Raw genomic sequence first — 56,369 nt, 5'->3', positions numbered from 1 at the left:
GAAGCCACCCTCTCCCACAAGGGGAGAGGGTGCACCGAGCGTGTCGTGTCTGAAATCAACTCGCCTTCTCCTTCAACGCCGCGACCTCCGCCTCCAGCTCCGCGATCCTCGCATCCCTCGCCGCCAGCGCGGCCGCCACATCACCCGCATCGAATTTCTGCGGAATGTGCTGTGGGCAGTTGGTGTCCCAGGCTGCGATCTTGAACATAATCACCTGCTCCGGCCGGGCGCGGTAGCCCTTCGGCATCAGCGACGTCGTCAAGGCCTCGTCGTCCTCGACCACGCGCGCCTCGCCCCAGATCTTCACGCGGCGGCGATGGGCGTAGTCCATCACGAAAATGTAGGCCTTGGGATTCTCCGACAGGTTACCCTGGGTGATGTACTGCCGGTTGCCGGCATAATCGGTGAAAGCCAGCGTCTGCTTGTCCAGCACCTTCAAGAAGCCCTTCGGGCCGCCGCGGTGTTGGATGTAGGGCTGGCCATCGGCCGAGGCGGTCGCAAAGTAGAAGCTGCTGGCGTCAGCCAGGAATGCGGCGAGGTTCTCGTCCACCTCAGTGCGCCATCCACGCTGCTCGGCGTGGGCATAACCCTCGCGCGAGCCCTTGCGGGCCTGGATCGTCTTCACCGCCGGCGAGAACGCGACATCGCTGGCATAGGTGTGAACTGCAGTCATCGGAACATCTCCTGAAGATTCCGGCGCATTGCTGCGTCTTTCGACGACTAAAGTGGACCTCACGGCGGCTAAAACAATCTACCCGCTTGACACTTCATCATTGCGATATATGCAATAATGACATGGACCGCCTCGAAGCCATGCACGCCTTCGTCACCGTCGCCGATCTCAGCGGCTTCGCGCCGGCGGCGCGCAAGCTGCGCCTGTCGCCCTCGGCGGTAACGCGGCTGATCGCGGCGCTGGAGGAGCATCTCGGCGCCCGGCTGTTGCAGCGGACCACCCGGCAGGTGAGATTGACCGACGTCGGCACGCGCTATCTGGAGCGCGCGCGGCGTATCCTCGCCGATGTCGAGGAGGCCGACGGCTCCGCGCGGGAGGAGCGCAACCGGCCGAGCGGACGGTTGGTGGTATCGGCGCCGGTCGGCTTCGGCCGGCTGCATGTCGGGCCGGTCATGACCGACTATCTCAAGCGCTATCCCGAGGTGGGCGGGGAATTGCGCTTGTCGGATCACCTCGTCAATCTCGTGGAGGACGCCGTCGATGTCGCGGTGCGGATCGGTCATCTCGCCGATTCCTCGCTGGTGGCGCGCCAGGTCGGCGAGATGCGACGGATCGTGGTGGCGACGCCGGGCTATCTGAAGCGCCACGGCGAGCCGAAGACGCCGGACGCGTTGCTCGAACACCAGACCATCCAGTTCGGCGCCTCCGCCAGCTGGCACTTCGTGCAGGATGGCCGCGACATCGAGGTCACACCATCGCCCCGCTTCATCAGCAACAGCGCCGACGCCGCCCTGCAATACGCGGAAGCCGGCGGCGGGGTGACGCGCGTGCTGGCCTATCAGGCCGCCGAGGGGCTGAAGCGCGGACGGCTGAAAATCGTGCTGGCGAAGTATGAGCAGCCGGCGCTGCCGATCCACGTCATTTACCCGACTTCGCGCCTGCTCTCGGCCAAGGTGCGCGCGTTCGTCGATCTCGTGGTGGAGACGGCGGAGTGGAGATTTGGGTGAAGGCGTCTGCGTCCCGGACGGGCTGCAACGCGTTTAGCGTTGCTGCGCAGAGCCGGGACCCGGAAGGCGGCAGGGTGCCATGTCGAGACATGGGTCCCGGCTCTGCGCAGCAGCGTTGCACGCTGCAGCGCGTCCGGGACACGGAGAGATCACCCCTTCTTCGGCACCACCCGGAACGTGCCGCTCGCCCGCGCGATCACGGTGTCGTCGGCTTTGACAAGGCACTGCGCAAAGCAGATCGTCTTGCCGGTCTTGATCACGTCGCTCTCGATCGAACACCACTGGCCGATCTCGGCGGAGCCGGCAAAATCGACCGAAAGCGAGACCGTCACGAACGACGTGGTCCAGTTGGTCACCAGCGCACAACTATAGCCCATGGCATTGTCGGCTAGCGCCGCGATGAGGCCGCCATGGATCAGCCCGCGGCCGTTGGTGTGGGGCCTGGCCAGCCGGAGGCCGATGATGACGGCCTTGTCGGTGTTCTTGGAGTAAAGCGGCTCCCAGGGTTCGGTGAGAGGGCTCTTGCGAAAGAGCGGCTCGAAGCCGGCGGGAATGTCGGTGGCGGTCATGGTTGTCTCGCGTTGCCGTGTCGTCAGCATTGAACGCGATCGCGATGACGGTTGCATCAATTACAAAGTTTTAAACGGGATTTGCTCGCGTGTTTGAAACACGGGTGGCGCCACAATGACCGAGCCGTAGGGTGGGCAAAGCGAAGCGTGGCCACGCGCTTTCACAATTATGGGAAGATGGTGGCACGGCGCAAAGGCGCCTTTGCCCACCCTACGGCACCGTCGGCACCGTCCTAAAACGGCAGCCCGACATAATTCTCCGACAGTGACGTCATCGCGGCCTGCGACTGCGTGACGTAGTCGAGCTCGGCGAGCTGAATGCGCGCGCCGATGGTGCCGGTGTCGGGGAATTTGTGCAGCATCGAGGTCATCCACCAGGAGAAGCGCACCGCCTTCCAGACCCGCGCCAGCGCCGTGGTGGAATAGGCGTCGATCCCGGCGCTGGATTTCTCGTCGTAGAATTCGCGCAGCGCGCTAGACAGGTAGTGCGCATCGCTGGCGGCGAGGTTCAGTCCCTTGGCGCCGGTCGGCGGCACGATATGGGCGGCGTCGCCGCACAGGAACAGCCGGCCGAAGCGCATCGGCTCGGCGACGAAGCTGCGCAGGGGCGCGATGCTTTTCTCGATCGAGGGGCCGGTGACGAGGCTATCGGCCGCCTCCTGGTCGAGCCGGCGCTTCAATTCGTCCCAGAAGCGGTCGTCCGGCCATTGGTCGACAAGGTCGTCGAGCGAACACTGCACATAGTAGCGGCTGCGTTTGGTCGAGCGCATGGTGCAAAGCGCAAAGCCGCGGGCGTGGTTGGAGTAGATCAGCTCATGGCTGACCGGCGGCGTCTCCGACAGGATGCCAAGCCAGCCGAACGGATAGACCCGCTCGAACTCCTCGATCGCCCCGGCCGGGACGCTGGCGCGGCTGACGCCGTGAAAGCCGTCGCAGCCGGCGATGAAATCGCAATCGATCTCGTGGGTGACGCCGTCCTTGACCCAGGTTACGCGCGGGTGACTGCCGTCGAAATCATGCGGCTGCACGTCCTTGGCCTCATAAACCGAGATCAGACCGGCGGCTTTGCGCGCGTTCATCAGATCGAGCGTGACCTCAGTCTGGCCGTAGATCATGACCGTCTTGCCGGTCGCCGCCTTCATGTCGATGCGGTGACGGCGGCCGGAAAAGGCCAGCTCGATGCCTTCATGCACCAGGCCCTCGGCATGCGCCCGCGCACCGGCGCCGATCTGGTCGAGCAGCGCGACGGTTCCCTCCTCGAGCAGACCGGCGCGGATGCGACCGAGCACGTAATCCGGGCTCTGGCGCTCCAGAATGACATTGTCGATGCCGTAAGCGTGCAGCAGTTGCCCAAGCAACAATCCGGCCGGTCCGGCCCCGATGATTGCGACTTTTGTCCGCAATACTTGCTCCTTCCGATCCTGTAGGCTTTGCGCGCGGCTCGCTTGTCGCGTTGCTCCGCGCACGATAATTATATCATATAACGGTTGGGCAAAAGGGGAGGGCCGTCGCCGGGCAGCGACAAATCCATGCAGCATGGCTGACGCAGACGGCGCGGCGAGGTGCGCGCCAGTTCCGGCTTGAACGCGCCGGCCGATTAGATAACATGTTAATTAACGAGACCGGGCCATCGAAGCCCGCCGTCGAAAACAGGGAGAGACGTGTGATGAGGAAAGCCTGTCTGGCGTTGCTGCTGGCCGCAAGCGTGACGCCTGCGTTTGCGCAGGACAAGACCTTCGATTTGAAGATCTCGCACTGGGTGCCGGCTTCGCATCCGCTGCAGAAGTCGCTGGAAGACTGGGCTGCCGCCGTCGAGAAGGATTCCGGCGGCACCATCAAGGGCAAGGTGTTTCCGGCCCAGCAGCTCGGCAAAGCATTCGACCACTACGACATGGCGCGCGACGGCATCGCCGACGTCACCTATGTCAATCCCGGCTACCAACCCGGCCGCTTCCCGATCGTCGGCGCCGGCGAGCTGCCGTTCCTGATCTCGGACGCCAAGGGCGGCTCGATGGGGCTGGACGCCTGGTATCGCAAATATGCCGAGAAGGAGATGAAGGACGTCAAATACTGCCTCGCCTTCGTCCACTCGCCCTCCTCCTTCCATTCCAAGTCCAAGAAGATCGTGCTGCCCGAGGACGTCAAGGGCATGAAGATCCGCCCGGCGCACGCCACCATGGCGAACTTCGTGACGTCGCTCGGCGGCACCAATGTGCAGTCCTCGGCGCCTGAGGTCCGCGACATCATCGAGCGCGGCGTCGCCGACGGCGTCACCTTCCCCTGGGGCTCCCTGGTGCTGTTCGGCATCGACAAGGTGACAAAGTACGACATGGAGGCGCCGCTCTACACCACGACCTTCGTGTTCGTGATCAACAAGGACAAGTACAACGCGATGTCCGACAAGCAGAAGGCCGCGATCGACAAGAACTGCTCGGTCGAAATGGCGGGCATGGTCGGCGAGCACTGGGGCAAGTTCGAGGATGCCGGCATCGACAAGGTGAAGGCGGAATCCGGTCACGAGGTCTACAAGCTGACATCCGAGCAGACCGCTGCCTGGAAAAAGGCCGCCGAGCCGCTGGTGAAGACCTGGTCCGAGGGCGCCAAGAAGGCCGGAGCCGATCCGGACGCCGCACTCGCGGATCTCAAGGCCTCGCTGAAGAAGTACAACGCGCTAGCGGAGTGAGGCCCACACTCGCTCGACCTCTCCCGCTTGCGGGAGAGGTCGGCGCGTCCGGGCGATGCGAAGCATCGTCCCGCGCGCCGGGTGAGGGCTCTCTCCCCTTGGGGAGTCTCTCTGTGGAGGCACCCCCACCCCTCCCCCGCAAGCGGGAGAGGGAGCCCAGCACCGTCGTGGATGCAACGCACTCATCTTGAACAGGACCACCCCATGAAGCGCTCCTGGATGGACCGCATCATCGACACGATCGAATGGATCGCGGCCGGCTTCGTCGGCATCGTCGCGCTCGACATCTTCCTGTCGGTGCTGCTGCGCAACACGCTGAATTATTCGATCCCCGATTCGTTCGACATCGGCCGCATGTTGCTCGGCATCCTCATCTTCTGGGGCATCGCCGCGACCTCCTATCGCGGCACCCATATCACCGTGGACCTCGTCTGGGGCAATGTCGGACCGCGCCATCAGCGCTGGATCGACGTGTTCGCAACCCTCGTGCTGCTGTTCGTCGTGACGGTGCAGACCTGGACGCTGTTCGACAAGGTGCGCGGCACCTACAACGACAATGTCCTGACCTTCGACATGCACATGCCGACATGGCCGTTCTTCGCGATCGCCTGGGTCGGTGACGTCTGCGCCGTGCTGCTGATCGCGATCCGCACCTACCGCCTGATCTTCCACCCCGAAGACATGCACGATCCCAAATTGAAGGCGACGGAGTAATCATGAGCACCGATGCCGTCGCCGTAATCGGCTTCGTCTCCCTGTTTGTCCTGATGCTGCTGCGCGTGCCCGTCGGCATGGCCATGGGCCTCGTCGGCGTCTCCGGCTTCGCCTATCTCGTCAACGGGACGGCGGCCCTGAAGCTGGTCGGCCAGACCTCGATGCGCACGGTAACCGACTACACCTTCGGCGTCATCCCGATGTTCCTGCTGATGGGCTCGTTCGTGTCCAATTCCGGCATGAGCCGCGAGCTGTTCCGCGCCGCCAACGGGTTCGTCGGACATTTGCGCGGCGGCCTCGGCATCGCCACCGTCGGGGCCTGCGGCGGCTTTGCCGCGATCTGCGGCTCCTCGGTCGCGACCGCCGCGACGTTCTCCGCCGTCGCTTACCCGGAGATGCGCCGTTTCGGCTATCCGCAATCGTTCGCCACCGGCGTGATCGCCGCCGGCGGCACGCTAGGCGCGATGCTGCCGCCCTCCACGGTGCTCGCGGTCTACGGCATCATCACCGAGCAGGACATCGGAAAGCTCTTCATCGCCGGCATCATCCCGGGCCTGCTGGCGATGAGCATGTACATGATCACGATCTTCCTGATCGGCTATTTCCGCCCCGACTTCCTGCCCAAGGGCAAGGTGACACCGTGGCGCGAGCGCTTTGCGGGCCTGAAGGAGATCTGGGCGCCGGTGCTGCTGTTCGTGTTCGTGATCGGCGGCCTCTACGGCCTGCCCTATTTGCCGCGCTTCACGCCGACGGAAGCCGGCGGCGTCGGCGCCGCCGGTGCGTTCATCATCGGCGTGCTGACGGGCCGGCTCGACCGCGAGAAGATCCTGGCCTCGCTGCTGCAGGCGACGCGCACCGCCGCGGCGGTGTTCACGGTGCTAATCGGCGCGCTGATCTTCGGCTATTTCCTTACGGTGACGCAGACGCCGCAGAAAGTGACCGAATTCCTCACCGGCCTCGGTCTCGGCAGCTATGGCGTGCTGGCGCTGATCATGGTGATGTACCTCGTGCTCGGCTGTCTGATGGACGCCATGGCGATGATCATCCTCACCGTGCCGATCATCTTCCCCGTGATCACGCATCTCGGCTTCGACCCGATCTGGTTCGGCGTCATCATCGTCATGACCGTCGAGCTCGGCCTGATCCACCCGCCGGTCGGGATGAACGTCTTCGTCATCAAGAGCGTGGTGAAGGACGTCTCCTTCTCCACGATCTTCAAGGGCGTGATTCCGTTCGTGGTCACGGACCTGATCCGCCTCGTGATCCTGATCGCCTTCCCGCTGCTCGCGACCTGGCTGCCGACGCGGATGATGGCGCATTGACAGGGTGAAGCATGACGACACCGACGCTCGAGACGAAATACGTCTTCACCATCACCGCGCGCATCGGCGACGTCGTCATCGCCGGCGAGACCGGCATCGGTGTCCGCCGCATCATCCCGATCATCGGCGGTGAGGTCACGGGCGCGATATCAGGCAAGGTGCTGCCGTTCGGCGCCGACTTCCAGACCATCCGACCCAACGAGCTGATCGACCTGGAGGCGAAATACGCCTTCGAGACCGACGACGGCGCCATTGTCTATGTCGAGAACAAGGGCATGCGTTTCGGACCGGTCGAGCTGCTGCAGAAGCTCAAGCGCGGCGAGCCGGTCGATCCCAAGCTGATCTATTTCCGCACCGTGCCGCGGTTTGAGACCGGGCACGACAGGTATCGCTGGCTGATGGAGCACATTTTCGTCGGCTCAGCCGCGCGCCACGCCGACCGCGTCGTGATCGACGTGCATCAGGTGATGTGACCATACGCTCTGCTGTCGTCCCTGCGAACGCAGGGACCCATACTGCGGAATCTATCGATTGCGGGCGGTGGGAGTACCGAACGGCAAGTCTTCGCCAAATTTCTCCCTGGGGTATGGGTCCCTGCGTTCGCAGGGACGACATAGTGTGCGGAGCAGCATTGTGCCGCCCCTCCTTGACTCCCCCAAAATTCGTTATACAACATAACTATTCTGACAAGGACGCAAATGACACAGGGAAACGCCGAGACCGCTGACGCGGGTGCCTCCGGGCTACTCCGGATCGAGAGGGCGGACCGGGTTCTGACCGTGGGTCTGAACCGGCCGGCCAAGCGCAATGCGCTCAACGATGGCATCATCCTGGAAATCGGCGAGTGTTTTGCGTCCCTGCCCGAGGATATCGGCGCGGTCGTCATTCACGGCATTGGCGATCATTTCTCCAGCGGCCTCGACCTCTCCGAGCTGACCGAGCATGACGCGACCGGCGGCCTGCTCCATTCCCAGATGTGGCACCGGGTGTTCGACCGCATCCAGTACAGCCGCGTCCCCGTGATCGCGGCGCTGAAGGGCGCCGTGATCGGCGGCGGGCTGGAGCTTGCCTGCTCGGCGCATATCCGCGTCGCCGAGCCCTCGACCTATTTCGCGCTTCCGGAGGGCCAGCGCGGCATCTTCGTCGGCGGCGGCGGCTCGGTGCGTCTGCCGCGGTTGATCGGCGTCGCCCGGATGATGGACATGATGCTGACGGGCCGCGTCTACAGCGCGACCGAAGGCGCCTCCTACGGCTTCGCGCAATATGTCACGGAGGCCGGCAACGGGCTTGGCAAGGCGATGGAGCTTGCGACCAAGGTCGCCTCCAACGCTCCGCTGACGAATTTCGCCGTGCTCCAGGCGCTGCCGATGATCGCGGAGGCCAATCCGCAGACCGGCCTGCTGATGGAATCGCTGATGGCGACCGTCGCGCAGAGCGACAAAGAGGCAAAGCGCCGGATCCGCGAATTCCTCGAACACAAGACCGCAAAGGTAAAGCCCAAGTCATGAGCGCGCAGCCGTCCTCTTCCAGCATGGAGCGCGGCGCGAGCACTTTCCCGCTGCGGCCCATTTCGTTCGGCGATCCCGTCGTCGACATCGAACGCCGCGACGACGGCACGATCTACCTCAGGCCGAAGCAACCGCTCGGCGACTATCCCGTCCGCCTCACCGATCGCCTGCATCATTGGGCGGCGACGACGCCGGACCGCGTCTTCATGGCGGAGCGCGAAGGCGGCCGCGGCTGGCGCAAGATCACTTACGCCGAGCTGCTCGTCGCGAGCCGGCACATCGCATCGGGCCTGATCGCGCGCGGCCTGTCGGCGGAGCGGCCGGTTGTCATCCTCTCCGGAAATTCGATCGACCACGCCTTGCTGGCGTTCGGCGCGTTCTATGCCGGCATTCCGTTCTGCCCGGTGTCGCCGGCCTATTCGCTGGTGTCGAAAGATTACGGTAAGCTGTCCTATCTGATGAAGCTGCTGACGCCCGGCCTCGTCTTCGCCGAGGACGCCGACAAGTTCGCCGATGCGCTTGCCGCCAACGTCTCGCTCGGCACCGAGATCGCCGCGTCCTACGGCCAGGTGCCGGGCCGCGACGTCACCACACTCGCCGACCTCATGGCGACGCCGATCCGCAGCGATCTCGACGAGGTCCACGGCAAGATCGGCCCCGACACGATCGCCAAATTCCTGCTGACCTCGGGCTCGACCGGCAATCCCAAGGCCGTCATCAACACCCAGCGCATGATCTGCGCCAATCAGGTGATGTTGCGCGAGACGCTCGCCTTTCTGAAAGACGAGCCGCCGGTCATCATCGACTGGCTGCCCTGGAATCACACCTTCGGCGGCAACCACAATATCGGGCTGACGCTGTACAATGGCGGCTCGATGTATCTGGACGCCGGCAAGCCGATGCCCGGCGGCATCGAGGAGACCGTGCGCAATCTCCAGGAGATCTCGCCGACGGTCTATTTCAACGTTCCGAAGGGCTATGAATCGCTGCTGCCCTATTTGCGTGACGATCAGGGCCTGCGCGCAAAATTCTTCGACCGACTGCATGCGATGTTCTTCTCCGGCGCCGCGCTGTCGCCCTTCATCTGGGACAGCCTCGACGAGCTCGCGGTGAAGGAAAAAGGCTATCGCGTGCCGATGCTGACCGGCTTGGGAGCGACCGAGACCGCGCCGTTCTTCATGTCGGTCAATCCGCGCACCAGCCGCTCCGGCCATGTCGGTCTGCCCGTGTCAGGCAACGACGCCAAGCTGGTGCCGAACAACGGCAAGCTGGAAGTGCGTGCCAAGGGACCGAACGTGATGCCCGGCTACTGGCGTCAGCCCGACATCAGCGCGAAATCCTTCGACGAGGAGGGATTTTACAAGATGGGGGATGCGCTCAAGCCCGCCGATCCCGATGATCTCAACGCCGGCTTCGATTTCGACGGCCGTGTCGGTGAAGACTTCAAGCTCGCCAGTGGCACCTGGGTCAGCGTCGGCCCGCTGCGCGCGCGCCTCACTGCGGCCTGCGCCCCGCTGGTGCGCGACGTCGTCATTGCCGGCATCAACCGCGACGAGGTCTCGGCGCTGGTTGTGCTCGACCTCGACGGTTGCCGGCTGATCAATCCGACGCTGCCGACCGACGATCTCGTCGTCGCGACACGCGACCGGCTGGTGCGCGAGGCGTTTCGCGAGCGCCTGGCCGGTTTCCTCAGCCAAGCCACGGGTTCCTCGACCCGGATCACGCGCGCGATCCTGATGGACGCGCCGCTCTCGATCGACAAGGGCGAAGTCACCGACAAGGGCTCGATCAACCAGCGCGCCGTGCTCGAGCATCGCACCGAATTGATCGAGGAGCTCTACGCTGCCAATCCGTCGGACCGTGTGATATCGGTCGGCTAACCCGGACATAAGCTACAGGAGAACGCCATGTTGTTGAAAGATCAGGCAGCCATCGTCACGGGCGGCGCATCGGGGCTGGGCGCTGCAACCGCGCGAAAACTGGCGGCGCAGGGCGCCAAGGTCGCGGTGTGCGATCTCAACGCCAAGCTCGCGGAGACGGTTGCCGCCGAGATCAAGGGCGTGGCAATCATCTGCGACGTCTCCGATGCCGCTTCCGCTGAGGCTGCGATCGCGCAGGCGACCAAGGCTCTTGGCGCGCCGCGCGTGCTGGTCAATTGCGCCGGCATCGGCGTTGCCAAGCGCGTCGTCGGCCGCGACGGCCCGATGGCGCTCGCCGATTTCGACAAGGTGATCAAGGTCAATCTGATCGGCACCTTCAACATGCTGCGCCTGGCCGCGACCGAGATGTCCAAGCTGGAGCCGCAGGCGACCGGCGAGCGCGGCGTCATCATCAACACCGCCTCCGTTGCCGCTTATGACGGCCAGATCGGGCAATCAGCCTATTCGGCTTCCAAGGGCGGCATCGTCGGCATGACGCTGCCGATCGCGCGCGAGCTGGCGCAGTTCGGCATCCGCGTGCTGACCATCGCGCCCGGCCTGTTCCTGACCCCGCTGCTCGCGAACCTGCCGCAGGAAGCCCAGGACTCGCTCGCGGCCGCGATCCCCTTCCCGCGCCGGCTCGGCCACGCCGACGAATTCGCCGCGCTCGCGCTGCATATGGTCGAGAACTCCTACCTGAACGGCGAAGTGGTGCGCCTCGACGGCTCGCTGCGCATGGCGCCGAAATAGGGCGCGCGACACATGTTCGTGAACCGGCGCGACGTACAGATCCAGTGGGGCGATTGCGACCCCGCCAACATCGTCTACTACCCGCGCTATTTCGCGATGTTCGACGATTCGACCTCGACCCTGTTCGAGGTCGCCGGGTTCTCCAAGCAGGATCTGGTCCGCAAATACGGCCTGGTGGGCATCCCCATGGTCGACACGCGGTCCAAGTTCTACATCCCCTCGACCTATGGCGACTGGATCACCATCGAAACGAAGATCGAGAGCATCAGGCGATCGAGCTTCGAGGTGAAGCACAACGTCTACAAGGGTGACGCGCTGGCGATCGAGGGTTTTGAGACCCGCGTCCTCGTCGGTCGCGATCCCGTTAACCCCGACAAGCTGAAATCGGCACCGTTCCCGGCGGAAATGGTAGCCAGATTCACGGGGAGTTAAGTCCGGAGCTAATCGCCGCATCGCCAAAAGAGGGGGCTGAATTACCCCCCGATTTCTGCTTTCAAAGAAACACGTAAAGGGAGGAATAGATGAAACGCTTTTACCTGACCGCCGCCATCACCGCGGCGACGCTTGCCTTGCCGGCGCTGCCCGCGCTGGCCCAGACCAGCGAAATCACCATCGGCATCACCACCACCACGACCGGCCCCGGCGCCGCGCTGGGCATTCCCGAGCGCAACGCGCTGGAATTCGTGCCGAAGGAAATCGGCGGCGTGCCGCTGAAGGTGATCGTGCTCGACGACGGCGGCGATCCCACCACCGCAACCACCAACGCCCGCCGCTTCGTGACCGAATCCAAGGCCGACATCATCATGGGCTCGGCGCTGACGCCGCCGACGATCGCGGTCTCCAACGTCGCCAATGAAGCCGGCATTCCGCATTTCGGCCTGGCACCGTTCCCGATCACGCCCGAGCGCATGAAGTGGTCGGTGGCGATGCCGCAGCCGATCCCGATCGTGGGCAAGGTGCTGTACGAGCACATGAAGAGCAAGGGCGTGAAGACGCTCGGCTATATCGGCTATTCCGACTCCTATGGCGACCTCTGGTTCAACGATTTGAAAGCACAGGCCGTGCCGATGGGCATGACCATCGTCGACGAGGAGCGCTTCGCCCGTCCCGATACGTCGGTGACCGGACAGGTCCTGAAGCTCGTTGCCGCCAATCCCGACGCGATCCTGGTCGGCGCGTCAGGCACCGCGGCCGCGCTGCCGCAGACCGAGCTGCGCGAACGCGGCTATCAGGGCCTGATCTACCAGACCCACGGCGCGGCCAGCATGGATTTCATCCGCATCGCCGGCAAGGCGGCGGAGGGCGTGCTGATGGCCTCCGGTCCCGTCATGGATCCCGAGGACCAGCCGGACAGCGCGCTCACCAAGAAGCCGGGCCTGGCGCTCAATTCGGCCTATGAAGCCAAATACGGCCCGAACAGCCGCAGCCAGTTCGCCGGCCATTCCTACGACGCGTTCGAGATCCTCAAGCGCATCATTCCCGCGGCGCTGAAAGCCGCAAAACCCGGCACGCCGGAATTTCGCGAAGCGATCCGCCAGGCGCTGCTGTCGGAGAAGGAGCTGGCGGCGAGCCAGGGCGTCTACAACTTCACCGAAAAGGACCGCTACGGCCTCGACGACCGCTCGCGCATCCTGCTGACGGTGAAGAACGGCAAGTACTCGCTGGTGAAATAGACGCGGCGAAAGTTGAGAGACGACGAGAGCCGGCCCAATGGGCCGGCTCTTTTTGTTTTGGCCTGTAGAAACGAACTGTTCCACGGTGTCGCTGCGCTCCCTCTCCCGCTTGCGGGGGAGGGTTGGGGTGGGGGTGCCTCCGCGTTGGGACTGTCTCCGAATTTCCGAGGAAATCCCCCAGAGGAGAGAGCCCCCACCCGGCGCTTCGCGCCGACCTCCCCCGCAAGCGGGAGAGGTTGCACCGAGCCCGCGGATACGCCGCGGCCCTAAGCCGCCTGCCGCAGCGGGGTCCAGGCGAACTCCGGATAGTAACTGTCCATCATGCGATCGACATAGGCGGTGAGGTTCGGAAAACCCTCGGCGCGCTCGCGCAGGGCCGATTCGAAGAACGGCGAGAGGATGCCGGCGAGCATACCGAAGGCGGTGGCGTCGACGCCGCAGGGCTTGTTGCCCATCAGATAGGACTTGTCGCCGAGCTGCACCGAGAGCGCGAACAGCGAGCGCACGGCGAGCTCGACATCGTCATCCGGCCCATGGCGGCCGAGCCCAGAGAGCAGATAGTTCTCGGCGACGCGGAATTGCGCATCCTCGCGCAGTTTCTCGCGGTTGTGCTCCGGCGCGCCGTCGAAGAAATGCGCGGGACCCTTGGCGAAATTCACCGGATCGACCCAGCGCGCCCCGACCAGCCCCCAGTAGATGTGATGCTCGATCATGCGCTCGAACGCCCAGGCCTGCGCGCGCTCGGTGAGCGACAGCCCGGCATCGAAATCGAAGCCGTAGCGGCGCTCGATATGGGCGCGAATGAAGGTGGAATCGGCCACCGCCTCGCCGCCGTCGTCGATGAAGGGCAACTGCCCCTTGGGCGAGGCCGGCGGCATCGCCCGCTCCTTCCGGTAGGGCAGTCCCGCCATCTTGAGCTGCACTTCCGTCTTGGTGACGAAGGGGCTGATTTCCGGCAGGCCGAAGCCGGTGCCAAATCCGTAGAGCGTGATCATGAAAGCTTCTCCTGAACCACCGAAAAAGTTGACGGAACCTAGTGCCGGGCTGCTGCCACCATGGTGGCAGCAGCCGTGATATCTTCTGCGAAACGGGCCCCCCGCCAGGCACGGCCCATCACGTGGCGGACCAGTGCGTCCGCGGCCTGGATCAGCGGGCGTGCCACCACGCTTGCGAGGGCAAACCGGAGGTCGACGGCCATGAGATCGAGCGAAACGAGGCGGCCGAACGCCGACGCGGACCACGCCTGCGCCCGCAACATCGGAATAGCCGGGCCGAAATGGGTCGGAATGATCATGGACAAATCCTCTTCAGTCGATGTGTTGTCCCGGTATAGAACTCCCCTGCTGCCAACATCCTGTCAGCAGCCGCGCGCCGCTTTCTGAAAAGACCACAACAAGAGACCCGTCATGAGACGCGCCGACCGGCTGTTTCAAATCATCCAGGTGCTGAGGCGCACGCGTAAGCCGCTGACGGCGGACGCCATCGCGGCCGAGCTCGAGACCTCGAAGCGCACGATCTATCGCGACATCGCGACGCTGATCGGCCAGCGCGTGCCGATCCGCGGTGAAGCCGGCATGGGCTACATCCTGGAAAAGGGATTTGACCTTCCGCCGCTGATGCTGACGCCCGACGAGATCGAGGCGGCGGTGCTGGGCGCACAATGGGTCGCCGGCCATGCCGATTCGGCACTGGCGCGCGCGGCCGAGGATCTGATGGCCAAGATCGCGGACACCGTGCCCGAGCGGCTGCGTCCGTTCGTGCTGGAGCCCGCGAGCCGGGCACGGCCGAGCTGGAACAGGGAGCCGGACCGCCTGGACATGGTGCGCACGCGCACCCAGATCCATGAAGGCAAGAAGATCATGCTGCGCTATCGCGACGAGCAGGGCCGCGCCAGCGAGCGCATGATCTGGCCGATCTCGGTCGGCTATCTCGAAGCCGTGCGCCTGCTGGCAGCCTGGTGCGAGCTACGCGGCGACTTCCGCAGCTTCCGCACCGACCGCGTGGTCGATGCCAACTATCTCGACGAGAGATATCCGGAGCGGCGCGACGTGCTGCGCGCGAGATGGCGGCAGAGCCTGGTCTGGGGCCCGCCCAAAGACACCTGACAAGGACATTTGAGGACGATGGAAGAGAGTTCCCCCGTCGATCTGTCGAGCTGTTGCCAGAGTTGCGGCGCCTGCTGCGGCTATTCGGCCAACTGGCCGCGCTTCTCGATCGAGAGCGACGAAGAGCTTGCCGCGATTCCGGAGGCACTGGTCAACGACCGCCAATCCGGCATGCGTTGCCAGGGCGACCGCTGCTCAGCCTTGCAGGGGGATATTGGAAGAGCGACCGCGTGCGGCATCTATGCGGTACGGCCGGAGGTGTGTCGTACCTGCATGCCGGGCGACGCCGAATGCGCGATGGCGCGGCGGAAGTTCGGGCTTCCGGCTATCGAAGCTAGTTAGGCCGGAACGGCTTCGCCGATTTCGTCGTCGATCTCGTCGTCCAGCGGTGCGAGCACCGAGAGCGGCTTGGTCGAGAGCGTGATCGGCTTGCGCCCGCCCGACAGCGACGGCGAGGATTTCGCCGTGCCTTCGCGCGACAGCGCATAGAGCGTCGAGCCCACGCGGCCGCCGTTTTCGATCAGGTCGCGCTCGTTGCAGCTCGCTGCGATCGCGACCGCCAGCGAGTGCAGATGGCTGCGGCGATAGCAGAACAGCGCCAGCCTGGCGCGCGCGTCAGGGGAAACACTCTCAACCAGCCTCGGCAGGCCACTCTCGCTGGCGCGATACATCTCGCCAAGGAGCTCGTCGCGAACCGGGCAGAAATCGCTTTCAAAAGTATCGCGGCTTGAAAACATTGCAGTTCTCCCTCGTGTGCGGAAGATGCAGCGCAATTCTCTAATGAAAGGTTAACCACGCTGCCCGGTAGTCACCCGGGGTGCTTGCGCGCTCGCGGCGAATCGGAAGGTGGCGGTGGGACCGGGAATTACCGCGCTGGCTGGAGAACGGGCGGCAGCGCCTCCACGGCGTCATGGCCGGGCTTGTCCCAGCCATCCACGAACGGCCAAGACGCAGGAAGAACGTGGATGCCCGGGACAAGCCGGGGCATGACGACCTTTAGTGCCGATGAAGGCTTGCCCACTCAGAGGGCCTCCAGCCCTCAGTTCGCCGCCATGAAGATGGACAGGCCGAAGCCGGTGAGATGGTGCAGCGCCTGGTCGACGCCGATCAGGGTCCAGAACCAGGGATGTGCAAGGTCGACGCCGAAATTGGCCGAGACGAACCCCTTGGCGCGGTCGATGGTGATGTGGATCACGAAGTCGATGAAGGCGACGAACCAGAATTTCGGCGCGACGATCATTATCAACGGTAGCGCAACCGCAAGGTGAATCAGGCAATGCACCAGCAGCGGCAGGGCCCAGCCGTGCTTCTGGTCCTTGCCGTGCGCCATCCAGGCGGTCTGAAGAACGAAATCGGCGATGATGTGCTTGAAGGTGAGCAGCAGCATCCAGCCAATGAGCGCTTCGACCGGAACCGCCGATGACATGGGTGGAAACGACAAAGCCGACGCCCTCATTGAGGTGACAAGAAAAATTGGAGCGTTCAGCGCAACTTCTTCTTGGACCGGTCAAATCGCCGGGACCTTCGATTTATGACATCTCCCGCGGCGGAATGCAGCCGGGGGGAACCGGAAAATCGCCAAGTGTGGCTAACTGGTGATAGGATGACCTTTCGCCGCGGCCACGTCGAGTAAGGTTACCCTCGGCTCGAAATTTGCTTTCCGGTCCCGGCGCGTTATCATTGTCCGTTCAGAATATCGTTCTTTTTTCAGATGTTTAGGAATTGCAGGGCGCCCGCCGCGATCACGTCCGCGAGCCGCCCATGACCCGGGAATAAGGCCAGAGTGCTGCCATGAGTACTGAAGGCCCCACCACATCCCCGATCGAGCCGCCGCCGCGGCGCCCGAAGGTGATCAAGACCAATCAGCAACAGGTCTTCCTCTACGTCGTGCTGACCCTGCTGCTGTCGCTCGCCACCGTCTGGGGCGGCCGTGCCATGCTGCACAATTCGGAGACGCTGACCTTTGCCGTCGGCGCTCCCAACAGCGACGAGGCGCTGTTCGCGGCCAAGCTTGCTGCCGTTCTGAAGACCAACGCCTCGCGCTTCCGGATCAAGATCGTCAACAACGCAGACAATGCCAAGGCGCTCGCGCAGTTCGACCGCAAGCAGGCCGATCTGGTCGTGCTGCGCACCGACGCCAAGGTGCCACTGCGGGCGCGCACGCTCGCGATCCTCGAGCACGATCTCGTGCTTCTGCTCGGTCCCGGCAACAAGAAGATCAAGTCGATCGCCGAGCTGAGGAAAAAGAAGGTCGCCGTTCTCGCCGAGAACGAATCCTCCCTCGCCTTCGTCCGCAGCATCCTCGATATCCCCGACGGTCCGGACGCGGCCAAGATCCAGATGGCGCCGCAGGGCACGACGCTCGACAAGCTGTTCGCGCCGTCAAACGGCTTTGGCGCGGTGATCGCCATCGTTCATGCCTCCAGGGCAGTGCGCGACAAGGCCTATGAGCAGGTCGCGAAGCGCGGCGGCTTCACGCTCAACGCGATCGACGAGGCCAAGGCGCTGTCGCGCAAGCTCCCGGGCATTTCCAGCGAGACGCTGACGGCGGGCACGCTGTCGACGTCGCCGCAAATTCCCGATGACGATCTCGACACGGTCGGGCTCGAATGGCTGCTGGTCGCGCAATCCAGGATGTCGCCATCCACGGCGGGCGAGCTGGCGCGCACCATCTACGAGAACAAGTCCGCGCTCGGGCTCGACAACGGCTTTGCCAGCAGGATCGAGCCGGCCTCCGTTGAGAAGGACGCCTTTGTGATGGCGCACCAAGGGGCGGCCGATTACATCAATGACGACACCAAGTCGTTCATGGATAAGTACAGCGACTTGATGTATCTGGGCGCCGCCGCGCTCAGCGTCATCGGCTCGATCTTCGCGGCGATCTACGCCAAGATCACCCGGATTGCGCCGGAGAAGGCCAGCGAGCTCTCCACCGCCATCCTCGACATCGGCGAGCGGATCGAGCACGCCCACTCTCTGGATCAGCTCGAATGTCTCCAGGACGAACTGGAGGGCATTTTACGCGGGGCGGTCATCGGGCTCAGAGACGGCACGATCAGCACCGACGGCCTCGACACCTTCAAGCTCGGCTACGAATTCGTCCGCGACGAGATCGGCATGCGTCGCGACTATCTGAAACGCCATGCCGGCGAAACCGAGAAGACGGTGCAGGACGGCGGCCCTGCCCAGCACGACGACAGCAATGTCGTGGTGGTGAAGACCGCCCAGAGTGCCTGACGGCCGCCCGATTGGGCCGCCCATCAATCTCTTGTCCCGGACAAGCCGCAATGCCGAAGGCGTTGCGGCGCCGAGCCGGGACCCAGGAACCGCAGCTTGCGCTGCTGGATGGGCCCCGGCTCTGCAGCGCATCACTCGGTGCTGCGCTGCGGGGCACAAGAGGGAGATCGTGACGGCCGGCCGTCTGGAACCCAGCCCACCTGCAACCGTTGGTTCGCGACTACAACCGGAGACCGCAGCATGCGTGCACTCCTCATCATCCTCCTTCTGGGAATGCTGGCGGCGGCCGGCTACTTTGCCTATTCCGCAATGGCGGTCGAAGGTGAGCCGATCCCGACGGAAGGCTATGTGGCGCTGGCACTGGGCGCAGGGTTTTCCGTCATTGTCGGCGTCGGGTTGATGGTGCTGCTGTTCTTCAGCAGCCGCCGTGGCTACGACGAGCCGCCGCATTTCAGGTAAGGCATTCCGCCAACGATGGCGGCACGGACCGGCCGCCCGGCGCAGCAGCGCCGATCACGCCGCCTGCCTGTCGTTGACGGCCCCCGCCCAGGCGGGCACTTTGACGCCGGCGTCCCGCCGGGACCCGAGGACTTGTCTCAAGACCGAGCCGCCTGCCCGCATGTCCAAGCCGCTGATTTCCGCTCTGGCCCAGTTCGCGGCCGCCACGGCCGGCCGCAACATGACCAAGGCGGCCTATGTGGCTGTGACCGTCGGCGTGCTCAGCATGGTCCTGCTGTCGGACAAGCGCGCCCAGGAGGCGCATGGCTGGATCAACACCCTGCTCTGGACCTGCCTCGCCTATTTCGTGTTCGAATGGCTGGTGCGGCTGCGCCACATGACGCAGCAGGGGCGGCTCTCGCTGTACATGTCCTCCTCCGCCGGGCTGGTCGACGCGATCGGGGCGCTGGCGGTGCCGGTCGCGCTTCTCCTCGGTGCCGAGCCGAAGACGGCCTGGCTGCTCAGCGTGCTCTGGGTGTTGAAGGTGGTCCCCGGCATCCCCGGTCTTCGGCAGCTTCGCCGCGTGCTGGTGCTGGAATCGGGCCCGCTGCTCAGCGTGCTCGTGATCTTCCTGATGGTGGTCTTCCTTGCCTCCGTCGCCGAATATTTCCTGGAGCGGGACGTGCAGCCGCAGACTTTTGGCAGCGTCCCCGCCGCGCTGTGGTGGGCCGTCGTCACACTCACGACCACCGGCTACGGCGACGTCGTACCGGTTACGCCGCTCGGGCGCATCGTGGCGGCCGCGGTGATGATCTCCGGCCTCGGCGTGTTCGGCCTCTGGACCGGTATTTTGGCGACCGGATTTGCCGCCGAGACGCGGCGCGACAATTTCCTCAAGACCTGGGAATCCGTCAGCAAGGTACCGTTCTTCGCGGCGCTCGGCCCCGCCGCGATTGCCGACGTCACCCACATGCTGCGGACCATGGAGCTGCCGGCGCGCACCATGATCATCCGCAAGGGCGCGCAGGGTGACTGCATGTATTTCATCGCCGCCGGCGAGGTCGAGGTCGAGCTGCCCGGCAAGAAGGTGCAGCTCGGCGAAGGCGCCTTCTTCGGCGAGATGGCGCTGCTCGGCAACAACATGCGCGGCGCCAACGTCTCGACCACGAAAGTGTCGCGGCTTCTGGTGCTCGACCTCGTCGACTTCCGCGTGCTGATGGCACGACATCCAGATCTCGCCGAGACCATTGACGCCGAGGCGAAACGGCGCGCACTCGAAAACAGATAAAAGGAGACAAGATGTCGGACATCACCGACGCAGCCACCGGCCCCGTGCTCGAACGCGACGGCGCCCGCGCCACCATCCGCCTCAATCGGCCGAAGCATCTCAACCGGCTCCAGGCCGAGGACCTCGACGAGCTCGTCAGACTGTTCGATCTGGTCGAAGCCGATCCAGCCATCCGTGTGCTGGTGCTGACCGGCACCGGACGCGCCTTCTCGGCAGGCTATGACCTCAATTCGGTCGCCGAGCGCGCCGTCAGCGCCAACGAGCAGCAGAGCGCGGGCTCTGCATTTGAGCTGGTCGTCAACCGGCTGGAGGATCTGGGCGTGCCGACGATCTGCCGGCTCAACGGCGGCGTCTATGGCGGCTCGACCGACCTCGCGCTCGCCTGCGATTTCCGCATCGGCGTCGACACCGCCGAGATGTTCATGCCGGCAGCGCGGCTCGGGCTGCATTATTACAGGAGCGGCATCAAACGCTACGTCACCCGGCTTGGCGTCGACAACGCGAAGAAGCTGTTCCTGACGGCGCAGAAGATCAGCGCGCCGGAGATGCTGCGCATCGGCTATCTCACCGCGATGGTACCGGTGGAATTCCTCGACGAGGAGGTCGACAAGCTCGCCGGAATCCTCGCCGGCAACGCGCCGCAGGCGATGCGCGGCATGAAGCGTGCGATCAACGAATTCGCCCGCGGCGAGCTCGATGACCGCGCCGCCGACCAGCGCCACCGCGACAGCATGCGCGGCGACGAGATCAAGGAAGGCATCAAGGCGTTCGCGGAGAAGCGAGCGCCGAGGTTTTGAGGGGATTGGTCAGGGAGTACGAGCGCGCGGCAAGCGCAACTGTCGTCCCGGACAAGCGAAGCGCAGATCCGGGAGCCATAACCACAGGGAGTGGTTATGGAGCAAAGCTGATCACTCCGGGTCTTCGCAAAATATCTCCCTGTGGTTATGGGTCCCGGGTTCGCGCTACGCGCGCCCCGGGACGACAGTGGAGATTGAGGCGCTTGCTCAGCCTCCAACCGCCTTCGCATGCAGCGCCGCCATCTCGTCGTCCGCCGCATTGATGCGCTGGAACGCAGGCCGCGCGGTCATGCGCTCGGCATAGCGGACGAAGACGTCCTTCTTCGGCACGATGCCGAACATCATGGTCCAGCTGAACGCCACGCCCCACAACACGTCGGCAGCCGTCATCCGCTCGCCAAGCAAATAGGGCCCCTTCGACAGCTGCGCTTCGAGCGCACCTAACATGGTGTCGTAGTCGGCATAGGGCGACTGCGTGATCGGCGCCGGCTCGCGCTGCATGAACTTGTCGATCAGCGCCGGCTCGAAAGATGAGCCGTAATAGGCGATCCAGCGCAGATAAGGACCGCGCAGCGGATCGTTCAGCGCGGGCGTCAAACCGGCCTGCGGGAAGAGATCGGCGAGATGGATGGTGATCGCGACCTGCTCGGTCACCAGGGCATCGCCGTGGCGGATCGCCGGGACCTTGCCGAGCGGGTTGATGGCGAGATAGGCGGGTTGACGCTGCTCGCCGGCCTTCATGTTGAGCACGTGCAGATCGTAGGGGGCACCCAGCTCCTCCAGCAGCACCCGCGTGCCGGTGGCGCGGCTTTGCGGCGAGTAATACAGCGTGATGCGGTTCGGATCGGTCATGGCAGGTCTCCATCGGGCCAGCGGGCGGTGGCGCAGCTTGTAGCGGGCCATACCTGACATCCTGTGTCAGGTATGGTTTAAGCAATCATGCGCGCGAGCCGAATGTTGTCGATCCTCACCACCCTCCAGGCCAGGGGGCAAGTCACCGCGCCCGAGCTCGCGGAGGCCTGCGAGGTCTCGGTCCGCACGATCTATCGCGACATCGACGCGCTCGCGGCATCAGGCGTTCCCGTTTACGCCGACCGTGGCGCGGAGGGCGGCTATCGGCTGCTCGACGGCTATCGCGTGCGGCTGAACGGCCTGTCGCAGAGCGAGGCCGAGACGCTGTTCCTGGCGGGCTTGCCGGGCCCGGCGGCGGCGCTGGGGCTGGATGCGGCAATGATCGCCGCGCAGAACAAGCTGATGGCGGCGCTGCCCGTCCATCTGCGCCAGGACGCCAGCCGGATGCAGGAACGCTTTCATCTGGACGCGCCGGGCTGGTTCGGCGAGGCCGAAGAGCCGAAGCATCTGCGCACGATTGCCGGCGCCGTGCTGCGCGGGACACTGATCAAGATCCGCTACCAGAGCTGGCGCGCGGAAAAGCAGCGTCGCCTCGCGCCGCTAGGTCTCGTGCTGAAGGGCGGGAGCTGGTATTTCGCCGGCCAGGTCGACGCCAGCGTGCGCACCTATCGCGTCGCGCGCGTGCTCGACTGCACAGCGCTCGACGACGGCTTCGATCGGCCGGCCGATTTCGATCTCGCCGCCTATTGGCAGGCCGCGACGCTGCGTCTCGAGGCCGAGATGCATCCCAATGTCGCGATCGTCCGGTTGTCGCCGTTCGGCGTCAAGCTGCTCGATGCGCTGAGCCAGCCCTACATCAAGGCGCGTACGGAGATTGAAGAGACCAGCGATGCAGACGGCTGGCGCATTGCGCGCGTGCCTGTCGGCAAGACGTCCTGGCACGCCGCGGCCGAATTGTTGCGGCTCGGCCCCGAGGCCGAGGTGCTGGAGCCCGCCGACCTCCGCGACAAGATGGCGGAGTTGACGCAGGCGATGGCCGCGCGCTATCGCGCGGCGCGGAAAACATAATGCCGGCATATTTCGCCGCAGCCCACGAAACACTCCTGAAACACGATTCTCCTCCTCCCGGGTGAACGCATTCGCGTCTCGGCCCGACCGAGATGCAGGGACACAACAACGGCCTTAGCGCCACACTGGAGAATGAAGATGTTTCGTAAGCTTGCTCTCGGTCTGATCGCCGCCGGTTCGCTCGGCGTTGCCGCTCTCGCGCCCACCGCCGCCTCGGCTGGCGGTTTCCACCATCACCATTGGGGTCATGGCTGGGGTCCGGGCTGGGGCTTCGGCGGCGTCTACGTCAACACCGGCGTCAGCAACTGCTACCAGGAGCGCCTCGTTCAGACCCGTCACGGCATGCGCGTCCGCATCGTGAATGTCTGTGCCTACGGGATCTATTGATATCCCGCCTTGGACAAAGCTCCGGTCGCGCCGCGACCGGAGCTTTTGCGTTGAGTTAGCCGGCCTGCCGCTGCCGGCGAAACCAGGCCCAGGTTTCGCGCGTCGTCTGGATGTAGCCGCGGCCGCGATGAACGATGTCGCCGTCGACGATCTCGTTCAGCTTCGGCAGCGCGTGAAACGGTATCGAGGGATAGGCGTGGTGCTCGACATGGTAGGGCATGTTCCACGCGAACCATTTGACCACCGCGGCGGTATAGGTGGTGCGGCTGTTCTGAAAAGCGCTGCGCGTGCGCTCGCAGCCGGTGTGCTCGGCATAGAGATAGGGCCGCAGGAACAACTGCCCGATGACGAGCGGGACGAGCCAGACCCAGAGCAGCAGCGCTGACGAGAACCACAGCGAGTGCGCGAGCAGCAGGACATAGACCGCGACATAGGCACGCGCCTCTCTCACGATGACGGCACGCTTGTTTTCGGGGATCCAGGGCACGGTGACCTTTCCGGTGACCGCATGGCCAAGCATCAGCCGGAGACGACCGGCGACCTGGAGCAGGCCGCTATAGGCGAGCGCGAGCTGCGTGTCGGATGTCGGTTTCACGCCGACGATCAGCTCGGGATCCTTGTCCGGATCCTGGGTGTAGCGGTGATGGTCCCAGTGAAACAGGCAGTAATATTCGTAAGGCAATCCGATGAGGAAGGCCGAGAGATAACCGACGACGAGGTTGAGGCTGCGGCTTTTGAACGCGGTCTTGTGCGCGGTCTCGTGCACCGCCATGAACAGGAAGGCGACAACGTAGCCCTGCACCGCCATCAGCGGCAGCGCCCAGAGCACGCCCCACGTCGACGAGATCTTCCAGATCAGCGCACCCACCAGCATGATCACGCCGTAATGGCCAAGGCTCTGCGCCGCGCCTCTGAGATTGGAGCGGACCGACAATTCGCGCAGCAGGGCCGGCGTCAGCGGCTTCAGGCGGTGGCCGGACTCTGAAACGGTCGCATCGGTCATGATCAAAATGCCTGCCCTACTTGCCGAGAAGCGCCGCGACCTCGGCCTTGAGAAAAGCCTGGTCGCGCGGATTACCGACGGGATTGCCGGCGCGATGGCCATGCAGCGACGGGATTGGATGCAGCACGGCCGATTTCGCGTTGACCAGCCGGCCGAGCTCATCCTCGTTGTCGCGGACATCGAAATAGCGGTCGGTCGCGCCCGGCATCAGCAGCATGTGCGCCTTGATCGCCGCCAGTGCGCGATTGAGATCGCCGCCGAATGCCTCACAGCGGCTGATGTCGCCCCGCTGCCAGATGCCGACCTGCGCCAAGAGATCATTGGCGTCGCGCCGGGCGAACGTCGCGTCCCAGACGCGGACGAGATAATCTTCCAGCGAGGTGAAGCCGGCCTCGCGCCAGAGCTCGTCACGATAGAAGCCGTGCGACATCGCCCAGCCGGCATAGACCCGCCCCATGGCGCGATAGCCGGCGACGGGTTTCTCGGCGAAGCGGCCGTCACGGAAGGCGGGATCTGCGGTGAGCGCGGCCGTCACGCTTTCCAGGAAAACGTAATTATAGGGCGCGCAGCGGGCACTGCCGCAGACGACGGCTGCACGCTCGACCATATCAGGCTGCAGCGCCGCCCAGTGATAGGCCTGCATGCCGCCCATCGACCACCCATAGACGAGGGCCAGCTTTGAAATGCCGAAGCGCTCGGCGAGCAGCCGATGCTGGACCGCAATCGCATCGTGATAGGTCACCGCGGGGAACGGCGCTGCGCTATTCGACGGCGAGGACGACAGGCCGTTGCCGAAGAGGTTCGGGATGATGATGAAGTAGCGCGTGGGATCGAGCACGCCGTCGGGCCCGATCAGCCACTCGGTGTCAAAATGCTGCGCGCTGAACGAGGTCGGATAGAGGATGACGTTGTCCTTTGCAGCGCTCAGCGTGCCATAGGTCTTGTAGGCAAGCTTCAGCGAAGGAAAAACGGTCCCGGACTGGAGGACAACGTCGCCAGCCTCGAAGATCTCGTAGTGCGCCGTCATGAACCGAACTCCGTTTACGCGGCCGCACAGCGCCGCAGCTTCCACGATGCATCGATCATGCCGGGCTCGCAGCTGCGTCATGGCAGCAGATTTTATAACTGTACTTATAGTACAGTTATTCGAGGCCGGCAAGATAAATCAGATCCGCTCGCCGGCTCAGCCGATGGCCGCGATGTAGCGCTCCACCGACGCCGCGAAGGCGGCCTTGGCGCCGCCAGCGATGTTGCGGCCCCACCAGGCGCCATAGATGCGATCGAAGGCAAGCGGCTCGACAGCGGCCGCGATCCGCCGCACCGCGGCGGCGTTGAGCGGCATGTAGTTGGGGTAGGAATACATGAAGCTGACGAAGCGGCGGTCCATCGTCACCTGGGCGATGTCGCCGGTGAGCAGCGCGCCCCTGCCCTCGGCACCGCGTTGCCAATGCAGCATGGTGGCGCCGGCGAAATGACCGCCGGTGCGTAGCAGCAGCACATCGTCTGAGATGCGGTGGCTCTCGCCGGTCCAGTGCACGATCGAGGGATGCGGCCGCGTGACGAAAGCGCGATCGTCGGCATGCAGATAGACCGGCACGCCGCCAAAGGTATCGCTCCAGTCGGCGACCGCGCCGTAGTAATGCGGATGCGAGATCGCGATCGCCTTCAGTCCGCCGAGCGCTGCGACGTATTCGATGGCCTCATCGGTTGCAAGCGGAATGCAATCCCACATCACGCAGCCGTCGCCCTGAGGCACCAGCAGCGCGCGCTGTCCGATGGCGAAGCTCGGCTCCAGGGCGATCCCGGTGAGGCCAAGATCGTCGCGTCCCACCAGTCGGTGCCCCCGTGCGAGCTCCTCGCGCGTGAGAAAGGTCTGCCCTTTCCAGTTCACGAACTGCCGCTCGTCCTCGCAGATCACGCAGGAGGCGGGCGGATTTCCGCCGTTCGGGAATTGCGCACCGCAGGTTTCGCAGGTCCAGAGAGGCATGACCAGAGCTCCGTGGGAAGATCGCAGGATGACATTGCGACCGCGCTTTCGGCAAGATCGATGAGCGCAAGGACAGACTGGAACCAACGCGGCGAGCGCCCGTTACGTTCAGGTCCACGCCGGAAGGCTTGGTCAAGAGGATCGCGACACACGAAGAGCATGTTTGGGTATCGATGACATCGCGGCCTCCCTCCTCGTCCCGTATCTGGCCTCTGTTCGCGCTCAACTTCTTCATGGCCGACATGCAGTCGGGCATTGGGCCGTTCGTCGGGGTCTTCCTCCAGGAGCGCGGCTGGGCGACCGGGCTGATCGGCACCGCGATGACGATCGGCAATGTCGCGGGCATGCTGGTCACGACTCCGATCGGCGGCTTCATCGATTCCAGCCGCAACAAACGGCTATGGGTCGTCATTCCCGGCATCTGCGTCGTTCTCGCCTCCGCCATCATCCTGATCTCGCAAAACTTCTGGGCGGTGACGTTCTCGCAAGTCGCGCAATCGCTGGCCAGCGCCGCCATCGTACCGGCGGTAACAGGCATTACGCTCGGCATCGCCAAGCAGAAGGGATTCAACGCGCTGAACGGCCGCAACCAGGCGTTCAACCACGCCGGCAACATGGTCGGCGCGGCATTGTCTGGCTATCTCGGCTACAGGTTCGGCTATGTCGCCGTGTTCGTGCTGGCGGCCGTGTTCGGCGCCATCGCGATCGCCTGTGTGATGATGATCCCCGCCAAGGCGATCGACGACCGTGCCGCACGCGGCAGCAAGGAAGACGACTCCAAGGCTCCGCCGGATGCGATGACGATGCTGCTCAAGCACAAGCCGCTGCTCGTGTTGGCACTTGCGCTCGCCCTTTTCCATCTCGGCAATGCCGCCATCGTTCCGCTCTACGGACTTGCGGCGGTGGCCGAGGGACAGGCCAACGGCCCGAGCTTCGTCGCGACCACCGTGGTGATCGCGCAAGGCGTCATGATCGTGACGTCGCTGATCGCGATGAAGGCCGCGAGCAAGCGCAACTACTGGCCGGTGATCCTGGTCTCCTTCATGTTCTTGCCCATCCGCGGCGTGCTGGCCTTCTTCGTGACGGGATGGTGGGGCGTCATACCGATGCAGGTGCTCGACGGTATCGGCACCGGCCTGCAGACGGTTGCCGTCCCCGGCATGGTCGCGCGCGCGCTGAACGGCAGCGGTCGCATCAATCTCGGCCAGGGCGCCGTGATTACCGTGCAGGGCATCGGCGCCAGCCTCAGTCCGGCGCTCGGCGGCTGGATCGCGCAATGGATCGGCTACGGGCCGACCTTCCTGCTGCTCGGCGGCTTCGGCCTCGCCTCAATGGTGCTGTGGCTGGCGTTCGGGGCGGCAGTGAAGAAGTACTGAAGCTCACCGCCACCCGAACGCCACGGCGCAAAGTGCTTTTGCACTCCACGCACACGGGGACTGCGGCACCTGGTCGCGGTCTCTGCGCGCCATTGCGAGTGGCTTATCACGCAATCGGCCGCTTTTGCCGTTGCGGCGCACCGGCCTGACGATACAACCTGCCGTAAACCGCCAACAAACCTGCCCTTCCGATCGATGATCCAGCCACAACTCTCATTCGATGGCGACCCGAATGGCCCGGCCTATGAAAGATGGCGCGAGCAGTTTTGCCGTCAGGTGGCCAACGTCGATTTCGTGCCGGTCGGCGACGGGCGTGTCCACCGGACCATAGCGCCGGCAATTCTTCCTCGTGTCAGGCTCTCGGCCTCTTTCGGCACGCCAATGTCTTTCGTGTCATTGGGCACGAACGACGAATTGATCATTACGATGTCGCCCAATTCGGCGCTGTCCGGGGCCATGGGAAGGCGCCCGCTGGAGATCGCCGCGGGCGACGTCACCATCGGCGACCCCTCGATCAAGGGCGCATGCATCACCCAGATCGAGCACGGCAATTTCCAGACCGCACTGCTGCCCCGCAAGGCGCTGCTGCGCGCGTGCCCGAATGCCGAGGATTTGATTGCAAGCTCAATCCCCGGCGCCAATCCGATCACCTCGATGTTCCTGCGCTATTATGATCTCGCGCATGAGTATGCCGACAAGCTCGGCCCCGCCGAGCTGGACGCGGTCTCGCAGCACCTGTTCGATCTTTCGGTGCTGATGATCGGAGCGCGCGGCGATGTCGCCGAGCAGGCTCGCATGCGCGGCCTGGCGGCAGCGCGTCTCGAAACCCTCAAGTCCGACATCCTGGCGCAGCTCGACAGCCCTGCACTGTCGCTCACCCTGCTTTCAGCCGCGCACCGGGTCAGCCCGCGCACGATCCAGCTGCTGTTCGAGCAGGCCGGCATCACCTATAGCGGCTTCGTGCTGGAGCAGCGTTTGCTGCGCGCCGAACGCCTGCTGCGAAATCCCGCCATGCGCATGCGCAAGATCATCGAGATCGCGCATCTCGCGGGCTTCCACGACGTATCCTACTTCCATCGCGCATTCCGCCGCCGCTTCGGACAGACGCCCGACGACGTCAGAAAGTTGGCCGGCGACGCCGGCTAGCGAACTCGATCACGACGCAGCCAATAGCCGCCCGGCCTTACGCGCCAAAATTCTTCTGGATCGCCTTGTCGAGCGTCTCGCCACCGACGAAGCGCTGGCGCAGCTCGCGCTTGAGCAGCTTGCCGCTCGGATTCTTCGGCAAGGCATCCACGAAGATAACGCGCTTGGGCACCTTGAAATGCGCCATCTGGCCGGCGCAGTGCTTGATGACGGTGTCCTCGTCCAGCTTTTCGCCGCTCTTGACCACGACGATGGCGGTGACCGCCTCGATCCAGCGCGGATCGGGCAGGCCGACCACGGCGACCTCGGAAACCGCCGGGATACGATACACCATCTCCTCGACCTCGCGGCTGGCGACATTCTCGCCGCCGGTCTTGATCATGTCCTTGACGCGGTCGACCACGGTGATGTGGCCCTCTTCGTCGACGGTGGCGAGGTCGCCGGAGTGAAACCAGCCGCCGGCAAACGCTGCCGCAGTCTTCACGGGATCGTTGTAATAGCCGGACAACAGATGCGGCGAACGGTGCACGATCTCGCCGACCTCGCCGACCTCAACGTCTTCCATCGACGTGTTGACGACGCGCGTCTCGACATTGAGCACCGGCTTGCCCGCCGAGCCTGCCTTGCGCAGCTGGTCCTCCGGCCGCAGCACGGTCGCGAGCGGCGCGATCTCGGTCTGGCCGTAGAAGTTCCAGAATTTTACGGCGGGCAGGCGGCGCTGAAGCTCGAGCAAAACTTCCACCGGCATGATCGAGGCGCCGTAATAGCCCTTCTCCAGGGACGACAGGTCCGACTTGTCGAAATTCGGCGAGCGCAGCATCGCGATCCAGATCGTTGGCGGCGCGAAGAAGGAGGTGATCTTGTGGGCCTGGATCAGCGCCAGGATGTTGTCGGCGGTCGGCTTGCCCGTGATGACGCCGGAGGCACCGAGATAGACTTGCGGCCCCAGGAAGACGTCGAGCTGGGCGCAGTGATAGAGCGGCAGCGCGTGCAGGAACTTGTCGTCCACGCTCATGCCGCCATCGATGATGCAGCTGACATACTGCCACATCACGGCTTCATGGGTCAGCATCGCGCCCTTGGGCAGCGATTCGGTGCCTGAGGTGTAGACGATCTGCGCGAGATCGCGGCTATCGACCGAGGCTTCCAGGAATGAGCCTTCGGAATGAAGCAGATCGTCTAAGGTGGTGAGGCCCGCCGGCGCCGACGCGGGATCCTCGCCCGGCAGCCAGATCATTTTTTCGACCGCACAGTCTTTCGCGCTGGCGGCCTTCGCCGGCTCGACGAAATCGGGACCGGTCGCGAGCAACTTTGCGCCGGAGCTCTTCAGGATGAAATTGATCTCGTCCGGATTGAGCATGAAGTTGATCGGCACCAGAACCGCGCCAATCCGCGCCACTGCGAAGCGCAGCGCGGCGAAGGCGTGCGAATTGCGCGACAGCACCGCGAGGCGGTCGCCCTTCTTCACGCCGAGCCCGAGCAGACCGCGGCCGAGCCGGTTGCAGATCGCGTCCATCTCGGCAAAGGTCCAGCTCACATCCCCGCAACTCACCGCGAGCTTGTTCGGTTCGCGCCCTGCCGAGCGGCGCAGGAGATCGCCGATGGAATGTTCGCGGGCCTTCGCGATGGTGGCTGCGGTCTCGGTCATGTGTCCCTCCGGGTGATGTCTTTGTTTGTTGGATTTCTTGTTTGAGATCTTGCGTCTTCTCTTTTGCGCATGATCTTGCCGGAAAACCGCTTCACACTTTTCCGGATCATGCGGCGCTATCTTCGCCGGGCCGCCTGCGCGTGCTCCATGTACATGTGCTCGACCGAGCGATCGAGCGAAGCAATCTTCTCGAAGCCGCGGCGCCAGTCCTGCAAATGCCGGCGCGTCCAAAGCACGCCGGCCTCGCGGTCGCGGTCGCGGATCGCGTCGATGAGATGGCGGTGCGCCGCGACGAGACGCGGACCGCCTTCGGCGACACCGGTCACGATCATCTCGGTGGTCGGATAGAACAATTGCGCCGCGGGCTCGCGCGCGAGCTGGAGCACGCGGTTCTGCGAGGCTTTTGCGACCAGCACGTGGAATTCGGCATCGCATTCGGCCAGCATCGCGGGATCGCCGACCACGGCCTCGCTGCGCAGCAGATTGGCGTCGAGCTCGGCGAGGTTCTCGTCCGTCGCGCGCTCCACGGCGCCCTCGATGCTGGCGACCTCCAGCGTCATCGAGGCCTCATAGAGCTCGCGGAAGGTGACCTCATGCAGCACCAGCGCGCGGCTGAGACGGCTTGCGAGCTTGCTGTAGCGCGGCAGGCAAGCGTGCAGGCGGCGCGAGGAATCGCGCCGGATCAGCCCGCCCTCCTCCAGCACACGAATGCCTTCGCGAATGGTCGAGCGATTGACGCCGAACTGGCGGACCAGGTCGTGCTCGGTGCCGATGGGATCGCCGGGCTTGATGCGGCCATTGACGATCTCGCGTTCGATGGCGTCGGCGACCTTCTGATAGGCCGGCGCGACATCGATCGGTCGAAACAGCGGCGCGATGGGCAAACCGGCCTCCAATGGCGATTGTCCGACAAACTATAGGCACTGACGTCAGGTGCGTCAAACTACATCATTCATAACATCCGCGGAGGAAATTGACTCCGCCGGAACCCGGATCTACCTTTGTCGGACAAAGGGACAGAATAGCCCCGCTCAAGAGGAAACGTATCCATGAGACCCATCGCAGCACTCGTGTCTGCGGCCGGCTTGCTGTCGGCTGCCCTGATCACCCCTGCCTCGGCCCAGCAGGCGCCGCTCAAGATCGGCGTGCTCTCCGACTTCTCCTCCGTCTATTCCGACATCGGCGGCATGGGGAATGTCGAGGCGACCAAAATGGCGATCGAGGATTTCGGCGGTCAGATGTTCGGCAAGCCGATCGACATGGTCTCGGCCGACGTGCTCAACAAGCCCGACGTCGCCTCCACCATCGCCCGCAAATGGTGGGAGACCGAAGGCGTCGACATGATCATCGACCTGCCGACCTCGGCGACCGCGCTCGCGGTGATGGAGCTGTCGAAGCAGTACGAGAAGATCATGATCGTGACGGATGCGGCCAGCTCCGACATCACGGGAAAATCCTGCTCGCCCTACACCGCGCACTGGACCTACGACACCTATGCCAACGCGCACACCGTCGGCAGCGCCATCGTCAAGAACGGCGGCGACACCTGGTTCTTCCTCACCGCCGACTACGTATTCGGCCATTCGGTCGAGCGCGACACCGGCGATGTCGTGAAGGCCGCGGGCGGCAAGGTGCTGGGTAGCGTCAAGCATCCGCTCAACACCGCCGATTTCTCCTCGTTCCTGCTCCAGGCCCAGGCTTCCAAGGCCAAGATCATCGGCCTCGCCAATGGCGGCGGCGACACCATCAACGCGATCAAGCAGGCCGGCGAGTTCGGCATCGTCGCCGGCGGCCAGAACCTGGCGGCGATCGTGATGTTCATCTCCGACGTGCACAGCCTGGGCTTGAAGCTCGCGCAAGGCCTGATCATCACCGAGGCCTATTACTGGGATCTCAACGACAAGACCCGTGCCTTCGGCAAGCGCTTCCTCGAGCGCGTCAAGCGCATGCCGACGATGAACCAGGCGGCGACCTACAGCGCGACGCTGCATTACCTCAAGGCGGTGCAGGCCGCCGGCACCAGGGACACCAAGACGGTGATGGCGAAGATGCGCGAGCTGCCGGTGAAGGACGCCTTCACCGACAACGGCGTGCTGCGCGAGGACGGCCGCATGGTGCACAGCATGTATCTGTTCCAGGTGAAGAAGCCGGAGGAATCGAAGGGGCCGTGGGATTACTACAAGCTGCTCGCCGAGGTGCCCGCCGATCAGGCGTTTCGGCCCCTGAAGGATGGCGGTTGCCCGCTGGTGAAGTGAAGCGGCCTGGATCGCGGATGGTCATCTGTTCAGCAAGCCTCGCTCGTCCGCTTGGGCAATCTGTGCGGACGAGCGGCGACGATGGCGCGCCGCCCAAACATGAGGCACGGGTGCAGCGCGCCGCCGTCTGATCTGCATCAAGTTGCGATGCAAAATTCGCTGCAATGTTGGGCTCGCCCTTCCGCGCCTTCGGCGGCCGGGCGTTCGTGTCTCAACAGTGGGCGCCGCCTCACGGCGTTTTGAACAGATGAACTTCACCCCGGGTCGCGTCATCGCCGCGATCGCCGTGCTCGTTGCTGGCGGCGGCTATTACTATTGGCAGCACCGCGATACCAACACACTGCCGGCAGGCTTCGCCCGCGGCAACGGCCGCATCGAGGCGGTCGAGATCGACATCGCGACCAAGACGCCGGGCCGGATTCGCGAGATCCTGGTCAACGAAGGTGACTTCGTGCGCGCGGGTCAGGTTCTGGCGCGCATGGACACCGAGCAATTGCAGGCCCAGCGCCGCCAGGCCGACGCGCAGCTCAAGCGCGCGACGATCAATGTCGAGACCGCGAAGAGCCTGGTGAACCAGCGTGAAGCCGAACGCAAGGCCGCCGAGGCCGTGGTCGACCAGCGCATCGCTCAGCTCGACACCACGAGCCGCAAGCTCGATCGTTCCGAGCAACTGATCAGAACCAGTGCGGTATCGCAGCAAGTCCTGGACGACGACCGTTCCGCCAACGCCACGGCCAAGGCGGCGCTCGCCGCGTCCCACGCTCAGGTCGCCGCATCCGAGGCCGCGATCAGCTCCGCCCGTGCCATGGTGATCGATGCCGGCGCCTCGGTCGACGCCGCGAAGGCCGCGATCGAGAGCATCAATGCCGACCTCAACGACAGCGTGCTGAAGGCGCCGCGCGACGGCCGCGTACAGTATCGCGTGTCGCAGCCCGGCGAGGTGCTCGCCGCCGGCGGCCGCGTCCTCAACATGGTCGATCTCGGCGACGTCTACATGACGTTCTTCCTGCCGACGGCCGATGCCGGGCGCGTCGCGATGGGCGCCGAGGTTCGCCTCGTGCTCGACGCCATCCCGCAATACGTGATCCCTGCCAAGGCCACCTTCGTCGCCGACGTCGCACAGTTCACGCCCAAGACCGTCGAGACCGAGGAGGAACGCCAGAAGCTGATGTTCCGCATCAAGGCGCATATCGCGCCGGAGCTGCTGCGCCAGCACATCGAGCATGTGAAGACCGGCCTGCCCGGCATGGCGTATGTGCAGCTCGATCCGGCCGCGCAATGGCCTGACAATCTCAACATCAAGCTGACGAGATGAGCACGACGGCCGCAGCCGAGCTGCCTGCCGGGCGCGGCAGCGTGGTGCATCTGGAAGGCGTGGGCTTGAGCTACGGCAAGGCCCGGGCGCTAGATGCCATCACGCTCGACCTGCCGTCCGGCTGCATGGTCGGACTGATCGGCCCCGACGGCGTCGGCAAATCGAGCCTGCTCTCGCTGATCGCCGGGGCCCGCGCGATCCAGCAGGGGCGTATCAACGTCCTCGGCGGCGATATGGCGAGTTCGCGCCATCGCCGCAACGTGTGCCCCGACATCGCCTACATGCCGCAGGGCCTCGGTAAGAACCTGTATCCGACGCTGTCGGTGTTCGAGAATATCGATTTCTTCGGTCGCCTGTTCGGACACGACAAGGCCGAGCGGCACAGGCGGATCGCCGGCCTGCTGCGCGACACCGGGCTCACGGCTTTCGCTGACCGGCCCGCAGCAAAACTCTCCGGCGGCATGAAGCAGAAGGTCGGCCTGTGCTGCGCCCTGATCCACGATCCCGAGCTCTTGATCCTGGACGAGCCGACCACCGGCGTCGATCCGCTGTCGCGCCGCCAGTTTTGGGAATTGATCAGCTCGATCCGCGACAGCCGGCCCGGCATGAGCGTGATCGTATCGACCGCCTACATGGAAGAGGCCGCGCAGTTCGATGTCCTGATCGCGATGAATGCCGGCCGCGTGCTGGCGACCGGAACGCCTGCCGAGCTTAAGCGGCAGACCGGAGCGGATACGCTCGATGACGCCTTCATTCGTCTTTTGCCTGAGGCGGATCGCAGCAACTACACCAATGTCGTCATCCCGCCGCGCGCCGAGGACCAGGACGAGATCGCGATCGAGGCCGACCACCTGACCCGACGGTTCAACGGCTTCGTCGCCGTCGACGACGTCAGCTTCCGCATCAGGAAGGGCGAGATCTTCGGCTTCCTCGGCTCGAACGGGTGCGGCAAGACCACGACCATGAAGATGCTCACCGGTCTCCTGCCCGTAAGCGAAGGCACCGCGCGGCTGTTCGGCAAGACCATCGATGCCGGCGACATGTCGGTGCGGCGGCGCATCGGCTACATGTCGCAGGGCTTCTCGCTCTATTCGGAGCTCACGGTCGCGCAAAATCTCGACCTGCATGCGCGGCTGTTCGAGCTGCCGGCGGACACCGTCGCCGCGCGCATCAAAGAGATGATCGGCCGGTTCGACCTCGCCGACGTCGCCGACACCCTGCCCGATGCGTTGCCGCTCGGGCTGCGGCAGCGATTGTCGCTGGCGGTGGCCATGATCCATGCGCCCGACATCCTCATCCTCGACGAGCCGACCTCCGGCGTCGATCCGGTCGCCCGCGACCGCTTCTGGCAGATCCTCGCCGAGCTCTCCCGCAAGGACAACGTCACCATCTTCGTCTCGACCCATTTCATGAACGAGGCCGAGCGCTGCGACCGGGTCTCGCTGATGCATGCGGGCAAGGTGCTGACGTCGGACACCCCCGCCGCGATCGTGACCGCGCGCGGCACCGCGACGCTGGAGCAGGCCTTCATCGCCTGCCTGGAGGAGGCGATCGCGGATACGGCGGAGCCGGCCGGCCAGCCTGCGATCGCATCGCCCCTACCGGCCGCGACAGCGGAACCGCCGCGCAAGCGCGGTGCGACGTTCAATCCGACGCGCATGCTCGCCTATTCCCGGCGCGAGGCACTCGAACTGCGGCGCGACCCGATCCGCGCCACGCTCGCAATCCTCGGCAGCGTGCTGCTGCTGTTCGTGCTGGGCTATGGCATCAGCATGGACGTCGAGAACCTGACCTTCGCCGTGCTCGACCGCGACGACAGCGCGATCAGCCGCGACTACAGCCTCCAGATCGCGGGCTCGCGCTATTTTACCGAAAAATCCCCTATCACCGATTACGCCGATCTCGACCGCCGCATGCGCGCCGGCGAGATCGGGCTCGCCATCGAGCTGCCGGCGGGCTTCGGCCGCGACGTCAGCCGCGGCCGCCATGTCGAGATCGGCGCCTGGGTCGACGGCGCCAATCCGACCAGGGCCGAAACGCTGCGCTCCTATGCCCAGGCGATCCACGCCACCTGGCTCGCGCAGAAGGGTCGTGAGCTCTATGGCGAGGCGGCAATCGCCGGCTCCTATCAGCTCCAGCTGCGCTATCGCTACAATCCCGATGTCATCAGCGTCGTCGCCATGGCGCCGGGCATTATTCCGCTGCTGCTGGTGATGATCCCGGCGGTGCTCGCGGCGCTCGCGGTCGTGCGCGAGAAGGAGCTCGGCTCGATCGTCAATTTCTACGTGACGCCGGTGACGCGGCTGGAATTCCTGCTCGGCACGCAGCTGCCCTATGTCGTGCTGGCGTTCGGAAACTTCCTCCTCCTGGTTGGCTTTGCCCTCGTCGTCTTCCGCGTGCCCTTCACTGGGAGCTTTCCGACCTACGCGCTCGCCGCGCTGCTTTACGTCACGGCGACGACCGGCATGGGGCTGGTGATCTCGGCCTTCATGAACAGCCAGATCGCGGCCCTGTTCGGCACGGTGCTGATCACGCTGATTCCGGCCATCCAGTATTCCGGGCTGATCGACCCGGTGTCGTCGCTGCAGGGGGCCGGCGCGCTGATTGGACGGCTCTATCCCGCCACCTATTTCGTCACGATCTCGCGCGGCACCTTCTCCAAGGGCCTGGCGTTCGACACCCTCCACAACGATCTCCTGGCGCTCGCAGTCATGGTGCCTGTCCTGGTGATCGCCGGCGCGATGCTGCTGAAGAAACAGGCCCGCTGACCATGCGCTTCGACAACGTATTCCAGCTCGGCATCAAGGAATTGCGCGGCCTGGTGCGTGACCCCACTCTGCTCGTGCTCATCGTCTATTCCTTCACGCTGGCGGTTTATGCCGGCGCAAAGGCGCTGCCGGAAACGTTGAACCGCGCCGCGATCGCGGTCGTCGACGAGGACCATTCGCCGATCTCGACCCGCATCGAGATGGCGTTCACCGCGCCCTATTTCTCCGCGCCGCGCCTGATCTCGCAATATGAGATGGACCGGAGGATGGACGCCGGCCTCGACACTTTCGCACTCGACATCCCGCCCGACTTCCAACGCGACCTGCTGGCGCGCAAATCGCCCACGATCCAGCTCAACGTCGATGCGACACGCATCTCGCAGGCGTTCAACGGCGGCGGCTATGTCGAGCAGATCGTCAGCGCGGAAGTCGCAGAGTTTTTGGCGCATACGCGCGATGCCCAGGCCGCGCCGATCGAGCTGGCGCTGCGGGCGCGGTTCAATCCGGAGCTGAAGAAATCCTGGTTCGGCGCCATCGACCACGTGATCACGTCGATCACGATGCTCTCGATCATCCTGACGGGTGCGGCGCTGATCCGCGAGCGCGAGCACGGCACCATCGAGCACCTCCTGGTGATGCCGGTCACGCCGCTGGAGATCATGGTGAGCAAGGTCTGGTCGATGGGGGCCGTGGTGCTGGTCGCCTCTGGGCTGTCGATCGCCTTCGTCGTCAAGGGATGGCTGGAGGTGACGATCGACGGCTCGCTGGCGCTGTTCCTCGTCGGCGCCGCGCTGCAGCTGTTTGCCACCACCAGCATGGGCATCTTCCTCGCCACCGTCGCCGGCTCGATGCCGCAGTTCGGGCTGCTGCTGATCATGATCCTGCTGCCGCTGCAGACCCTGTCGGGCAGCATGACGCCGCGGGAGAGCATGCCGCAATTCGTCCAGGACATCATGCTGGCGGCGCCCAACACGCATTTCGTGATGCTCGCCCAGGCGATCCTGTTCCGCGGCGCGGGCCTGGAGGCGGTGTGGCCGCAGCTGGTCGCGCTCGCCGTGATCGGCGGCATCTTCTTCCTGATCGCGCTGCGGCGGTTCCGCGCATTCCTGGCTTAGCGCGCGGCTCTACAGCTTGTGCCCCTTCTGGCGCAGCGCCTCGATCAGGCGCTGCTTCAGTTCGTCGGCGGCCTTCTGGCTGACGTCCTGGCCGATTTGCGCACTCGCCTGCGCCAGCGCATCCGACTTCTCCAAAAACTTCTTCCCGGCCGGCTGGGCATAGAACGCCTCGATCTGGCGCAGCTCGTCCACCGTGAAGCTCTGGGCATAGAACGCCGCGATCTGCTCGACCATGGACGCTACGAACGGAGCATAGATCTCTGAGCCGGGTGCCGTCACCGCATCGTAGTCGCGCTCGATCTCCGGCCTGTCCTGCGCAACCACGGGCCGAAGCTTGAGCAGGAGCTGCGGCAGCAATGCGCGGTACTGATCGGCGATCTTCAAGGTGACGACGAGCTTGCGTGCCGCGCTCATCGCCTCCGGCGACGGCGCCTGTGCCGATGCACCGCAGGCGAGAAACAGGAGAGTGCCGGCGATCGTCAACAAACGTTTGGACATTGGGCTCTCCCGGAAATGCGGACGATGCTTCAGCGGCTCGCGGGGGCCGCGCCGGCGGTCGCGGCCTGCGCGCTCTCGACCATCTCCGGCTCCTCGACCTCCGTCACCTTCACGAACAGGTTCGGCACGCGCTCGGCGCGGTTGAGCAGCCAGGCCGCGCCGACCATGATGACGATGCCGACGATGGAGACGGCGAACTGCTCCCAGACGCCCTTGGTGTATTGCGTCAGGATCCAGTGCGCCGAGAACGACAGGAACACACCGAGACAGAAGATCGGCAGCGAGTGCTGGCCGCAGAGGATCACGGGGCGCAGCCAGACCCCATGCAGCGCCCGCCATTTGCGCGAGAGGAAGTGGGTGACCCAGATTGCCAATGCCAGGAAATGCGTGAAGCGCAGCATGTCGAGGTCGGTCTTGTCGATCGGGTAGATCGCCTTGATCATCCATTTCGGGATCAGCGCCTCGAGCGCGGGGACGTGCCAGGTCATCACGATCAGCAGCGCGAACACCAGCCAGGCCGCGGCCAGACCCATCGCCGCCCTCGACCACACCCATCTGGCGATCTTGTCGATCTGGCCGACGCCGCACCAGGCCGCGAACACGAACATCAACTGCCAGCAGAACGGATTGAAGTACCAGGTCGTGCCGGGCGGGTAGGAAGCGATGTTCCAGTTGAACCAGCGCGCCAGCACGTAGAGCACAACCGAGGCGGCGAGCGTCAGGTTCGGCCGGCGCACCAGGCACCAGACGATGAAAGGTGAGGCGAGCACCAGCGTGATGTAGAGCGGCAGCACGTCGAGATTGACCGGCTTGTATTTCAGCACGATCGCCTGCCCGATCAGCTCGTCCGGATGCGCCAGGAAGTTGAACACGTTGAACTCATGCTGGTACATCGGATTGTCGAAGCGGCGCGCGGTGCGGGCGATCTGCGCGGTGAACAGCAGGAACAGCATGATGTGCGCGACATACAGCTCGGCCGCACGCCGCCACAGCCGCTTCATCGCGGCGAGAAACCAGCCGCCGGCGACGATCGGGCCGTAGATCCAGCCGACCAGATAGCCGGAGATGAAGACGAAGAATTCGGCCGCATCGCTGAAGCCGTAATTGCGCAGCGTCAGCCAGGCCACGACGTCGTGCGGGATGTGATCGAGGAAGATCATCCACAAGCCGATGCCGCGGAAGAGATCGAGCCTGAGGTCGCGCTCGACCGGCGCCAACAAAGCTGACTGGTCCCGTGTGATCATGGCCCCGCCTCATCCGGTAGGCGTCGCGCCATGGCGGCGCCGGCAAAATGCGATGCTAAAAAATCGAGATCAAAAGTCACCTGGCCCTGCGGCTAGTCACCAACGGTAGCCCACCTTGGCGTTGGTGCAAGGGGCTCGTCACTGCGGTGAGCGGGGCTGCCTCTCGCAGCCGTCTGGAGGCGGCGCCCGACCAATTATGTCGAAAACAACCCCATGCACAGTAGCTAACCCTTTGTGCTGCCTACGAGATTCGTTCGGCATTTTGGGCCGGCGGTTTGGTGAGGCGCAGACCTTGCCGGGCGCGGCGTCAGATCAGCTCACTGCCCTGGGCGAGCACCTCGGTCAGCATCGCCTCGGCCTTGCGCTGGAGCGGCCCCGCGCCGCTTTCGGAGGCGATCGCGATGGCGGCACGCAGCGCGGTAAGGATGGCCGCCCTGCTCTCGGTACTCGAGGCGGGCGTCACAACGGCTTCGCCGAACAGGGCCTCGGCCTCGAGGCCCGAAAACCCCTGCTGGCGGGCGGTGTTGCGCGCCTCGCGCAGCATGTTCTGCGAGGCCCTGACATCGCCGAGGCGGCAGGTCGCGAGCGCAAGGTAGATCGAGCTGCGCAGCACCGCCGAGGTGTAGCCGACCGCCTTGGCCTCCTCGCGCGCCTCGGTCAGCAGGCCGCGCGCCCGGTCGAACAGCCCCTGCTCCAGATAGGCCATGCCGAGGTGGCAGGCGAGCACCGGCACGAACAGGCGGATGCCGTGCTTCTGCGCCAGCACAAACCCGTCTTCGAGAATGGCGGCGGCCGCCGCCGGGTCGCCCCGGCCGAGCATCAGGCAGCCGCCGCTATAGGCGGCGGCGACGCGGTCGTAGGGACGTCCGGTCTCCTCCGCGATCGCAGCCGCCTGTTGCTGAAGCTGCTCGGCGGTGTCGAGCTCGCCCATGACGGTGTGGGTGATGCCGTTCATCATGCAGCAGAGGAGGAGCAAGGATCGTGGAGTCGTGCCAATCGGGGCACTCGATGCCGAGCCCACGAGACCGGCACGTGCCGCGGCCAGCATCTTCTCGGCGCTATGATAGCGGCCGCAGAGAAAATAGGCCTGCCCAAGACCATATTGTGCGAGATTACGCCAGCCGGGATTGCCTGAGCTTTCCGCCAGACGCACGACCTCTTCCCCGATCGCGACAGCTTCGACCGGCGTTCCGTAGAAGTTCTGCGCGCCTGCTCTCACGGTCATGGCCGCGATCTTGCGCCCGATGTCGTCGATTGCATCGGCGCGCCGTTCGGCTTCGCGTCCCAGATCCAGGGCTTCGGCGACGCGCCCCGATCCGGCAAAGGCCAAGCGCGCCTCCATCCGGAGATCGATGGCGTCTGCTTCTCGCGCTTGCGTCAGCGGGGTCTTGTCGAGAGACCCCATCGCGATCTCGAAATAGTCGACCGCGTCGGCATAGGCTGAGCGCACCAGACATTTTCGAGCAGCGCTTCTGCCATGGTGAAACGCCTTCTGCCAATCCTTCGCCCTCGTCGCGTGATAGCAGAGCGCGTCCGGTCCGTCGTTCGATGCCTCGTCGTCCTCGAGCGCTGCGAGGATGCTGGCGTGGATGCTTTCGCGCACCTTTTCGACCATGGAATCGTAGGTCACCTGCCGGACCATCTCGTGCCGAAATTCGAGCGAGTCCTCCAACTCGCTATCGATCCTGACGAGCAGTTCGGCCCGGTCGAGCGCGGTGAGGCAATCCTGCAGCACGCCTTCCGGCAAGGCCGCGATCTTCCGAAGCAGGGCCTGGTTTGTCCGGGGACCAAATGCCGCGGCGATCTGCAGGAGCGAGCGTTCCTGTCGTGACACGCGATCGAGCCGCGCCGCGATCACACCTTGAATGCTGGTGGGAATGCCGAGCTCTTCCACGGGACGCGCAAGAGACAGGTCGCCCCACTGACCGAGGAGCAAGCCGCTATCCTTCAGACTGCGGCAGACTTCCTCGATGAACAGCGGGACGTTTGCGGTGTGGGAGATGATCCGGTTCTTCAGGTCCGCGTTGGTGGTGGCGGGGCCGAGCATTTCCGCGAGCATGGCCAGGCCCGAATCGTCGTCGAGGGGCCGCATGGCCACGATCTCTGCGTGACAGCGCGCAATCCACACCGGCATCCCGTTGGGCCGCGTGGTCAGCAGCACGAGCAAATCGGGACATTGCAGCGCGGAGAGAGTGGCCATGACCGTATCGCTGGCCCGATCGATCCAATGCAGGTCTTCGATCAGAAGGATCGTGCGCTGACGACGGGCGATGCTCTCGACGATCGCGCAGCTCGCATCTGAAATCGCGCGACCGCGCGCGTGCGGCTCCAGTTCGTCCCATTGCGGATCGGAGATCGGCAGGTCCAGGACCGCGTCGATGGCTCGCTGCTGCACGGCGGGCAACGCCCCTCTGGGATCATCCGCCCTGACCTGCTCCCTTGCGGCCAAGTCGAAGATCGACAGCAACAATCGCTTGAGGGCGCTGTACGGCGCGCCCTGGAGATTCGGGCTGCACTCGGCATCGATCAGCCGCCAGCCGCTGGCGCGAAGATCCTGCGCGAACTCGTGCGCAAGCCGCGACTTTCCGATGCCGGCGTCACCCATGAGCAGAACGGTCTGGCGGCTGGCGCTGACCCTTTCGGCCGCACGCCACAGCAAGGCCCGCTCCGTCGTGCGGTCGACAAATCGGGAAACACTGCGCGCACGCCGGACCCGCCAGCTCGAAAGATCGCTCGCGCCCATGACCCGGTACACGGGCATCGGCTCGCCGAAACCGCGGAGCGTCTTGCGACCCAGGAATTCGAAGCGGACATGCCCGTCCGCCAGCTTCTGACAGGCCTCAGAGACGTAGACCTGGTTCGCCTCGGCCGCCGCTTCCAGCCGCGCGGCCAGATGCTGGGCGGCCCCGCCGATCTCATAAACCTTGGAAAATTCGCTGGCGACCATGTAGGCAACCACATGGCCCGAGTGGAGCCCGACCCGGACCTGAAGGCCGGGATCGCCCAGGCTGCCAACACGCCGAACGAGCTCGATGGCCGCGTGGCAGGCGAGCGGCGCGTGGTTGTCGTCGGCGATCGGGGCACCGAACACCGCGGCCAGCCCGTCCCCGAGCTCCTTGCTGACGATGCCGCCAAACTGGCGCACCGCGCCTCTCATCGCCGCGAGAGCCGGTTCAAGGCGCGACACCGCCGCCTCCGGCTCCAGCTCGGCAACAAGTCCAGTGGAATCGACGACGTCGGCGCGCAAAATGGTCACGAACCGCCGTTCGCTGTCGGGCTCAGCGCGCTCGCGGACCGCCGCTCCGCATTTGGAGCACCAGCTATCGCCCGGACCGATCGCCGACTGACACGCGAAGCAATGCATTCCAGCGCCTTCAAACGACTGCCTCAGCAGTCTTCGCTACCCGCGCCCGCGAGACCTTCAGCTTACATTACCAATAGAGGACTACATGGCAATTAGGCTTGCGGGATACGCGACCTTACCGGATGGTAGCTCGCTGGACGAAGTACAGTCGTGGATGGTAGCGTGCCTGCACACAACAAATTGTGTGATCGGCCGCCGCGTGACGCGTATTTGCGGCCAGACGCTACGGTTTTTGACAATCAGACATATCGAGGAAAGACGCGATGGCCGGACTGGTATATAGCGGCAAGGCATTTCGAGACTTGATGAACGCCAATTACTATCCCCTCGCGAACATGAAAAAGAGCGTCGCCAAGCTCAAGGCATCCGATGACATCGACCTGCCAACCCTGGAATACGGCCAGTACCATTTGATCTTGAACCCGCCGTCGATATGGCCGCAGGGCAGCGCCAAGTACTGGCACAAGGAGAAGGGCCGCGCCCGCGTCGACCTCAGCACCCAGCCGAACACGGTCCCGCTCTCCAAGGACGAGCCCGGCGTCATCCCGCTGACACGATGTGACCTGCTCGATGCCTGCGTGCGGAAATGCTTCAACTCGGAGCCGCCGATCCCGATGAAGACGAAGATCATCAGCCACGCGGCAAGCGATGCCTATGCCCATCGGCACGAGATCCGGTTGGAGTGGGAATACAAGAAGGGATCGGACAAGCCGACGCTGCTGAATCTGACGATGGTCTGTCCGCACAGATCTTGATCTGCAGACGCAACCGGCTTCGATCGTCGCCCGCGCACTTGAGATGCGCGGGCGTTTTGTTTGCCAGGGTCGCGCGCGCGTCGCGCCCGTCCCCACGCGGGGGGCGCCGCCTCAAGGGAGCGACCGCGCCGGTTTGAGAGGAGCGGCCGATGCCCGTTGGACTCTTGGAGGTCGAAGGCACCATCAAGGTCGGCCAGTTCTGGCCGGAGGGGCCGTCGGATGCCGACAGCACCAAGATCGTGGTGGGCATCGCGCCGGATGCGAGCGAGCCATCTTCGCAGGTTGCGGACGCGCAACTAGCTATCGCTCCCGAAGAACCGATTCAGCTCAAGGGCCGTCTGCTGCGGAATATCCTCCGGAAAGAAATGTCCTCCATCGAGCGGCTTTCCTTGCACGTCATCGGCCCAGGTCCGCCATAGCCCCAAGGGGCCGCCCTCGCTCGCATACCAGGAATTCAACGGGCCGCGGCGGCTCCAGAGGATCAGGACAGGGCAATCAATCCGGCGGCCGGAATTGCGATCCGCCAGATCGTGCTCATGATCGATCGTCGCCGCCGCTCGATATTCCTCGCAGATCGCGTGAACATGCGCCTCATCGCGCAACGCCTCGACATAGGACGTCCGGACGGCCTGACTGAAACTGTCTGCTCGCGACCCCCAGCCATGGAGCGCATTGTCGATGACGGCATCGGGAGCTGCGGACAATAGCCGCTCAGGGAGAGGTTCAGGCTGCGCGAGCAACGACCAGGGCCAATAGCCGACCGCCAGTTCCTTGTCGGCACGCTCCCAGGCATCGGCGATCGGAACGACGTCGAGGACGGCGAGCCGCTCCACGCGGTTGCCATGGTCGAGCGCGAGCCGGTAAGCGACACGGCCACCGCGATCATGGCCCGCAACCGAAAAGCGGTCGAAGCCAAGCCTTGCCATGACGGACACCATGTCCTTTGCCATCGCCCGTTTCGAATATGGCGCGTGGTCCGGGCTGGAGGGCGGACAAGCGCTGCGACCATATCCGCGAAGATCGGCGCAAACGACCGTGAAGTCTTGCGCGAGCAACGGCGCAACGTCTCGCCACATCAGATGCGTCTGGGGAAATCCGTGCAGCAGGAGAATCGCCGGTCCCGAACCGGCCCGACGGATGAAAATCCGCGCTTCCTCCGCCTGAACATCGGCGGCCTCGAAATCCTCGAACTTCATTGGACCAGCCCTTCCGAACGACGGCGAATCAAGCAGCAAGTTCTATCCCGCAGTCTCATATGACGCCCGGATGCAGGTTGGGTTCCGCCGCGATATCGTGTCGTTCGAGCGACGTTGCGATGGATTTGCGGCGCACTCACTTACGCGAAGGCTTTCCGAATAAGTGAGCGGAAGTGTCGGAACGAGGCGCCACCGGACGTCTTCAGAGATATCGGCCCCAACCAGAGGTCACGCCATGGATAGTTCCATCAAGCCTGCTTCCGAGCTCGCTCGCACGAACAAAGCTCATTTTCCCAACGAAAGCGCCGACTACCGCCGCGCTCGGCAAAGCCTCCTGGCCGAGGAGATCGAGCTGCGTCGTCATATCGAGCGTGTCGCTGAACTGCGCCGGGCCCTGCCGCCCGGCGGCGAGGTGAAGAAAAACTACGTGTTCGAAGGCGAGAATGGCAAAGCGAATTTCGTCGATTTGTTCGACGGCAAGCAGACGCTTGCGATCTACAGCTACATGTTCGGCCCGCAGCGGCAGACGCCGTGCCCGATGTGCACCTCATTCATGAGCACGTGGGAGCACAAATTGCCTGACATCGAGCAGCGTATTGCGTTCGTCTTCATCGCGCGATCGCCGATCGCGCGATTGATCGAGGCAAAGAAAGCGCGTGGCTGGACACGACACAAGGTCTTCTCTGACATCTCCGGCGATTACACGCGCGACTACGTCAGCGCCGAGGATGCCGATGTGCCCGGCTACAGCGTGTTCACGCAGCGCGACGGCACGATCCGGCATTTCTGGTCCGGCGAGATGGGCGCCACGATGGCCGACCCCCAACAGGATCCGCGCGGCGCGCCCGACATCGATCCGCTCTGGACCATCCTCGACACCACGCCAGACGGGCGCGGCACCGACTGGTATCCAAAGCTCGCTTACTGAGCGCTTTCTGCTGTCATTGACCGCGCGTGCCGCGCAATCCGATCTGCAAAGGTCGCGTGGCAGACGATGGCCTCTATAAGGTCACAAAACCCAAAACAAAGATGGCCCGCGCCATGCGGGCCATTTTCGTCTCGGATCCAGTAAAATCCGAACTTGGTTGCAGGGATACGCACCCACCGATACCGAGGCGGCCGCACGACTTTCGCGAACGCTCTCCGAATAATTGAGAGAAGGTGTCGGAACGAGGCGCCGCCGGCAACTGTGATTTGCGCCCTTCCTATCCTACTGGGTCGATTACGGAACCATGGGCGACTCGGAATATTTATCCGATTCAGCCTTATGGAGAGCAGAAATGTTCATCGTGATCGGAGCAAACGGCCGTGTCGGCTCAGCGGTGGCGTCGACGTTGCTGAGTGCAGGTCGGCCAGTCACGGCCGTGCTTCACAGCAGCGTCAACGATGCCGATTGGCGCAAACGCGGCGCACAGACCGCGGTCGTCGATTTGCGCAACACCGAAGCCCTGCGTGCGGTGTTCAGGACGGGCACTCGCGCTTTCCTGCTAAACCCGAACGCCGATGTCTCGACCGACACCGATCGTGAGGAACATGCTACTGTTCGGAGCATCGTCGCGGCAGTCGACGGATCTGGTCTCGAGAAAGTCGTCGCGGCGTCCACTTATGGCGCCCAGCCGGGCGAGCGCTGCGGGGATCTCAATATCCTCTACGATTTCGAGCAGGCGCTTGCCGCGCGATCGACACCGGCGACTATACAGCGAGGCGCTTACTACATGAGCAACTGGGACGAAATGCTCGGTGCCGCGAAGCGAGGCGTGTTGCCGACAATGATTCCGGGGGACATGAAGATCCCGATGGTCGCGCCCGCCGATCTCGGCAAAGCGGCCGCGCGCCATCTACTGGAGCGGCCCTGCGATCATGATGTACATTATGTCGAAGGACCCGAGCGCTATTCGCCGCAGGACGTAGCGGATGTCTTCGCGGCGGCGCTCGGCAATCCGGTGAAGGTCGAGGTCCTACCGCGCGATCAATGGATTGCGGCTTATCGAAAGCTGGGCTTCTCTGCCGCAGCGGCCGAGTCCTATGCGCGAATGACCGCGGTCAGCGTCGATAGCGGCTTTGCGATGTCGGCGCCCTTCGAACGCGGGAGGACCACTCTCGAAGATCATATTGGCGCGCTTGTCGCCAAGTCGCGCGGCTCGCACGCTCTGCCAGGGGGGCACAGCGCGGCTCGAGAGAGTCGGCATTGAGGCTCTTCCCCCCAAAAAAAATGGCCCGCATCCAGCGGGCCATTTTCTCATCGGAACCGGCATTCCGAATTTGGTTGCGGGGATAGGATTTGAACCTATGACCTTCAGGTTATGAGCCTGACGAGCTACCGGGCTGCTCCACCCCGCGTTAAACACTTGCTTTGCCTTCAGTTGGATCCCGGGGACGGTCGGTTGAGGCCTGCGCTGTTCGCGTGGCTTTTCTCGTCCGTCCCAAAGGCTTCCTTGGAAGGCAACCCGGGGCAAAGCCCGTCGGGTGCGGGGCGTATGTATCAAGGCGAGCTGCCTTTGGAAAGGGCTGCGGGAACGTTTTTTTCGACTTTATGACAGGGGAAGCGACCGATTTCGGCTGCGTTCCCTGTGCTCTTGCCAGAAGTTCCACAAAGGGCCAGCTTGCGGCAACAAGATTAAGGCTGAAACGCCGGTGAGGGAGGATCGCCGTGGACAAATCCCTGACGAGCGTCCCGGTCGGAGCGCTGGAGGAGGCCTTCCACGCCATGGTCGTGCCGTCGCGGGACCAGCCGCCGGCCGGCCTTGCCGAGCGGCTTGACCGGCTGGCGCGGCTGCGCAGCGTGGTCGCCGACAATGAGGAGCGTTTCCGGCAGGCGATCTCGGCCGATTTCGGCCACCGCTCGGCGGTCGAGACCACCATCGCCGAGACGATGCTGCTGTTCTCCGAGATCCGGCACGCCACAAAGTACCTCAAGAGCTGGATGGCGCCGCAGCGGGTCGCGACCGCGCTGCAATTCCTGCCGGCGCGCAACCGGCTGATGCCGCAGCCGCTCGGCGTCGTCGGCATCATCGCGCCCTGGAATTATCCGCTCCAGCTCACGCTCGCGCCCGCGATCGGCGCGCTAGCCGCCGGCAACCGCGTCCTGATCAAGCCGAGCGAGCTCACGCCGCACTTCGCAGGCCTGCTGAAGGAGACGGTCGCCGCGCGATTCGATGCGACCGAGCTGCTCGTCACCGGCATCGAGGGCGAGATCGCAGAGGCGTTTGCGCGCCTGCCGTTCGATCACCTCGTGTTCACCGGCTCGACCCGGGTCGGGCGGCTGGTCGCGGAGGCCGCGGGGCGTAACCTGACGCCGGTTACCCTCGAGCTCGGCGGCAAGTCGCCTGCGATCATCGACGCCTCGGCCGACCTCGATGAAGCGGCCGAGCGCATCGCCTACGGCAAGTTGCTCAATGCAGGGCAGACCTGCATCGCGCCGGACTATGTGCTGGTGCCGGAGCGCTCGTTGCAGGCTTTCGCCGAGAACGTGCGCGCCCAGATGCGGCGGATGTTCGGCACCGATCCGGCGAACAAGGACTACACCTCGATCATCTCGGACCGGCATTACACCCGGCTCGAAGGCCTCGTCGCGGACGCGGCGGAGCGCGGCGCCAAAATCCTGCAGCCGGCGAAAGCGGACGATCCGAACTGGAAGGCGCACCGCAAATTCCCACCGACGCTGATCGTCGGGGCGACCGACGCGATGGCGGCGATGCAGGAGGAGATTTTTGGGCCGGTGCTCCCGATTCTCGGCTATCGCGATCCCACTGACGCCATCGCCTTCATCAACCATCGCGACCGGCCGCTGGCGCTGTACTGGTTCGGCAAGGACGGCACCGCGCGCGACGAGGTGCTGGCCCGCACCATCTCCGGCGGCGCCACCATCAACGACTGCCTGTTTCACTTCACGCAAATCAACCAGCCGATGGGCGGCGTCGGCGCATCCGGCACCGGCGCCTATCACGGCGAATGGGGCTTTCGCACGTTCAGCAAGTTGAAGCCGGTATTCTATCGCTCCAAGTTCAACCGCCTCGCCGATCTCTATCCGCCCTATGGCGGCAAGATCGCGCGGTTGGAGAAGTTGATGCGGTTCATGTCGTAGGGGCCGCAAACACCGTCATTGCGAGCGCAGCGAAGCAATCCAGAATCCCTCCGCGGAGACAGCCTGGATTGCTTCGCTACGCTCGCAATGACGAAAACAACAAAGAACTTTCGTGGGGGAAAAAGTGACCGATACATTCGATTTCGTCGTCGTGGGCGCGGGCTCCGGCGGCTGCACAATTGCGGGGCGGCTGTCGGAGGATGCGGCGACGTCCGTGGCGTTGCTCGATGCGGGCGGGACGAACGACAATTGGCGCATCACCACACCGTTTGGGCTCGCCCTGCCCTACAAAACGGCCAACTGGGCCTTCGACACGGTGCCGCAGAAGGGACTGAACGGCCGCATCGGCTATCAGCCGCGCGGCAAGGGTCTTGGCGGCTCCTCGGCGATCAACGCCATGGTCTACATTCGCGGCCACAAATGGGACTACGACCACTGGGCTTCGCTCGGCAATGCCGGCTGGTCGTATGCGGACGTGCTGCCCTATTTCAAGCGCTCGGAGAACAATTCCGATTTCGACGGCGAGTATCACGGCAAGGGCGGCCCACTGCATGTCAACCGGCTCCGCGCGGACAATCCGATCCATGATGTCTTCCATCAGGCCGCACGCGAGGCGCAGTTCCGCATTCGCGAGGACTTCAATGGTGAGGATCACGAAGGGCTCGGCAGCTATCAGGTGACGCAGCACAATGGCGAACGCTGGAGCGCGGCGCGCGCCTATGTGCACCCCCACATCGACAAGCGCACAAATCTGCGCGTCGAGACGGGGGCACACGCCACGAAAATCCTGTTCGAAGGAGGGCGCGCAGTCGGCATCGAATATGTGCAGGGCAAGCAGACGAAGCAGCTGCGCGCGCGCCGCGAGGTGATCCTTGCCGGCGGCGCCTTCCAGTCACCGCAATTGCTGATGCTGTCGGGCATCGGCGATGGCGATGCGCTTCGAACGCACGGTATTGGCGTGCTCCATCATCTGCCCGGCGTCGGACGCAATCTGCAGGACCACCCGGATTTCGTGTTCGTCTACGCCTCCGACTATCCGCACTTCGTTCATGCCTCGCTCGGCCGGTTGCCGTCCCTGCTCCGTGCCATCCAGCGCTATCGCCGCGAACGTCGCGGCCTGATGACCACCAATTTCGCCGAGTGCGGCGGCTTTTTGAAAACCCGGCCTGACCTCGACGTACCGGACATCCAACTCCACTTCGTCATCGCGATGCTCGACGACCACGGCCGCAAGAAGCACAAGGAGGCGGGCTTCTCGTGCCATGTCTGCCTGCTGCGGCCGAAGAGCCGCGGCAGCGTGTCGCTGAAGAGCGCCGATCCGCTCGCAGCGCCCATGATCGATCCGAATTTTTTGGGCGAAGCGGAGGATCTCGAGACGATGGTCGCGGGCTTCAAGACCACGCGGCGGCTGATGGAGACGCCGGCGCTGCGCGCGCTGCAGAAGAAGGACATGTTCACGTCCGACGTGCGAACCGACGACGACATCCGCAACATTTTGCGCAATCGCGTCGATACCGTCTATCACCCCGTCGGCACCTGCAAGATGGGGACGGATGCGATGGCCGTGGTCGATCCGGCACTGAAGGTGCACGGCGTCGAGGCCTTGCGCGTCGTCGACGCCTCGATCATGCCGACGCTGATCGGCGGCAACACCAACGCGCCGACCATCATGATCGGGGAGAAGGCGGCGGATATGATCCGAACGGGTTAGTCGGCAGCTGCGGTTATGTATCCCGATCTGCGCGCGCTTGAGACGCGCTTGTCCGGGACGACGGTGGGACTTAGTTCAACAGGAAACCACCGTCGACGGTAATCACACTCCCCGTCATGTACCGCGACGCCTGTGACGCCAGCAGCAGAATCGCGCCGTCGAGATCGGACTCGGCGCCGACACGGCGCTGCGGGATGCGCTTGGCCAGGCGCTCGCCTGCGGGGGTCGACCAGAAGGCGTGGTTCATCTCGGTGTCGATATAGCCGGGCGCGAGCGCGTTGATGCGGATGTTCTGGCCGGCGAGCTCCAGCGCCATCGCCTTGGTGGCCTGGATGATGCCGGCCTTGGAGATCGCGTAAGGCGACACCGCCTTCAGGACGCCGGTGCCGAGCACGGAGGCGATGTTGACGATGTTGCCTGACTGCTTGCGCGCGATCATGCGCCGCGCGACTTCCGTCGCGAGGAAATAGGCGCCCTTGAGATTTGCACCGATCACCGCGTCCCAATCCGCTTCGGTCTGCTCGGTGGCGAGCTTCTCGATGGCGATGCCGGCATTGTTGATCAGCACCGTGACGGGACCGAGCGCAGCCTCTGCCGCATCGACGGCCCGCGCGATCGAGGCGGTGTCGGTGACGTCGAGCGCGACCGCGGCGGCGCGGCCGCCCTTGCCGCGGATTTCCTCCTCCAGGCTCTTCAGCTTGTCGGCCTGACGCGCCGCGAGCGCGATGGCCGCCCCGTGAGCGGCGAGCACCCGGGCAAATTGCCGCCCCAGCCCCTGGCTCGCGCCCGTGACGAGGATGGTTTCTTTACTGACGTCGAATAGGCCTGACATTGGCGTAACCCTCGAGCTTTTGGAGCCATCAATACAGACGATTTTAGCGATTTGAAACCGGAATGATCGGTCCGGCGTTCATTCGTTCCATTGAGGCAGGTTTGCTCATGAACAATTTCGATCTCGCCGTCTATGCCGCGCTCGCCATCGCGGCCGGCTTCGGCTTCAGGACCGGCCTGCTCCGCAGCGCCATGACCATCCTCGCCTATCTCCTCGCTGCGCCGATCGCGGTCGCGCTGATGCCGCTGATCGCGCCGCAAATCGCCGGCAATCCGAATGCGCCTCTGCTGCAGAACTGGATCTGGCTGTTCGGCATCTTTGTGGTGGTCGGCATGCTGTTCGGCTATATCGGCCGCCTGGTGCTGAACGACACCATCCGCGACGCCGGTATCGGCGACCGGCTCGGCGGCGCCGCGCTCGGCGCCGTCAGGGTCGGTCTCGTCGCCACCACGCTGGTCCTGGTGTTCGACCAGATCGTGCCGGCCAACAAACAGCCGCCGTTTCTCGCCGGCTCGCATCTGCGGCCGCTGTTCTCGACGGCGGGTCAGATGGGCTTCAAATCGCTGCCCCCGGAAGCGAGCTCCGCGATCGACCGCCTCAAGCAGGAGCGGCGCATCTGACGCGCGAGAAGATCGCGCCTTTGTTGTTTGGGTATGATCTTTTCGGAAAATCGATACGCACTTTTCCGGATCATGCCTGCGCATTTGCATCGCCGCGCGGACGCGCCATGCATTTTGATGCGAGCCCATGCCTTATCAGCGGCACCGATGTTGGCTAGAATAGCGCCATCCAAAACCTGCCTGACATTACGGGAGTGAAACAGTGGATCTTGGGATCAAAGGTCGCCGCGCCATCGTCTGCGCATCCAGCAAGGGTCTCGGGCGCGCCTGCGCCATCTCGCTGGCTGATGCCGGCGTTGACGTCACGCTGACCGCGCGCGGCGCGGAAGCTTTGAAGAAAACGGCGGACGAGATCCGAAAAGCCTATCCTGATGTGAAGGTCACCGAGATCGTCGGCGACATCACGACGCCGGCTGGGCGCGAAGCCGTGCTGAAGGCCTGCCCCGAGCCCGACATCCTGATCAACAATGCCGGCGGCCCACCGCCCGGTGATTTCCGCAACTGGACCCGCGACGACTGGATCAAGGCGATCGACGCCAACATGCTGACGCCGATCGAGCTGATCAAGGCGACCGTGGACGGCATGATGGCGCGCAAGTTCGGCCGCATCGTCAACATCACCTCGGCCGCGGTGAAGGCGCCGATCGACATCCTCGGCCTCTCCAACGGCGCGCGCGCCGGCCTCACCGGCTTCATCGCCGGCCTGTCGCGCAAGACCGTGATCAACAACGTCACCATCAACGGCCTGCTGCCCGGCCCGTTCGAGACGGATCGCCTGACCGGCACCGCAAAGGCCGAGGCCGACAAGCGCGGCGTCTCGGCCGAGCAGATCCTGACCGAGCGCGCCAAGCTCAACCCCGCCGGCCGCTTCGGCCAGCCCGACGAATTCGGCTATGCCTGCGCCTTCCTGTGCGGCGCCAAGGCCGGCTTCATTACGGGGCAGAACATCCTCCTGGATGGCGGCGCGTTTCCGGGGACGTTGTAACCCATCATCGCATCCGCAACGGCGCATTCCACGAAAGATCGTCATGCCCGGGCTTGTCCCGGGCATCCACGTTCTTTGTTCGGCAAAGTAAGACGTGGATGGCCGGGTCAAGCCCGGCCATGACGATGTGGAGGCGTCAGAGCCCGATCATCACCGCTGCTTCGTCGGCTCGTCTTCGTCCTGCTGGCTCGGACCAGACGAGTCGGCCGTCGTGCGCTCGTCGGTCCAGTCGATGCCGAATTCGTCGAGACCATCGGCGAGCAGATCGCCCAGCATCGGCTCGCCAAGCAGATAATGCACGGTTTCGCGGCGCGGGCTGCGATATTCGGTGCGCGCCTCCACCGCGCGGGCGCGCAAATCGTCCCACTCGTCGATCGTGCCGTCACCGCGACCGAGCCATGTCAGCGCGACGAGATCGAGCTGCTCGTCCTCGTTCAGGGCGATCATGAAGCTTCCGAGTTCTTGGACGACAGGATCGGAGCCGTCATCCTCGAGAACATCGAGCGCGTCGTCATCGCTCGCGTTCGAGCCGGAATCCGGATCGGAATCGCCTTCCTTGACGTCGAATTCACGTGCCTTCTCGATGATGAAGGCGACCTTCTCCGCGGAAATCGCAAGCTCTGGCATGGCTTCCTCTTCGGCTTTTTCCTGGGGTTCCCGCGATAACGCCGCACCGCGTCAGATGATCCATTGCGCTTGATGGCGGAAACGGCGCATCTTTCGGCATCAAGGCAAGAACATGGGAAGGCGCCGGATGCAGTGGAAGGTCGGCCAAGTCAAAATCACCAAGATTGTGGAGCTGGAGACGGTCGGCTCGACCCGCTTCATCCTGCCGCTCGCGAGCAACGCAGAGGTTCAGAAGCTTCCCTGGCTGATCCCGCATTTTGCCACCGAAGAGGGCCGGCTGAAAATGTCGATCCATTCGCTGGTGGTGGAGACGCCTTCGCGCCGCATCGTTGTCGATACGGGCCTCGGCAACGACAAGCAGGGCCGCAATGTTCCGACCTGGAACAACCGCACCACGCCGTTCCTGGCGACGATGATGGCGGCGGGCTTTGCGCCCGACAGCATCGACACGGTGCTATGCACGCATCTTCATGTCGATCATGTCGGCTGGAATACGCGCCTGGTCGACGGCCGATGGGTGCCGACATTTGCCAAGGCACGCTACGTCTTCGGCAAGACCGAATACGAGCATTGGCTGGAACATTCGACCGAGCCGGACAAGCGGGCCGTGTTCGAGGATTCCGTGAAGCCGATCGTCGATGCCGGCCGGGCCGATCTGATCCCGAGCGATCACCAGCTGTGCGAGGAGATCAGCATGATCCCGACCCCCGGCCACAGTCCCGGCCATATGAGCATTCTCATCCGATCGGATGGCGAACAGGGTCTGCTCACGGGTGACGTCGCCCATCACCCTTGCCAGATGGCACATCTCGACTGGTCCTCGACCGCCGATTCCGACCAGACGCAGTCGGCCGAAACACGACGCGAATTGTTCGGCCGCTTTGCCGACACGCCGACGCTGGTGATCGGCGGCCATTTCTCGGCCGGGCATATCAGGCGGGATGGAGAGGCATTCAGGTTTGTGGCGCTGCAATCGTAGAATTCGTAGGGTGGATTAGCCCTGCAGATGCGCGAAGCGCATCTGCTCGGCGTAATCCACCTCTTCTGTCCCCGCGGAGGCAGACGTGGTGGGTTACGCCTTCGGCTAACCCACCCTACGATCCTCCGCCTACGCCACGAGGGAAGGGCTGCAATGCGCCCCGCTCTGGGCGGTTGAATTTCCCGCCGCCCTGTTCCATGAAGCTGTTTAACCGATCGGTCCATTCCTAGGGAGAAACGAGAATGAAGCTTGTTCGTTATGGCGAAAAGGGTGCGGAAAAGCCCGGCCTGATCGACAAATCCGGCCAGTTGCGCGACTTGTCGGCGCATCTGAAGGACCTCACCGGCGAGGCCTATTCGCCCGAGAGCCTGAAGAAGCTGGCAGGCCTCGACCCCGCCTCGCTCCCGGCGGTCTCCGGCAAGCCGCGGTTCGGCGCGCCCGTCACCGGCATCTCGAAATTCGTCGCGATCGGCCTCAACTACTCCGACCATGCCAAGGAGACCGGCGCCGATATCCCGAGCGAGCCGATCATCTTCATGAAGGCAAACACATCGCTGTCCGGCCCGAACGATGCGGTCGAAAAGCCGCGCGGCTCGACCAAGCTCGACTGGGAGGTCGAGATCGCCGCGATCATCGGCACCCGTGCGAAATATGTCTCGGAAGCCGACGCGCTGAACCACGTCGCCGGCTACTGCGTCTGCAACGACGTCTCCGAGCGCGCCTTCCAGATCGAGCGCCTCGGACAGTGGACCAAGGGCAAGTCGCACGACACGTTCGGCCCGCTGGGTCCGTGGCTCGCAACCAAGGACGAGATCAAGGACGTTCAGAACCTGTCGATGTGGCTGGATGTCAACGGCCAGCGCCGCCAGACCGGCTCGACCAAGACCATGATCTTCTCCATGGCCAAGTGCATCTCCTATGTCTCGCAGTTCATGACGCTGCTGCCCGGCGACGTCATCACGACCGGCACCCCGCCCGGCGTCGGCCTCGGCATGAAGCCGCCGACCTTCCTCAATGTCGGCGACGTCGTCAGCCTCGGCATCGAGGGTCTCGGCGAGCAGAGGCAGGAGATTATCGCGGCGTAAGCCGCCGCCCTCATCCTGAGGAGCGCGCAACGCGCGCGTCTCGAAGGATGCGCCACAAGCACGGTTGCCCGGCGTTCGCGCGCCGGGCAACGAGAGAGCGTCCCTCGTTGTCCACCTTCGAGACGCGCGCCAAGAGGCGCGCTCCTCAGGGTGAGGACTGTGTGCCTGGATAGAGGTTATTTCCAATGAAGCTCACCTTCTCCCCCGCCTCGCCCTTCGCCCGCAAGGTGCGCATCGCTGCGATCGAGCTCGGGCTGATCGACAAGATCGAGCTCGTGCCCGCAAGCGTCGCACCGGGCACGGCCAATGAGGACTATTCGAAGATCACGCCGCTGAAGAAGCTGCCGGTGCTGATCACCAATGATGGCGACGTCATCCTGGATTCCTACGTCATCGTCGAATATCTCAACGAGATAGCCGGCGGCAGCCTGATCCCGGATTATGGCCCGCGGCGCTGGAAGGCCAAGACCAATCACTCGCTGATCAACGGCATGCTCGATTCCATGCTGCTGTGCCGCTACGAGAAGATGGTGCGGCCGCAGGGCCTGCAATGGCAGGCGTGGTCGGACGACCATTGGAACCGCGCCTGGACCGGCATGGCGCGCTTCGAGAACATGCCCGAAGTCCTCAATGGTCCCTTCGACATCTCGCAGATCGGCCTCGTTTGCGTGCTCGGCTATGCCGATTTCCGCTTCGCCGATTGCGGCTGGCGCAAGGCCTATCCGAAGCTCGACGCCTTCCACCAGAAGATGTTGGAGCGGCCCTCCGTGAAGATCTCGGTGCCGC

53 protein-coding genes and 1 tRNA gene (1 of these 54 only partly in view) are annotated in these 56,369 nt (G+C 64.3%); 34 read left to right on the top strand and 20 right to left on the bottom strand.

The features are described 5' to 3' along the window. Positions 1-55: 55 nt before the first annotated feature. Positions 56-673, bottom strand: a complete 618-nt coding sequence (locus GGD67_RS30335; protein WP_179738003.1) for a pyridoxamine 5'-phosphate oxidase family protein — start codon at positions 671-673, stop codon at positions 56-58. Positions 674-795: 122 nt separating this feature from the next. On the opposite strand from GGD67_RS30335, the gene GGD67_RS30330 reads away from it, so the two are divergent. Continuing rightward, positions 796-1,680: a LysR family transcriptional regulator gene (locus GGD67_RS30330; RefSeq protein ID WP_179738001.1), complete on the top strand. Its 885-nt coding sequence runs from the start codon at positions 796-798 to the stop codon at positions 1,678-1,680. Positions 1,681-1,829: 149 nt separating this feature from the next. On the opposite strand, the gene GGD67_RS30325 is transcribed toward GGD67_RS30330, so the two are convergent. After that, positions 1,830-2,249 (bottom strand): PaaI family thioesterase, encoded by a 420-nt coding sequence (locus GGD67_RS30325; RefSeq protein WP_179737999.1) that lies wholly within the window; start codon positions 2,247-2,249, stop codon positions 1,830-1,832. A 233-nt stretch (positions 2,250-2,482) separates the two neighbouring features. After that, a complete protein-coding gene (pobA, locus tag GGD67_RS30320) occupies positions 2,483-3,652 on the bottom strand; it encodes a 4-hydroxybenzoate 3-monooxygenase (protein ID WP_179737997.1) in 1,170 nt (389 codons plus the stop codon). 263 nt (positions 3,653-3,915) lie between these two features. Between pobA and GGD67_RS30315 the strand changes: the two genes are divergently transcribed. The 9 genes from GGD67_RS30315 to GGD67_RS30275 all read left to right on the top strand — a co-directional run bounded on the left by GGD67_RS30315 (position 3,916) and on the right by GGD67_RS30275 (position 12,818). Then, entirely contained in the window at positions 3,916-4,932 is a 1,017-nt protein-coding gene (locus tag GGD67_RS30315) for a TRAP transporter substrate-binding protein (RefSeq protein WP_018321430.1), read from the top strand. A gap of 204 nt (positions 4,933-5,136) precedes the next feature. Beyond that, a complete protein-coding gene (locus GGD67_RS30310; protein ID WP_018321429.1) occupies positions 5,137-5,646 on the top strand; it encodes a TRAP transporter small permease in 510 nt (169 codons plus the stop codon). Between the two features lie 2 nt (positions 5,647-5,648). Further along, entirely contained in the window at positions 5,649-6,968 is a 1,320-nt protein-coding gene (locus GGD67_RS30305) for a TRAP transporter large permease (RefSeq protein ID WP_018321428.1), read from the top strand. Between the two features lie 11 nt (positions 6,969-6,979). Continuing rightward, on the top strand, positions 6,980-7,441 hold the full coding sequence (locus GGD67_RS30300; RefSeq protein ID WP_179737995.1) for a DUF3237 domain-containing protein: 462 nt from the start codon (positions 6,980-6,982) through the stop codon (positions 7,439-7,441). A gap of 225 nt (positions 7,442-7,666) precedes the next feature. Then, positions 7,667-8,476 carry a crotonase/enoyl-CoA hydratase family protein gene (locus GGD67_RS30295; RefSeq protein WP_028142148.1) on the top strand — a complete coding sequence of 270 codons (810 nt, stop codon included), beginning with the start codon at positions 7,667-7,669 and terminating at the stop codon, positions 8,474-8,476. After that, complete coding sequence (locus GGD67_RS30290) at positions 8,473-10,356, top strand: feruloyl-CoA synthase (RefSeq protein ID WP_179737993.1); 1,884 nt, start codon at positions 8,473-8,475, stop codon at positions 10,354-10,356. The genes GGD67_RS30295 and GGD67_RS30290 overlap by 4 nt, the downstream gene beginning before the upstream one ends. Before the next feature lie 27 nt (positions 10,357-10,383). Then, positions 10,384-11,145 carry an SDR family NAD(P)-dependent oxidoreductase gene (locus GGD67_RS30285; RefSeq protein ID WP_179737991.1) on the top strand — a complete coding sequence of 254 codons (762 nt, stop codon included), beginning with the start codon at positions 10,384-10,386 and terminating at the stop codon, positions 11,143-11,145. A 12-nt stretch (positions 11,146-11,157) separates the two neighbouring features. Next, positions 11,158-11,577: a thioesterase family protein gene (locus GGD67_RS30280; RefSeq protein ID WP_179737989.1), complete on the top strand. Its 420-nt coding sequence runs from the start codon at positions 11,158-11,160 to the stop codon at positions 11,575-11,577. Positions 11,578-11,666: 89 nt separating this feature from the next. Beyond that, positions 11,667-12,818: an ABC transporter substrate-binding protein gene (locus tag GGD67_RS30275; protein WP_179737987.1), complete on the top strand. Its 1,152-nt coding sequence runs from the start codon at positions 11,667-11,669 to the stop codon at positions 12,816-12,818. Between the two features lie 266 nt (positions 12,819-13,084). Here the strand turns inward: GGD67_RS30275 and GGD67_RS30270 are convergent, their stop codons facing one another. Together GGD67_RS30270 and GGD67_RS30265 are read right to left on the bottom strand one after the other, a co-directional pair. Beyond that, positions 13,085-13,813, bottom strand: a complete 729-nt coding sequence (locus tag GGD67_RS30270; RefSeq protein ID WP_179737985.1) for a glutathione S-transferase family protein — start codon at positions 13,811-13,813, stop codon at positions 13,085-13,087. 38 nt (positions 13,814-13,851) lie between these two features. Further along, positions 13,852-14,112: a hypothetical protein gene (locus GGD67_RS30265; protein ID WP_018321420.1), complete on the bottom strand. Its 261-nt coding sequence runs from the start codon at positions 14,110-14,112 to the stop codon at positions 13,852-13,854. 112 nt (positions 14,113-14,224) lie between these two features. Here GGD67_RS30265 and GGD67_RS30260 point away from each other — a divergent pair, with 112 nt between their 5' ends. After that, positions 14,225-14,923 carry a YafY family protein gene (locus GGD67_RS30260; protein ID WP_026202551.1) on the top strand — a complete coding sequence of 233 codons (699 nt, stop codon included), beginning with the start codon at positions 14,225-14,227 and terminating at the stop codon, positions 14,921-14,923. 18 nt (positions 14,924-14,941) lie between these two features. Beyond that, positions 14,942-15,265, top strand: coding sequence for a YkgJ family cysteine cluster protein (locus tag GGD67_RS30255; RefSeq protein WP_026202550.1), 324 nt, complete (start codon positions 14,942-14,944; stop codon positions 15,263-15,265). Here the strand turns inward: GGD67_RS30255 and GGD67_RS30250 are convergent. Together GGD67_RS30250 and GGD67_RS30245 are read right to left on the bottom strand one after the other, a co-directional pair. Next, a complete protein-coding gene (locus GGD67_RS30250) occupies positions 15,262-15,660 on the bottom strand; it encodes a hypothetical protein (RefSeq protein WP_026202549.1) in 399 nt (132 codons plus the stop codon). The genes GGD67_RS30255 and GGD67_RS30250 overlap by 4 nt on opposite strands. A 302-nt stretch (positions 15,661-15,962) precedes the next feature. Beyond that, entirely contained in the window at positions 15,963-16,310 is a 348-nt protein-coding gene (locus GGD67_RS30245; RefSeq protein WP_049815038.1) for a DUF3307 domain-containing protein, read from the bottom strand. Between the two features lie 404 nt (positions 16,311-16,714). Here GGD67_RS30245 and GGD67_RS30240 point away from each other — a divergent pair, with 404 nt between their 5' ends. The 4 genes from GGD67_RS30240 to GGD67_RS30225 all read left to right on the top strand — a co-directional run bounded on the left by GGD67_RS30240 (position 16,715) and on the right by GGD67_RS30225 (position 20,683). Then, a complete protein-coding gene (locus tag GGD67_RS30240; protein ID WP_179737984.1) occupies positions 16,715-18,160 on the top strand; it encodes a TAXI family TRAP transporter solute-binding subunit in 1,446 nt (481 codons plus the stop codon). Between the two features lie 240 nt (positions 18,161-18,400). Further along, entirely contained in the window at positions 18,401-18,619 is a 219-nt protein-coding gene (locus tag GGD67_RS30235) for a hypothetical protein (protein ID WP_018321417.1), read from the top strand. A gap of 160 nt (positions 18,620-18,779) precedes the next feature. After that, positions 18,780-19,886, top strand: coding sequence for a cyclic nucleotide-gated ion channel (locus GGD67_RS30230; RefSeq protein WP_018321416.1), 1,107 nt, complete (start codon positions 18,780-18,782; stop codon positions 19,884-19,886). Between the two features lie 11 nt (positions 19,887-19,897). Continuing rightward, positions 19,898-20,683, top strand: coding sequence for an enoyl-CoA hydratase/isomerase family protein (locus GGD67_RS30225; RefSeq protein ID WP_179737982.1), 786 nt, complete (start codon positions 19,898-19,900; stop codon positions 20,681-20,683). A gap of 207 nt (positions 20,684-20,890) precedes the next feature. Here GGD67_RS30225 and GGD67_RS30220 read toward each other — a convergent pair whose 3' ends face one another. Next, the gene (locus tag GGD67_RS30220) at positions 20,891-21,535 is read right to left on the bottom strand and encodes a glutathione S-transferase family protein (RefSeq protein ID WP_026202547.1); all 645 of its coding nucleotides are present in this window, start codon (positions 21,533-21,535) and stop codon (positions 20,891-20,893) included. A gap of 87 nt (positions 21,536-21,622) precedes the next feature. Here GGD67_RS30220 and GGD67_RS30215 point away from each other — a divergent pair, with 87 nt between their 5' ends. Together GGD67_RS30215 and GGD67_RS30210 are read left to right on the top strand one after the other, a co-directional pair. After that, the gene (locus GGD67_RS30215) at positions 21,623-22,603 is read left to right on the top strand and encodes a YafY family protein (protein WP_179737980.1); all 981 of its coding nucleotides are present in this window, start codon (positions 21,623-21,625) and stop codon (positions 22,601-22,603) included. Positions 22,604-22,741: 138 nt separating this feature from the next. Beyond that, positions 22,742-22,990, top strand: coding sequence for a hypothetical protein (locus tag GGD67_RS30210; RefSeq protein WP_026202545.1), 249 nt, complete (start codon positions 22,742-22,744; stop codon positions 22,988-22,990). A 55-nt stretch (positions 22,991-23,045) separates the two neighbouring features. Here GGD67_RS30210 and GGD67_RS30205 read toward each other — a convergent pair whose 3' ends face one another. From GGD67_RS30205 to GGD67_RS30195, 3 genes are all read right to left on the bottom strand, one after another. After that, on the bottom strand, positions 23,046-23,993 hold the full coding sequence (locus GGD67_RS30205; protein WP_179737978.1) for a fatty acid desaturase: 948 nt from the start codon (positions 23,991-23,993) through the stop codon (positions 23,046-23,048). A gap of 16 nt (positions 23,994-24,009) precedes the next feature. After that, entirely contained in the window at positions 24,010-25,020 is a 1,011-nt protein-coding gene (locus tag GGD67_RS30200) for an alpha/beta fold hydrolase (RefSeq protein ID WP_179737976.1), read from the bottom strand. 156 nt (positions 25,021-25,176) lie between these two features. Next, the gene (locus GGD67_RS30195) at positions 25,177-25,980 is read right to left on the bottom strand and encodes a hypothetical protein (protein WP_018321409.1); all 804 of its coding nucleotides are present in this window, start codon (positions 25,978-25,980) and stop codon (positions 25,177-25,179) included. A gap of 173 nt (positions 25,981-26,153) precedes the next feature. On the opposite strand from GGD67_RS30195, the gene GGD67_RS30190 reads away from it, so the two are divergent. After that, the gene (locus GGD67_RS30190) at positions 26,154-27,356 is read left to right on the top strand and encodes an MFS transporter (RefSeq protein ID WP_179737974.1); all 1,203 of its coding nucleotides are present in this window, start codon (positions 26,154-26,156) and stop codon (positions 27,354-27,356) included. Positions 27,357-27,782: 426 nt separating this feature from the next. Next, positions 27,783-28,502 (top strand): AraC family transcriptional regulator, encoded by a 720-nt coding sequence (locus GGD67_RS30185; RefSeq protein ID WP_246790882.1) that lies wholly within the window; start codon positions 27,783-27,785, stop codon positions 28,500-28,502. Between the two features lie 37 nt (positions 28,503-28,539). Here GGD67_RS30185 and GGD67_RS30180 read toward each other — a convergent pair whose 3' ends face one another. Both GGD67_RS30180 and GGD67_RS30175 read right to left on the bottom strand, forming a co-directional pair. Next, positions 28,540-30,150, bottom strand: a complete 1,611-nt coding sequence (locus GGD67_RS30180) for an acyl-CoA synthetase (protein WP_179737970.1) — start codon at positions 30,148-30,150, stop codon at positions 28,540-28,542. Between the two features lie 116 nt (positions 30,151-30,266). Further along, a complete protein-coding gene (locus tag GGD67_RS30175; protein ID WP_049815037.1) occupies positions 30,267-31,034 on the bottom strand; it encodes a FadR/GntR family transcriptional regulator in 768 nt (255 codons plus the stop codon). 165 nt (positions 31,035-31,199) lie between these two features. On the opposite strand from GGD67_RS30175, the gene GGD67_RS30170 reads away from it, so the two are divergent. The 4 genes from GGD67_RS30170 to GGD67_RS30155 all read left to right on the top strand — a co-directional run bounded on the left by GGD67_RS30170 (position 31,200) and on the right by GGD67_RS30155 (position 37,603). Further along, entirely contained in the window at positions 31,200-32,405 is a 1,206-nt protein-coding gene (locus GGD67_RS30170; RefSeq protein WP_091955879.1) for an ABC transporter substrate-binding protein, read from the top strand. A gap of 247 nt (positions 32,406-32,652) precedes the next feature. After that, a complete protein-coding gene (locus tag GGD67_RS30165; RefSeq protein ID WP_179737968.1) occupies positions 32,653-33,720 on the top strand; it encodes an HlyD family secretion protein in 1,068 nt (355 codons plus the stop codon). Next, entirely contained in the window at positions 33,717-36,488 is a 2,772-nt protein-coding gene (gene rbbA, locus GGD67_RS30160; RefSeq protein WP_179737966.1) for a ribosome-associated ATPase/putative transporter RbbA, read from the top strand. The genes GGD67_RS30165 and rbbA overlap by 4 nt, the downstream gene beginning before the upstream one ends. 2 nt (positions 36,489-36,490) lie before the next feature. Continuing rightward, a complete protein-coding gene (locus GGD67_RS30155) occupies positions 36,491-37,603 on the top strand; it encodes an ABC transporter permease (protein WP_018321401.1) in 1,113 nt (370 codons plus the stop codon). Between the two features lie 9 nt (positions 37,604-37,612). Here GGD67_RS30155 and GGD67_RS30150 read toward each other — a convergent pair whose 3' ends face one another. The 3 genes from GGD67_RS30150 to GGD67_RS30140 all read right to left on the bottom strand — a co-directional run bounded on the left by GGD67_RS30150 (position 37,613) and on the right by GGD67_RS30140 (position 42,709). Continuing rightward, positions 37,613-38,101, bottom strand: a complete 489-nt coding sequence (locus GGD67_RS30150) for a DUF2059 domain-containing protein (RefSeq protein ID WP_018321400.1) — start codon at positions 38,099-38,101, stop codon at positions 37,613-37,615. Between the two features lie 29 nt (positions 38,102-38,130). Further along, complete coding sequence (locus tag GGD67_RS30145; protein ID WP_179737964.1) at positions 38,131-39,345, bottom strand: OpgC domain-containing protein; 1,215 nt, start codon at positions 39,343-39,345, stop codon at positions 38,131-38,133. Positions 39,346-39,652: 307 nt separating this feature from the next. Then, a complete protein-coding gene (locus GGD67_RS30140) occupies positions 39,653-42,709 on the bottom strand; it encodes an AAA family ATPase (protein ID WP_179737962.1) in 3,057 nt (1,018 codons plus the stop codon). 263 nt (positions 42,710-42,972) lie between these two features. On the opposite strand from GGD67_RS30140, the gene GGD67_RS30135 reads away from it, so the two are divergent. Beyond that, entirely contained in the window at positions 42,973-43,464 is a 492-nt protein-coding gene (locus GGD67_RS30135) for a hypothetical protein (protein WP_018321397.1), read from the top strand. A gap of 296 nt (positions 43,465-43,760) precedes the next feature. Here the strand turns inward: GGD67_RS30135 and GGD67_RS30130 are convergent, their stop codons facing one another. Further along, positions 43,761-44,660: an alpha/beta fold hydrolase gene (locus GGD67_RS30130; protein ID WP_179737960.1), complete on the bottom strand. Its 900-nt coding sequence runs from the start codon at positions 44,658-44,660 to the stop codon at positions 43,761-43,763. A 235-nt stretch (positions 44,661-44,895) separates the two neighbouring features. On the opposite strand from GGD67_RS30130, the gene GGD67_RS30125 reads away from it, so the two are divergent. Next, a complete protein-coding gene (locus GGD67_RS30125; RefSeq protein WP_179737958.1) occupies positions 44,896-45,588 on the top strand; it encodes a DUF899 family protein in 693 nt (230 codons plus the stop codon). 352 nt (positions 45,589-45,940) lie between these two features. Continuing rightward, complete coding sequence (locus tag GGD67_RS30120; RefSeq protein ID WP_179737956.1) at positions 45,941-46,852, top strand: NmrA family NAD(P)-binding protein; 912 nt, start codon at positions 45,941-45,943, stop codon at positions 46,850-46,852. 71 nt (positions 46,853-46,923) lie between these two features. On the opposite strand, the gene GGD67_RS30115 is transcribed toward GGD67_RS30120, so the two are convergent. Next, positions 46,924-47,000: transfer RNA gene (locus GGD67_RS30115), tRNA-Met, on the bottom strand. Positions 47,001-47,367: 367 nt separating this feature from the next. On the opposite strand from GGD67_RS30115, the gene GGD67_RS30110 reads away from it, so the two are divergent. After that, positions 47,368-48,744 carry a coniferyl aldehyde dehydrogenase gene (locus GGD67_RS30110; protein ID WP_246783511.1) on the top strand — a complete coding sequence of 459 codons (1,377 nt, stop codon included), beginning with the start codon at positions 47,368-47,370 and terminating at the stop codon, positions 48,742-48,744. Between the two features lie 124 nt (positions 48,745-48,868). Next, entirely contained in the window at positions 48,869-50,455 is a 1,587-nt protein-coding gene (locus GGD67_RS30105; protein ID WP_179737953.1) for a GMC family oxidoreductase, read from the top strand. A gap of 70 nt (positions 50,456-50,525) precedes the next feature. Here the strand turns inward: GGD67_RS30105 and GGD67_RS30100 are convergent, their stop codons facing one another. Continuing rightward, positions 50,526-51,287 (bottom strand): SDR family oxidoreductase, encoded by a 762-nt coding sequence (locus GGD67_RS30100; protein ID WP_018321391.1) that lies wholly within the window; start codon positions 51,285-51,287, stop codon positions 50,526-50,528. Between the two features lie 107 nt (positions 51,288-51,394). Here GGD67_RS30100 and GGD67_RS30095 point away from each other — a divergent pair, with 107 nt between their 5' ends. Continuing rightward, positions 51,395-51,907 carry a CvpA family protein gene (locus GGD67_RS30095; protein WP_092254887.1) on the top strand — a complete coding sequence of 171 codons (513 nt, stop codon included), beginning with the start codon at positions 51,395-51,397 and terminating at the stop codon, positions 51,905-51,907. Positions 51,908-52,109: 202 nt separating this feature from the next. After that, complete coding sequence (locus tag GGD67_RS30090) at positions 52,110-52,892, top strand: SDR family oxidoreductase (RefSeq protein WP_018321389.1); 783 nt, start codon at positions 52,110-52,112, stop codon at positions 52,890-52,892. Between the two features lie 150 nt (positions 52,893-53,042). Here the strand turns inward: GGD67_RS30090 and GGD67_RS30085 are convergent, their stop codons facing one another. Next, complete coding sequence (locus tag GGD67_RS30085; RefSeq protein WP_026202540.1) at positions 53,043-53,519, bottom strand: DUF3775 domain-containing protein; 477 nt, start codon at positions 53,517-53,519, stop codon at positions 53,043-53,045. Positions 53,520-53,646: 127 nt separating this feature from the next. Between GGD67_RS30085 and GGD67_RS30080 the strand changes: the two genes are divergently transcribed. From GGD67_RS30080 to GGD67_RS30070, 3 genes are all read left to right on the top strand, one after another. Continuing rightward, a complete protein-coding gene (locus GGD67_RS30080; RefSeq protein WP_177237027.1) occupies positions 53,647-54,498 on the top strand; it encodes an MBL fold metallo-hydrolase in 852 nt (283 codons plus the stop codon). A 242-nt stretch (positions 54,499-54,740) separates the two neighbouring features. After that, positions 54,741-55,583 carry a fumarylacetoacetate hydrolase family protein gene (locus GGD67_RS30075; protein ID WP_018321387.1) on the top strand — a complete coding sequence of 281 codons (843 nt, stop codon included), beginning with the start codon at positions 54,741-54,743 and terminating at the stop codon, positions 55,581-55,583. Between the two features lie 185 nt (positions 55,584-55,768). Continuing rightward, positions 55,769-56,369, top strand: partial view of a glutathione S-transferase family protein gene (locus tag GGD67_RS30070; protein WP_092254243.1) — the 5' portion only. Its footprint extends 11 nt past the window's final position; 601 of the gene's 612 nt are visible here — the first part of the coding sequence; its start codon is at positions 55,769-55,771; its stop codon lies off the right edge, out of view.

Origin of the sequence: Bradyrhizobium sp. IAR9 (genome assembly GCF_013408065.1) — a bacterium.
Classification (GTDB): domain Bacteria; phylum Pseudomonadota; class Alphaproteobacteria; order Rhizobiales; family Xanthobacteraceae; genus Bradyrhizobium.
The sequence above is the reverse complement of the archived record's forward strand: the minus strand, read 5'-3'. Positions and strand labels throughout refer to the sequence as shown.

Bases quoted from the DNA above. Each gene is read 5' to 3' on its own strand.
- GGD67_RS30235 (WP_018321417.1), top strand. From the start codon at position 18,401: ATGCGTGCACTCCTCATCATCCTCCTTCTGGGAATGCTGGCGGCGGCC.
- GGD67_RS30125 (WP_179737958.1), top strand. From the start codon at position 44,896: ATGGATAGTTCCATCAAGCCTGCTTCCGAGCTCGCTCGCACGAACAAA.
- GGD67_RS30220 (WP_026202547.1), bottom strand. From the start codon at position 21,535: ATGACCGATCCGAACCGCATCACGCTGTATTACTCGCCGCAAAGCCGC.
- GGD67_RS30130 (WP_179737960.1), bottom strand. From the start codon at position 44,660: ATGAAGTTCGAGGATTTCGAGGCCGCCGATGTTCAGGCGGAGGAAGCG.
- GGD67_RS30240 (WP_179737984.1), top strand. From the start codon at position 16,715: ATGAGTACTGAAGGCCCCACCACATCCCCGATCGAGCCGCCGCCGCGG.
- GGD67_RS30185 (WP_246790882.1), top strand. From the start codon at position 27,783: ATGTCGCCCAATTCGGCGCTGTCCGGGGCCATGGGAAGGCGCCCGCTG.
- GGD67_RS30310 (WP_018321429.1), top strand. From the start codon at position 5,137: ATGAAGCGCTCCTGGATGGACCGCATCATCGACACGATCGAATGGATC.
- GGD67_RS30075 (WP_018321387.1), top strand. From the start codon at position 54,741: ATGAAGCTTGTTCGTTATGGCGAAAAGGGTGCGGAAAAGCCCGGCCTG.
- rbbA (WP_179737966.1), top strand. From the start codon at position 33,717: ATGAGCACGACGGCCGCAGCCGAGCTGCCTGCCGGGCGCGGCAGCGTG.
- GGD67_RS30260 (WP_026202551.1), top strand. From the start codon at position 14,225: ATGAGACGCGCCGACCGGCTGTTTCAAATCATCCAGGTGCTGAGGCGC.
- GGD67_RS30225 (WP_179737982.1), top strand. From the start codon at position 19,898: ATGTCGGACATCACCGACGCAGCCACCGGCCCCGTGCTCGAACGCGAC.
- GGD67_RS30305 (WP_018321428.1), top strand. From the start codon at position 5,649: ATGAGCACCGATGCCGTCGCCGTAATCGGCTTCGTCTCCCTGTTTGTC.
- GGD67_RS30165 (WP_179737968.1), top strand. From the start codon at position 32,653: ATGAACTTCACCCCGGGTCGCGTCATCGCCGCGATCGCCGTGCTCGTT.
- GGD67_RS30335 (WP_179738003.1), bottom strand. From the start codon at position 673: ATGACTGCAGTTCACACCTATGCCAGCGATGTCGCGTTCTCGCCGGCG.
- GGD67_RS30190 (WP_179737974.1), top strand. From the start codon at position 26,154: ATGACATCGCGGCCTCCCTCCTCGTCCCGTATCTGGCCTCTGTTCGCG.
- GGD67_RS30150 (WP_018321400.1), bottom strand. From the start codon at position 38,101: ATGTCCAAACGTTTGTTGACGATCGCCGGCACTCTCCTGTTTCTCGCC.
- GGD67_RS30330 (WP_179738001.1), top strand. From the start codon at position 796: ATGGACCGCCTCGAAGCCATGCACGCCTTCGTCACCGTCGCCGATCTC.
- GGD67_RS30195 (WP_018321409.1), bottom strand. From the start codon at position 25,980: ATGCCTCTCTGGACCTGCGAAACCTGCGGTGCGCAATTCCCGAACGGC.
- GGD67_RS30200 (WP_179737976.1), bottom strand. From the start codon at position 25,020: ATGACGGCGCACTACGAGATCTTCGAGGCTGGCGACGTTGTCCTCCAG.
- GGD67_RS30120 (WP_179737956.1), top strand. From the start codon at position 45,941: ATGTTCATCGTGATCGGAGCAAACGGCCGTGTCGGCTCAGCGGTGGCG.
- GGD67_RS30265 (WP_018321420.1), bottom strand. From the start codon at position 14,112: ATGATCATTCCGACCCATTTCGGCCCGGCTATTCCGATGTTGCGGGCG.
- GGD67_RS30135 (WP_018321397.1), top strand. From the start codon at position 42,973: ATGGCCGGACTGGTATATAGCGGCAAGGCATTTCGAGACTTGATGAAC.
- GGD67_RS30255 (WP_026202550.1), top strand. From the start codon at position 14,942: ATGGAAGAGAGTTCCCCCGTCGATCTGTCGAGCTGTTGCCAGAGTTGC.
- GGD67_RS30210 (WP_026202545.1), top strand. From the start codon at position 22,742: ATGTTTCGTAAGCTTGCTCTCGGTCTGATCGCCGCCGGTTCGCTCGGC.
- GGD67_RS30290 (WP_179737993.1), top strand. From the start codon at position 8,473: ATGAGCGCGCAGCCGTCCTCTTCCAGCATGGAGCGCGGCGCGAGCACT.
- GGD67_RS30230 (WP_018321416.1), top strand. From the start codon at position 18,780: ATGTCCAAGCCGCTGATTTCCGCTCTGGCCCAGTTCGCGGCCGCCACG.
- GGD67_RS30300 (WP_179737995.1), top strand. From the start codon at position 6,980: ATGACGACACCGACGCTCGAGACGAAATACGTCTTCACCATCACCGCG.
- GGD67_RS30170 (WP_091955879.1), top strand. From the start codon at position 31,200: ATGAGACCCATCGCAGCACTCGTGTCTGCGGCCGGCTTGCTGTCGGCT.
- GGD67_RS30095 (WP_092254887.1), top strand. From the start codon at position 51,395: ATGAACAATTTCGATCTCGCCGTCTATGCCGCGCTCGCCATCGCGGCC.
- GGD67_RS30215 (WP_179737980.1), top strand. From the start codon at position 21,623: ATGCGCGCGAGCCGAATGTTGTCGATCCTCACCACCCTCCAGGCCAGG.
- GGD67_RS30110 (WP_246783511.1), top strand. From the start codon at position 47,368: ATGGTCGTGCCGTCGCGGGACCAGCCGCCGGCCGGCCTTGCCGAGCGG.
- GGD67_RS30140 (WP_179737962.1), bottom strand. From the start codon at position 42,709: ATGCATTGCTTCGCGTGTCAGTCGGCGATCGGTCCGGGCGATAGCTGG.
- GGD67_RS30285 (WP_179737991.1), top strand. From the start codon at position 10,384: ATGTTGTTGAAAGATCAGGCAGCCATCGTCACGGGCGGCGCATCGGGG.
- GGD67_RS30280 (WP_179737989.1), top strand. From the start codon at position 11,158: ATGTTCGTGAACCGGCGCGACGTACAGATCCAGTGGGGCGATTGCGAC.
- GGD67_RS30295 (WP_028142148.1), top strand. From the start codon at position 7,667: ATGACACAGGGAAACGCCGAGACCGCTGACGCGGGTGCCTCCGGGCTA.
- GGD67_RS30250 (WP_026202549.1), bottom strand. From the start codon at position 15,660: ATGTTTTCAAGCCGCGATACTTTTGAAAGCGATTTCTGCCCGGTTCGC.
- GGD67_RS30205 (WP_179737978.1), bottom strand. From the start codon at position 23,993: ATGACCGATGCGACCGTTTCAGAGTCCGGCCACCGCCTGAAGCCGCTG.
- GGD67_RS30080 (WP_177237027.1), top strand. From the start codon at position 53,647: ATGCAGTGGAAGGTCGGCCAAGTCAAAATCACCAAGATTGTGGAGCTG.
- GGD67_RS30155 (WP_018321401.1), top strand. From the start codon at position 36,491: ATGCGCTTCGACAACGTATTCCAGCTCGGCATCAAGGAATTGCGCGGC.
- GGD67_RS30100 (WP_018321391.1), bottom strand. From the start codon at position 51,287: ATGTCAGGCCTATTCGACGTCAGTAAAGAAACCATCCTCGTCACGGGC.
- GGD67_RS30275 (WP_179737987.1), top strand. From the start codon at position 11,667: ATGAAACGCTTTTACCTGACCGCCGCCATCACCGCGGCGACGCTTGCC.
- GGD67_RS30180 (WP_179737970.1), bottom strand. From the start codon at position 30,150: ATGACCGAGACCGCAGCCACCATCGCGAAGGCCCGCGAACATTCCATC.
- GGD67_RS30325 (WP_179737999.1), bottom strand. From the start codon at position 2,249: ATGACCGCCACCGACATTCCCGCCGGCTTCGAGCCGCTCTTTCGCAAG.
- GGD67_RS30085 (WP_026202540.1), bottom strand. From the start codon at position 53,519: ATGCCAGAGCTTGCGATTTCCGCGGAGAAGGTCGCCTTCATCATCGAG.
- GGD67_RS30245 (WP_049815038.1), bottom strand. From the start codon at position 16,310: ATGCTGCTGCTCACCTTCAAGCACATCATCGCCGATTTCGTTCTTCAG.
- GGD67_RS30315 (WP_018321430.1), top strand. From the start codon at position 3,916: ATGAGGAAAGCCTGTCTGGCGTTGCTGCTGGCCGCAAGCGTGACGCCT.
- GGD67_RS30270 (WP_179737985.1), bottom strand. From the start codon at position 13,813: ATGATCACGCTCTACGGATTTGGCACCGGCTTCGGCCTGCCGGAAATC.
- GGD67_RS30145 (WP_179737964.1), bottom strand. From the start codon at position 39,345: ATGATCACACGGGACCAGTCAGCTTTGTTGGCGCCGGTCGAGCGCGAC.